This window comes from Spirillospora sp. NPDC047279 (assembly GCF_040643285.1).
In the GTDB taxonomy this organism is placed as follows: domain Bacteria; phylum Actinomycetota; class Actinomycetes; order Streptosporangiales; family Streptosporangiaceae; genus Spirillospora.
Genome location: NZ_JBEYUA010000006.1, coordinates 388531 through 443554, shown reverse-complemented (window position 1 = coordinate 443554; position 55024 = coordinate 388531). Strand labels below are relative to the sequence as shown.

Here is a 55024-nt window from a genome sequence, read left to right as displayed (position 1 = left end):
CCCTCCTTCGGTCGGGGACGGTCAGTGCTGGTCGAGAGCGCGGATGACGGCGGCTACGATCCGGCGTATCTCCGGCGCGGCGCTGGTGGCGGCGAGGAAGAACCCAAACAGCAGCGCCAGAACGGCGTGCCACATTCGGAGCCCCATGTAGCGCCAGGCGAGCCAGACAACCGCGCCAAGGATCGCCACCAGCGGAACGGAAACGGTCATGCGGAGCCTCACCTCCTTCCCTGGGCGGACGGTCAGAGCCAGAGATCGGGGTAGCGGGACCCTTGCTTGCGTCGCTGCCAACGAGCACGAGCGCGGCACTTGTGGCAGCGCCGGCTACCAACATCCAGACGAGCGCCGCACGGACACCTGTGGCCGGTGATGACGCGGGGCATCCTCACGGGAATCACCGCCCCGCCTTCACGCGCTCGGGGACGTCATCACACGTCTGAGTCGACAGGAATCGGCGGGAGACAGCGCCCGTACGGGTCGGTTCGCCGGTACGGGTTAGACGGCGCTCCTCAGCGTGGATGCCGATGACCAGCATCGCGAAGATGCCGCAGACAGCGCCGGCGAGGAAGACAGCGATGATCGAGGCCAGAACGAGGATCATGGGGGACACCTCTTCTCGTAAGGCCCGTGTCCGGCGGGGGCGGCTCGGGCGGTCGGTCGTGCCTTACGAGATCGAGATTGCGCCTGACCTGGGGGACGACATCACTACATGACTGGACCTGTTCAAGACGTCCTCGTAGGGTTGGTGTCCCCAAGACGTCCCCGCGATCCGGACGGGTGCATGCCGAACGAACGCCTACGCGCCGCGCTCTACCAAAAGGGCATCACCCTGGCCGCGCTCGCCGAACAAGTAGGCGTCGATCCCAAGACCGTCGAACGCTGGATAACCAAGGACCGCGTTCCGTACCGACGCACCCGCCAAGCTGTGGCAACCGCCCTAGACGCGGACGAGACCTATCTCTGGCCGGACGCCCTGACCAACGAACAAGTCACCTCGGTCTCCAACAGCGAGCTCATCACGATCTACCCGCACCGCTGGGCCGTCCCAAGGGACGCATGGGGACGTCTCTTCGCAGAGGCCGAGAACGAGATCGGCGTCCTCGTCTACAGCGGCCTCTTCCTAGCCGAGGACCACGGTGCCCAACGCATCCTGACCGATAAGGCCAAGGCAGGCGTTCGCGTCCGCCTCCTCCTGGGCGACCCAGACTCCTCCCAGGTCGCCGAACGCGGCGAAGACGAAGGCATCGGCGACGGCATGGCGGCCAGGATCCACAACGTCCTGGTCCTCTACAAGAAGCTGCGCGCCGTCGAGAACGTCGAGGTGCGTCTCCACGGCACGGTCCTCTACAACTCGATCTACTTCGCCGACGACCAGGTCTTCGTCAACACCCACGTCTACGGAGTGCCGGCGTCCAACGCGCCGTTCTGGCACCTCCGCCGCATCCCAGGTGGCGAGATCGTCACGACCTACCTGGAGAGCTTCGAACGCGTCTGGGAAGGCGCTAAGCCACTACAACCGGGGGACTGAATCATGGGCCGCAGGATCGACTACTACGACGACCCCAACGCCCCCCAGGCCAACAGCCTCGTCCCGTCCGTCAATGTCGTCGTCACCAACGACGCTGGCGAGATCCTCATGATCCGCCGCACCGACAACGACAACTGGGCCCTCCCCGGCGGAGCCATCGACCTAGGCGAGTCCGTCTCTCAAGCTGCGGTCCGCGAGACCAAAGAAGAGACCGGTATCGACGTTGAGATCACCGGCCTAGTAGGCATCTACAGCGACCCCAAGCACGTCATCCACTACACCAGCAACGACGAGGTCCGCCAAGAGTTCTCAATCCTCTTGACGGCTCTCCCGATGGATGGCGAGCCTCGTACCAGTGACGAGTCCCGGGAGGTCCGTTGGGTGGCGGCAGCGGAAGCCACCGACCGGAAGATGGATCGATCAATGCGTCTCCGTATAGGTCACTACCGAGCTCAACGGGGACTCCCGATCATCACGTGACTCGGGGTTTAGGTCGATTCGACCTGCGACGAACCGCTCGGCACTATCCCGCGGGGGCCAGCAGACTCAGCGGGTCAGCCTAGTTGGCAAGCCTGGATCAGACTGGGCAAAGGTCCGATAGCCACCAATTTCTACACATGGCCCCAGATGGCGCTTGCCGCAGGATATCCTTACTTGGCTCCCAAGATCCAATCTTCCGCCGCGGGGAGTCTTCTGCATGCCCACACAGCATGATCAATCCATCGTCGACAACCTTGAAGTTGCATGGGCGCACCTAGGAATTTCAAGCGGCGATCTTGACATGCCGGATCTCATATCTCATGCAGATATTGAATTCGATTGGGAAGCATATAGAAACAAACTAATTGAACGAATTAGGGATGGAGTAATCGGTCCACTGCAACTCGATGTGGTGGATCTACCCAAGGACGCATTGAATGTCCGACCTCTCGTGAGAATGCTGCCTTCGGACCGCCTGATCTATGATGCGGCAGTGTTTGCCACGGCAGACAAAATAGCTGCAGCCTTTCCCCGCGGCGTTTACAGTTACCGATGGTGGAAGGCGCGTAAGGCGCTCCTCGGAGCCAACATGTGGATCAAGATGCAGCGATCCGCGCGATTCTTGCACGAGAAGCATCCAGAACTCCTCTTGGCGCGGACAGATGTGACCGCCTTTTACGAGAATATAGAATCAGGGATCTTGATGGAGGATGTTGAGGCTCTTGGGGTGCCATCATGGTCCACATCCACTCTGAGGAAATGCCTATCGTCATTCAATAGCAAGACCGGGGTCTGGGGGATACCTCAAGGCTCAGATGCTTCAGGTCTCCTGGCCAATCTCTACCTATTTCCATTGGATAATGAAATATCCCGACGAGGGTTTCGCCACTATAGATACTCGGATGACATTTACATCTTTGGCGAAGACTGGGTTGCTCTACGTGAGATGTTGCTTGAAGCAAACAGAATCCTGCGTTATCGGCATCTGACGCTTTCTGGAGCGAAGACAACGATTTATAGAAGTCGAGAAATTGGTGACGTATTCGAGGATGACGAGAAGGACGCTATTGGTTATGGCGTCAGAAATCTAGACGTAGGAAGTATTGAGGATCTTCACGCTCTTTTCGATAGGACCACTGGTCGATATCCAATAAACGGTCGAGACCTAAGGTATTGTCTGACGAAGTTGGCTGCCGTCTACGACGACTACGCTGCCGCCTGGCTGCTCGCGAACCTGGGCGATCTACCGCACATCGCACGTGAATCGCTCATATATCTTGGAAATCTTCCATGGCTGTCTCCGTATATCACCAAGGCTGTTGTAGACCTGCTTGTAAATAGCAAGCTGGTGATGTATCCCTATGCCGAACAGCATCTGCTGATATATATGATTAATCACGAGGCCTTTAGCAAGGATGGCTTGAAGGCGGCATGGGAGCTACTTCTGGATAAGAATAAAGCTGGCTTCGTTAGAGAATTTGCTGCCCGCTATATCGGTGTGGCCTCGCAGCCCGGATCTGCATTGAGGCTAAAACAAGAGTTCCAGCTTGAAAAGGATCAAGGAGTGCGGCGCGCACTGCTAATCGCCTGCTATGAGTCTGGCCAATGCACGGAGAGATGGCTGAACGAGGTCTGGAAGTCGGTTCCAGATCTCCGGCTCACGGCGAAGTACCTATTGGCAAACCCTAGCCAAATTCCTAGGCCGGTTACAGAAAGAAGATATTGAGTGCAGTCCGAGCAAGAGCGCAAGCCGTACACGGATGAACTGGGCAAGCTCTGTGAGGATTCCTCCTACTCTGCCCAGGCTTACTTTGAGGCCGCAAAGTCGGCGGAATTTTGGGACAAGATCATTGTATTTGTCCCATCTCTCGTCGCTGCTGTCGCTGCCCTCCTTGTAGCAGTAGGAGAACCCAGGGCATGGGCTGCTCTCGGGGCCGTTTCTGGAGCCGTCGCTGCAACGGCCTCGTTCGTCGGAACGGGAAAAAGGGCCGCATCATACAAAGAGACGGGTAGGCGCTTCACCAAACTGCGTCACGATGCAGCGCTTGAACTCTCTCTCGTACTCAAGCGATCGGGTGACTCTGAACTTGAACGCAAGGTTCGCTCACTGCGCAAGGAATATGCGGAGATTGTCTCGTCAAGTGATCTTGTCTCTAACAGATTGTTCAAGCGAGCTGCGAAGCGTGTCAAAGCAGGCGTGTTGTCATCCGACTAACCCGTTGATGGTGGGTAGGTGGCCGACAAATGCGTCCCGTGTAGACCTCCGTCCAGCACAACGCGCAGGAAACGATAAGGGGCCGTGATTTAGACGGCGTATCTGGCAGACGCCCCTGCGGTTTCAGGTCAGAGCCTTGAGTGCGCGTACGTAGTGAACAGCACTCACCAAATGGGGGGATGCGGTCGAGATTGCCCGCGTGATCAAATGGTTAGGGCCATACCGGTTTCGAATTTCTGAGAGCCGATCTTCTACGCGCAGTTCACGGCCGTCTGGGCTCGTGGTCATGTCGCAGTAGATCAATGCTTTAGTCAGCTCTGGGGCATCTGGCCCAAACTCATTGACAAGTTCGTCGGCGAGGCCACGCTCGCGTGCCTCGATCAACGCGCACGAATGATGGGCGACGAGCTGGCACAGGTGGTCGTCTGCCTGATGGACATCACGAAGATAGCGGGCGCCATCAAGGGGGTGGAAGCCCGTGATGTTGAGGTCCGGGGCGTAGCCGATGTCGTGAAGCCAAGCGGCGGCTTCGAGAAGGTCCGCGTGACCGCCCAGGGCGGTAGCGAGGCTGCGGGCTTGGCGAGCTACGCCTTGGGTGTGGGTCCAGCGGCGGGGGAGTGACGTTTCCAGATGTTGACGTGCGATCTCGCTTGCCCACATGGCTGTGCTGTTCATGTCTCTGACGCTATGTGCGCATCGGTGGACGTCCACGGACGCCGATGGATCATCTAGGGACGTCTTGACGGACGAAGCGTCCCTTGCCGTGGACGGCGATCACTAGGCCGGCTCGCTGCAGGTCGGCGAATGCCTGCCGGACTACGAAGCGGGAGACGCCGTAGGTCCGTGCGAGATCGGACTCGCTGGGGAGCAGTGCGCCGGGTGTGAGGTTACGATCTCTGATCTGAGCTCGTAAGTCGTCGGCAATCCGCTGATACCGGGGAGCGGGGCGGTCTGTCGCGCCGCTGGGACAGACGACGAACCATCCAACCGAAGGTACCCGCGTGATCAGTCCGTCCGCTTCGAGGTCGGCCAACGCTCGTCGGATCGTGTTGCGGACAGCGCCGAACTCTTTACACAAGGCTGACTCGGAGGGCAGTTGGGTGCCGGACCCGTACATCCCGTCCGTCAAACGCTTACGCAGGGTCGTGGAGATCCTGCGGTACTTGCCCCAGGCGGATGGTGGCTTGCTCATCATTCGCTCCGAGGGACGGACAGCCATGTTAGGGGTCGCTGTCCCAGGCGCGCGCCGTTGTCCTGGGACAGCGACGACTTGCCGACGATTGCGAGGACGGGAGCGAGGATCGTGATGATGCGCTCGACTGCGTTCGCCACGTCGGAGCATGGAGCCACCGGCTCAGTCATCGAATCGACGAACCACCACTCTGGGGCGTTGGCGCCACGGCAGGCCGGAACGGCGCGGATACTCTCGCCGACAAGTGGGAGCGACGCGTCGAACGCGTACAGGAGTGGAACGGCTTCCTCGTAGCGTGTCCGTGTCGCGAGCCCGACCTGAGCGAGAGCCCATCCGAGTCGATCAAGGTGCCTGACTGCCTCGCTCACCGAGCCGGCGAGGATGAGCGGCCCGGTCTGGCCGCTCATCGCTCGGCCTCCTCGTCGGCGCGCCACGTGGCGAGTTCAAACCAGACGGCTTTGCCTTGGGACGTGGGATAGGTGCCGTGCTGGTCGGCAAAGGTGCCGAGGAGCTGCATCCCCCTGCCTGTCTCCTCGTGGACCCCGGGATCTCGCTTGGACGGCTCAGTGCGGCTGGGGTCGTGTACCTCGTAGCGCAGGCGTGAACCGAGCCGAAGGACAACCAACCGCAAGGGCGAGGCGGGGTTCGGTGTGGTGTGCGTGTAGGCGTTGGTGACGAGTTCAGACACGCACAACTCGGCGATGCCTGTTGCACTAGCCATGCGCCATGTGTCGGCGATGAAGTGTACGAACCGCCTTGCTCGTCCGACAGCCTCTGGGGCGAACGGGAGCACGATCTCGCCGAGGAAGGCGCCGAGGTGCTCCTCAGGGGCAGGAGATTGGAGCCACTGGACAGTGTCCGGCGCCTGATCCGTGGACACGGGGGAAGCCTCCTCGGGCTCGGGCTGATTGGAAGGCGGGGGCGAGAACCGGGCCGTCAGCGGTTGAACGTGGACGGCTCCGCCCATGTGCAACGAGCCTCGCGTGACCTGCTGGACCTCTCCACCGACACCTAGGGACGTCTAGGGACGTCTTCTGTTAACGTCAGTCGTACCCGCATCTCCGGGAGGTTCGGTGAACGACCTGTTGCGTCGCGCGCTTGCTGACGCCCAACTCGCCGAGGACAGCGTTGCCGCTCGTCTTGGGGTGGACCCCAAGACCGTCCGGCGTTGGCTGTCCGGACGCGTGCCCTACCCGCGGCACCGCGAGCGGATCTCAACCCTCCTCGGTGTAGACGAGGCGGAACTGTGGCCTCAGCTTGCAAAGCCCCGTCCGTTCCCCGAGCCTCCGAGTGCTCAGATCCTCGCGACCTACCCTCACCGCTGGTCCGTCCCGCGTTCGGTCTGGCAACACTTGTTCGAGGGCGCGCACCAGGAGATCTGCGTACTCGCCTATGCAGGGCTCTTCCTGGCTGAGGACACTGGCTTGATGCGCCTCCTTGCCGACAGGGCGCGTGCGGGTGTGCCCATGCGGATACTGCTCGGCGATCCAGAGGGATCTCACGTGACCGAACGAGGCGACGTCGAAGGCTTGGAAGACTCTCTGTCGGCCAAGATCCGCAACGTGCTCTGGCTCTACCGGCCGCTCCATAAGATCGAGACCGTCGAGATCCGGCTCCATGACACGGTGCTCTACAACTCCATCTATCGCGCGGACGACGACCTGCTGATCAACACTCACGCCTACGGCATAGCAGCGTCCGACGCCCCTGTTCTGCACCTTCGTAGAGCAGCACACGACGACATGACTCGCACGTACCTGGAAAGCTTTGAAAGGGTGTGGGACGGAGCGGTTTCACTTGGGTGAAGTGCCCAGAGCATGCAGGATCTGGTGAACCGTGCTTTCCGGCTGCGGGCCTGGACACCTGGAGATGGCGACTGGCAGAAGCTTGAACGCTTTCGTCCTGCGGTTGCGCTTCTCAAGGTCTGCCCAGTCATCCGAACGAGCCCTGAGCGCGTCCATGTTGAGTAAGACCTACACCTGGCGGCGGGACTCGAACGGGTTGCACGCACGCTCTAAAGCGTCTTGGGAACCGACCGGCTTGGGACAGTATCCCCGAGTGTCCAGGGCAGTCCAGATGTATCCGTGAGCATCGTTACTCACTTTGCTGCTCAAGCCCGCCAGCTCAAGGGAACCTGTACGAACCCCTCCTCTCGCACCCCAACTTGCTTCCGAGCCCAGCGGCCGGCGCCGGGTCTCTGTGCAGGGGTCCTCGCGCTCGGCAGCGCCTCCGGCCGTCGATCACGACGCGGCGAGGCAGGGTTCGCGGGCGCTAGCGCGCGGGGTAATTCGGTTGGCGGATCAAGATCGAGAGAGGACAATGACTCATATGAGCGAACCATCCTGGTCAGACCCGTCCACCTGGCTACAGGGAGAGCAGCTCTCGCCTTATCGGATAGCCACCGATGGCCTTTGTTGGTGGTGCCAGTCAGCCCCGGCGAGCACTCGGGAGCACAAGTTCAAGCGGACGGACTTGAGTCAAATGTGGGGCGATTCGCCGTACCTCCTGTGGGGGTCAGGAAATGACGAGCGCCTGCGCAAGGTGCGAGGCCCAAAGTCCGACGTCGTGAAGTTTGAAGCGAGCATGTGCCTTGCCTGTAACGGCAAGAGAAGTCAGAAATTTGACGATGCCTATGTTAGGTACTCCCGATACGTCTGGCAGAACATGGACTCCCTATGGAGACGTGATCACATCAATATGGCCGAAGTATTTGGTGCATCATGGCCGGTCGATACGGTGCACCTTGCGAGGTACTTTGCCAAGCATGCAGCTTGCAGCTTCGTTGATTCCGGGTTCAAGACTCCTCAATCGATCATTGATTTCCTCGACGAGGCCACCGACCGCCTTTCAGATATGCACATGGTCCTCTATAAGGATCAGGGGCTCAGGCGCTATAGGCGCACTCTCAAAAGAGTCGGGGTAGAAGGCGGAGGGATACACATAGAACCGGCCGCCGGCATCCTCAGTAGGAGCCGCAAATGCCTCACGTCCTATTCCAGTGCATATGCCCTGGGATTCATCGGCGTGAAATACTATTGGAAGGACGGCTCCTCCCCATCCGACTCCTTCTATCTCCATCAAAAGGCGCCTATCCATCGACGCGACAGAATCCCTGAAATCTAGCCTCGGGGGCCTAGGTCCTTCACCTTGCAAGATAGTGAATGGTGCTCCAGAGCGAGCTAATATACAATACGACAATCACCATGGAGGGGATATGGAAGAGCGACGACTCATAGGCACTTGGTGGATTCCGGACGCACCGGACAAAAGAGTTGGGGGCGTGCTATGTATCCCTTCTTCGGAGAAGTGCACAGTGGAGCTGACAGGGCTTCTGTACCGACCAGGAGAGCGCGTTACCCAGAAGGGTTCCGTTACAGTCACCGAGATTTCGGAGCGTGATGAGGGGCCCGCCATTATCCACGGAGCTGCTGACGGCAGGTTCATTACACTGATAGACCCGAGCAGCTCCAATGCAACTGAGAAATTTGGTGGAGACTGCGCAACCGCCAAACAAACACTCAAGCCGCGGGTGGTTATTATCGGACTTCATCTGGAGACTCCGGAGGATCCCGTTTTCGACGGCATCGACGTAGAAATCGACAATCTGACAGCCTGGGCGGGCGTGACTGGACTTAAGACTCTTCTTGACGATCAGTACATTGTCTCTGGCTACAAGCTTGAGATGCCAGACTCCATAACGGCTGAAGTCGATGGGACCACAATAAGCCTCGCCTGGACCTGGAAAAGGTCGGCTCATTTGCAGCGCACTTTGGATCGCAATCAGGTCTATGCCAAAGAAAGCGCTTACGCGCGGATCACTGGCTCAACCCCCTCTATGTGGAACGCCTTTCATCCGACGATGAAGTCACTGCAAGACCTGTTGACGCTGGCCACAAGACATCCTTCTGCGATCCGCTCGAAGCAGCTGTTCAGCAAGCTACCCGATAGGGGCACCAAGCGATTCGAGCTACTCCACGGAGGCAATACCGAAATCGAGCATGAGCGTAAGGTCGTCCCGCAAGACTTCCTATTCTCCCTGCAAGATGTGAGTTTTCAAGACCTTCTCGACCGCTGGGTTCCCCTCTATAGGAGCATCGGGCTCGGCATCCACGTGCTCTTCGGTCTCGACTACTCGCGGAGCGGCTACTACGAGAACAAGTTGTTCAATGCGGCATCCGCAGCAGAATCACTGCATCGCGCCCTGTTTCCTGAAGCAACCGGACTGGCAGAAGACCAGTACAGGCAACTGATACAGCAGGTCGAAGCCGCGATTAGCGATAAGACTCAGCGCCACTGGATCAAGGGTCGGCTCCGGAACGACCGCGGATACAAGGATCGGCTTCTAGACCTGGCCGACATTCCGTCTGCGCAGGCCGTCTCGTACCTGCTCACAGACGTGGACGTCTGGGCAAAGTGGGTACGAGATGCAAGAAATGCGCTGGCCCATCTAGACAGTGCCAAGCTGGAAAAGATTCCAGAGGAAGCACGGTATCGTCTCGGCCCTCTCACTAGCGCCTTGATGCACCTGGTGCTGCTGGAGAAACTCGGTGTCTCGCCGGAGCATCAGCTTCATGCTGCCGAACGATCTTATGGTTTTGCTGCGAGGGCATTTCGAACTGCCATAGAGGAGGCCGCAACTAAACGGGCAACTCATGATCAATCATAGGTTGAGTGCTCGATCTGAGATGTTCTTTTCGGTCAATGAGAGGAAGACCACACCCGAGAGCCCCGAGCCACCCGAGTGGGCCGGCTCGGGGCTCTCGTGATTTACGCTGGCTCAGATTGTGTCACGGTGGAAATGACCTGTCTCACCTTGCGGCGGTCGATGCCGTGCCTCTCGGCGAGAGCCCGCTGTGAGATCGGTCTTCCTGGACCTTGAAGGCTCGCAAGGTAGTCCGTGAGTACCGCCTGTTCCGGGTCTTGCTCCACTTTGGTACGGGCGGATTCAGGCTCTACCGACGCGGACGCCTCCGGTTCAGGACGTTCCTGTGCCTGCGCTGGTGATGCCACGTTCCGTGTGAGCATCATCAGCAGTTCGAACGAGCCGACGAGGGCGAGTGCTGGCCATGCGCTGACGATAGCGCCAGTGATGCCGTGGGACAGGCCGTGCGCCACGTTGGCGCCGATGGTGGCCGCGATGCCCACGCCTAGGCTCCACTTGGCCAACGGTGGTACACGCTGCTTCCGGCGGCTCGCGTCGAGAATCACCATGGATGCAGCCCAGATCAGGCCGTCCACGGTGATCGGTACGAGGCGAGCCGTCGCGCCGGACTCGCCGTGCGTACGCACCAACTCGTACGCGTGGCGATACGAGATCACGGCAGCGACAACCGCGACGATTCCCACGGCGAGCGCGGTTGTGATTCGGGTGAGGCGGTCAGCCATGGGTCAACTCCTCTCGCCAGGAGATGACGAAAGGGTCGGTCTCGGGGTGGCCGTTGGCTAGGCGTTCGGCGAGGGTCAGGGCTGTGATGGCTCGGTTGTAGTCGAGCGGGTGCGGCCAGGTGGTGACTTGCCAGGCTCCATCGACGCGGGCGGCTTCGGCGGTCACGGCGCCGTTGGTGGTGAGGGTCATGCGGGTTTCGGTGATGTGGATGGGCATGGGGCCTCCTCTCCGCCCTGGGGGAGCCACGGGAGCCAATCGGGGGAGCCAATGGGGCTCGATCCGGATCGACTGGGTGTGACTGCCCCAGGGCTTACTGCCTGGTGAGGGGCTTCTTGGGCTACTCCGATCGACGCGATCCGACCCTCTGTGACCGTGCGGGGCTAATGCGGGTTTAACCCTTGTCGGGGTTTCGTTGCTGCTGGCTGGGGTGTGTGGCCTTGGCCGGGAGGAGTGACGGACATGCGGAAGTGGATCGTGGGGGGTCTGGGGTTGGCCCTGCTGGTTAGCGGGTGTGGGGACGACGGGGGCGGGAGCGGGGTTGCTTCGGCGGGGGGTGGGGCTTCTGTTTCGGCCTCGCCGTCCAAATCGCTTTCTGCGGAGGAGGCGGATCTCAAGTTTGCGCAGTGCATGCGGGCTAACGGGATCAACGTGCCGGATCCGAAGCCGGGGACTGATCGGCGGGATATCCGGCTGGGGGGCAAGGGGGTCGATCGGGGGAAGCTCGAGGCGGCGATGAAGGAGTGCCGGGTCTACCTGGAGGCCGGCGGGAAGTTGCCGGACATGAAGGATCCCAAGGTGCGGGACCAGGCGACGAAGTTCGCGCAGTGCATGCGGGAGCACGGGGTGAACATGCCGGATCCGGGGCCGGACGGGAGCATCAAGATTCCGGAGCTGAAGGGGTTGAGCCCGGAGACGGTGCGGAAGGCGCGGGACGCGTGCCGGGCGCTCGCGCCGAACGCGGGGTCGCGGTGAAGCGGGTGGTGGTCGCGGCCGTGGTGGTGGTCGTGGCCGGGGGGAGCGTGGGTGTGGGGGTGCTCCGAGGGGGTGAGGGTCCCGTTCAGGCCGAGGCTCAGCCGTTGGGGGCGGCGAGTGTTGAACGGGGGGACCTCGTGGACAGCGAGAAGGTCGACGGGACGCTCACCTACGAGGGGGAACGGGGGGTCGCGCTGGGAGTCGGGGGCGTGGCGACGGCGGTGCCTGAGGAGGGGCGGATTGTTAAGCGGGGGGAGGCGCTCCTCAAGGTGAACGGGAAGGCGGTGACTCTGTTCTACGGGAGTGAGCCGATGTACCGGGTGCTGAAGGAGGGGGTGGAAGGGCGCGATGTCGAGCAGCTGGAGCGGAACCTGGAGGTGCTGGGGTACGGCGGTTTGACCGTGGATCAGGAGTTCACGGGGGCTACGGCGGACGCGGTGCGGGAGTGGCAGGACGATCGCGGGCTTGAGGAGACGGGCGTTGTGGAGGTGGGGCAGGTCGTCTTCCTGTCCGGCGCCGTGAGGGTGAAGGACGTGAAGGTGGAGAAGGGGGGACGGGTCGCGGCGGGGCAGGTCGCGGTGGGGGTGACCGGGTTGCAGCGGGTGGTGCGGGTGGATCTGGACGCGGAGAAGCAGGATCTGGCGCGGCAAGGGGCTCGGGTCGAGGTCGAGCTTCCGGGGGGCGTGGTGGTGCGGGGGACGGTGGCCGAGGTGGGGGACGTCGCCCAGACGGTGGGGGAGCCGCCCAATCAGAAGGCGGTGGTGGCGGTGGAGATCCGGCTGGACAAGGGGGCCAAGACCGGGAAGCTCGATCAGGCGCCGGTGACCGTGGAGCTGGAGAGTGAACGGACGAAGGGTGTGCTGTCGGTGCCGGTGGAGGCGCTGCTGGCGTTGAAGGAGGGGGGATTCGGGGTCGAGGTCGTGGAGGGTGCGGCCCGCAGGGTCGTCGCGGTCAAGACGGGGGCGTTCGGGGGCGGGCGTGTCGAGGTCGAGGGCGCGGGGCTCAAGGAGGGCATGAAGGTCGGGGTGCCGGTCTCATGACGATCGTCGAGCTGGAGGGGGTCACCAAGGAGTACCCGGGGGTGGCGGCGCTCAAGGGGGTCGACCTGCGGATCGAACGGGGGGAGCTGGCCGCCATCGTGGGGCCTTCGGGGTCGGGCAAGTCGACGTTGCTGCACATGATCGGGACGCTGGATCGGCCGACTCGGGGTGTGGTGCGGATCGCGGGCCATGAGGTCGGGAGGCTGAACGATCGGGAATTGTCGGCGTTGCGGGCCAAGCATGTGGGTTTCGTTTTCCAGCAGTTTCATCTGGCCGATGGGGTCAGCGCCCTGGACAACGTCGCTGATGGGCTGCTGTATTCGGGCGTTCCGCTGAAGGAGCGGAGGGAGCGGGCTCGGGCCGCCTTGGAACGGGTGGGATTGGGGGGCCGGGTGCGGCATCGGCCCCACGAGCTGTCGGGGGGTGAACGGCAGCGGGTGGCGATCGCCCGGGCCGTGGTGGGGGAGCCGGAATTGCTGCTGGCGGACGAGCCGACGGGCAACCTCGATACGGCGGCTGGAGGGGGCGTGCTGGAGCTGCTGGGTGAGCTGCACGCGGGTGGGACGACCGTGGTGGTCATCACGCATGACATGGAGATCGCGGCCTGGGCGCCGCGGCGCGTGCGCGTGCGGGACGGGCTGATCGTGGAGAGGGTGGTCGCGTCGTGAGCGGGCTGGTGCCGGCGCGGCTGAGCGGCGCCGACGTGGTCCGGGTCGGGCTTGGCGGGTTGCGGAGCCGTCCCACGCGGGTGGTGTTGTCCGCGCTGGGCATCGCGATCGGGATCGCGACGATGGTGTCGGTCATCGGGATCTCGTCGTCGAGCAAGGAGGAACTGCTGCGGCGGATCGACCGGCTGGGGACGAACCTGCTGACGGTCGCGCCGGGCGACACGCTGTACGGGGACGAGGCCAAGCTGCCCGAGAGCGCGGTCGAGATGGTGGCGCGCATCGGGCCGGTGACGTCGGTGGGCGCGACGGGGAATGTGAACGCGTCCATGCGCAGGACCGACCGGATCCCGGAGGAGGTGACCAGCGGCATCGCGGTGCAGGCGGCCGGCGGGGAACTCCTGGAGACGGTGGGCGTCGGCGTCCGGCACGGGACGTGGCTGAACGCGGGCACGGGGCGGTACCCGGCGGTGGTGCTGGGCGCGGAGGCCGCCAAGCGGATGGGGTTCGACCGGGTGGGCGGGCAGGTGTGGATCGGCGGGCGGTGGTTCAGCGTGATCGGGATCCTGGCGCCGGCCGAGCTGGCGCCCGAGATCGACCGGTCGGCGCTGGTCGGGTGGGACGCCGCGGAACGGTACCTCGGGTTCGACCGGCATCCGACGATGGTCTACGAACGCTCGGCGGACGGGGCCGTGGAAGACGTCCGGGAAGTGCTCGCACGGACGGTCAACCCGGAGAGCCCGGAGGAGGTGCAGGTCAGCCGGCCGTCCGATGCGCTGGAGGCGAAGGCCGCGGCGGCGGGCGCGTTCACCAACCTGCTGCTGGGGCTGGGCGCGGTGGCCCTGCTGGTGGGCGGTGTGGGCGTGGCCAACACGATGGTGATCTCGGTGCTGGAGCGGCGGCGTGAGATCGGGCTGCGGCGGTCGCTCGGGGCGACGAGGGGGCAGGTGCGGGTGCAGTTCCTCGCCGAGTCGTTGCTGCTGTCGGCGTTCGGCGGGGTGGTGGGCGTGGTGCTGGGGGCGGGCGTGACGATCGGGTTCGCCGTGTACCGCGGGTGGCCGCCGGTCGTGCCCTCGTGGGCGCTGGGCGGGGCGTTGGGGGCGACGCTGGTCATCGGGACGGTGGCCGGGTTGTACCCGGCGATGCGGGCGGCGCGGCTCGCCCCGACGGAGGCGCTCGCGACCGTGTGAGGGGCGCTCGCGACCGTTCGATGGGCGAGGTGTTCGTGACGGTGTGACGGTTGGGCGGCGTTTGCCCGTGTGGTCGGTCTGACGTGGGCCGGTCGGGGTAGGTTTTGCCCAACGACGACCGTTCCCCGGGGGAGGTGCTTCCGCCGTCATGCCCGTCCCACGTCCGCTCCGTGACCGTTGCCGCGAGTTCCTGGGCATCGAGGACGAGATCCGCTACATCTTCCCCGCGTTCAGCTACGGCGGCGGTTCGGGCTTCATCTTCGTGATCACCGACACCCAGGTCGCGGTCATCTCGACCGGGGCGTTCAGCCGCACCAAGCCCAAGAGCGTCTGGGGCAACTATCCGCGCGGCACCCGGATCGGGCCGGTCGAGACCGGGAACGGGGCGTCCTTCGAGTTCTCGGGCGCCTCGTTCGAGGTGGACGACGAGTACGTGCCGGTCATCAACGCGGCGGACACCGAGGTGTTCGCGCGCGACAGCCTGCCCCGGGACCCGCTCCCCGACCTGTGAACGGTCAGGACGCGGCGGCGGGCTCCCTGGCGGCGGCCGCCGGGCCGGCGGGGCGCAGGAAGAGGTACGCCGCCGGGATTGCGTAGGCCGCCCACGCGATCAGCTGCAACCAGGTGATCTGCGGTGTGATGTTGAGGACGCCCTGCACGACGGCCTCCGTCCAGTCCCCGGCCGTTCCGAAGCGGGTGAGGAACAGGTGGGGCTCGGCCGCGATCGCGTCGACGCCGGGGAGGACGCCCGCCTCCTGGAGATCGTGGAAGCCGAGGCCCACCACCCCGGCGGTGACGATGAGCAGCGCGGCTCCCGTCCAGGCGCGGAACCTCCGGCGGTCGAGCCTGAGCCCCGCGCGGCAGATCAGGTGGCCGAGCACGATCGCGAACACCAGGCCGGTCACCGCACCGGCGATCGGCCGGGCGGAGCCCGCGGACGCGTTGTCGCCGGTGTTCCAGAGGAAGAGCGCGGTCTCCACCCCCTCGCGGGCCACGGCCAGGAACGCCAGCAGAACCAGCGGGACGTACGGGACCAGCGAGGCGAGGGATGCGCGCTTGGGCGCGTTCTCCCTCTCGTCCTGGGGAGCCTCCGGGGGCGTGGAGCGAGGGGTGGCCGGGCGCAGCTGGAGGATCAGCCAGGTGAGGGGGGCGGCGGCGAGGAGGGAGACGAGGCCTCCGATCAGCTTGGTGGCACTGAACTGCATCTCGGCCGAGGCGGTGCTGAGGATGATGCCGGAGACGGCGGCCGGGATCAGCGCGACCGCGATGGCCGCCCACACCAGGACGAGCGCACGGCGGTCGCCGGTCCTCACCAGGTAGGCGATGAGGACGCTCACGACCAGGGTGACCTCAAGGCCCTCGCGGAGTCCGATGAGGACGTTGCCCAGGAAGATGGCCGAGCTCCTTGGGGGGTCTCGCGTCGGGACGGCGTGGGCCGGTGTCGGGGGAGGCCGCGCGGGCGCCGGTCAGAGGTCGCCTTTGCACTCCAGCCTGACGAACGACTTGGCGATCGGCTTGGCCACCAGGTTGACCTGCCACGGGCGGGCGCCCAGCTCGAGCAGGGCCGCCGCGACCGAGTCGGCGGTGACGTCGGCCGGGGGCGTCCAGGACAGGCGCCTGACCGAGTCGGGCTGCAGCAGGTTTTCCGTGGGCATGGTGTGCTCGTCGGCCAGCGCGGCGACCACGGCCTTGGCGGCGGCGAGGCGCTTGGCGGCCTCGGGGTCGCGTTCGGCCCAGCGGTGCGCGGGCGGCGGGCCGTCGCCGGGCAGGTTCGACTCGGGCAGGGCGCGGTCGGACAGGGCGCGGGCCTTGGAGACGGCGCGCAGCCAGGCCGACTGGTGGCGGCGGGCGCCGCGGCCGCGCATGGTGGGCAGGCCCTGGAGGTCGGCGGGGGTCTTGGGCGCGTTGAGCGCGAGCTCGACGATCGCGGCGTCCTGGAGGACACGGCCGGGGGACAGGTCCCGTTCCTGCGCGATCTTGTCGCGGGTCTCCCACACCTCGCGGACGATCGCCAGGGCGCGCCGGTTGCGGACGCGGTGGATGCCGGACGTGCGGCGCCACGGGTCGGCGCGCGGCGGCTTGGGCGGGGTCTCGAGGATCGAGGCGAACTCCTCCATCGCCCACTCGAGCTTGCCGGCCTCCGTCAGCTCCGCGTGGAGGGCGTCGCGCAGCTCGACCAGGAGCTCGACGTCCAGCGCCGCGTAGCGCAGCCAGTCTTCGGGGAGGGGACGGGTCGACCAGTCGGCCGCCGAGTGGCCCTTCTCCAGGACGAAGCCGAGCACGTTCTCCACCATCGAGCCCAGGCCGACGCGCGGGTGGCCGAGGAGCCGTCCGGCCAGTTCGGTGTCGAACAGGCGTTTTGGCACGATCCCGACCTCGGCCAGGCAGGGAAGGTCCTGGTTGGCGGCGTGCAGCACCATCTCCGCCTCGGCGAGGACGCCGCCGAGCACCGAGAGGTCGGGGAGGGAGACCGGGTCGATCAGCGCGCTGCCCGCGCCGCGGCGGCGCAGCTGGATCAGGTAGGCACGTTGCCCGTAGCGATAACCCGAAGCCCGTTCGGCGTCGACCGCCACCGGGCCCGTCCCGGCCGCGAACGCGGCGATGACACGTTCCAGATCGGCGGCGTACTCGATGACCGGCGGTACGCCGTCCCGCGGCTCGAGCAGGGGAACGGCCTCCCGGACCGCCTCGGCCGAGGCGCCGTCGGAACCGGCGGTGGCCGTGGCCCCCGACGTGTCGTCGGACGCCGCGCCACCGCCGGGCGCCGTCTCGTCGGACGGGGCCTCCTGGGTGTCGGACACTTCTGCGATCTCCGCGCTCTCGCCGGCCGCCTCGGTTTCGGACGTTGTGCTACCCACGCCTCTACCGTACGTCGCTCACTTCGCCGTTCCGCCCTGACGGTCCGGCAGAGCGCTGATCCCGGTCGGCGGCAGGCCCGCCGTGGTGCACATGACCTCGCACCAGGCGGCCACGTGACCAGTGAGATCATCGCCCGTCGGCGACCACGAGGCGCGCAGCTCGAGCTCGGTGGTGCCGGGCTCGTCGCTCTTGTCGCCGAAGCTCTCGGAGACGGCGCGGGTGATCGTTCCGGACACGCCGGCGTACCCGGCGGGCTCCAGCGCCTCGAGCAGCCAGCTCCAGGCGACCGAGCCGATCAGTTCGTCGGCGGCGATCTCCGGCTCCAGATCGGCCCGGATGTAGGCGACGATCCGGAACTCGCCGGTCCAGCCGCTGCGGCCCTCCGGGTCGTAGAGGACGATCAGCCGGCCCATCGCGACCTCGGAGTCGTCGTCGCGGTAGACGCTCCCCGCTATCGCCGCCGAATAGGGGGCGAGCCGCTGGGGCGCGGGCATGTCCTCAAGGTCGAGTTCGGGGCGGATCGGGGGGCCGTCGAGGATCGCCTGGAGCGTGTCGAGGGCCCGCTGGAACGGGGGAGGGGTCATGCCAGGACCGGCCATGTGGCGAGCGTAGATCTCGGTATGCGACGACCCGGAAGGCGCCACGCCGGGCGCGGGCTTTCCGGGAAGAACGACTGGGGGCGGGGGCGGGGAAAGTGGCACGTCACAGGTTTCGGATCGAGGGCCACGCCGTTCAGGCGGCCCGCTCGGCGGGGGACGAGGAGGCGGCGCGGGCGCCGGGTCCGGCACGTTCGAGCGTGGCGGGCGGGGCCACCGGCAGGCCGATCAGCATGGCCGAGCCGCAGTCCGTGCATATCCGCTCGGGGCATTCGGCGCCGTGTCCGTCCTCGCAGGGCGGTTGTTCGAACAGGCGTTCATCACCGCAGGTGGAGCAGTACAAGGGGGAACCTCCCTCGGCTATGACACGGATCACGTTGGCATGAGCCGGGGACAGAATGCGGGACTTCGCTCGGCGTGTCCGGAACTTCGTACGCCGTCGACGGCGCCGGGTGTCTCACCCTGGTGCGTGCGCGCGGGGAGTTCGTGGGACGATCGGCACGTGGCTGTTGTCGAGGAGAGCGTCTTCGTACGGGCGTGCCGCCGGTTGCCGGTGCAGCACACCCCGGTGTGGTTCATGCGGCAGGCCGGCCGGTCGCTGCCCGAATACCTGCGGGTACGCGAGGGCGTGCCGATGCTGGAGGCCTGCGCGCGGCCGGACATGATCGTCGAGATCACCCTGCAGCCGGTGCGCCGGTACGCGGTGGACGCGGCGATCTTCTTCAGCGACATCGTGGTCCCGCTCAAGGCCATCGGCGTCGACCTCGACATCAAGCCCGGCGTGGGCCCGGTGATCTCCGACCCGATCCGCGACCGCGCGGCGGTCGAGCGGCTGCGGCGGCTGACGCCCGACGACGTGCCGTTCACGACGGAGGCCATCCACGGCCTGGTCGGCGAGCTGGGCTCGACCCCGCTGATCGGCTTCGCGGGCGCCCCGTTCACCCTCGCCTCGTACCTGATCGAGGGCGGGCCGTCCAAGAACCACGACCACACCAAGGCCATGATGTACGGCGAGCCGGACCTGTGGGCCGAGCTCATGGACCGGCTGGCCGACATGACGATCGACTACCTCAGGGTGCAGATCGAGGCCGGGGTGAGCGCGATCCAGCTGTTCGACTCGTGGGTGGGCGCGGTCGGCCCGCAGGACTACCGCGAGGCGGTCCTCCCGCACAGCCGCAAGATCTTCAAGGCGATCGAGTCGTACGGCGTCCCGCGCATCCACTTCGGCGTCGGCACCGGCGAGCTGCTCGGCCTGATGGGCGAGGCGGGCGCGGACGTGGTCGGCGTCGACTGGCGGGTGCCGCTGGACGAGGCGGTCTCGCGGGTGGAGCCGGGCAAGGCGTTGCAGGGCAACCTCGACCCGGCGATCCTGTTCGCCCCGTGGGAGGTCGTCGAGCAGCGCGCCCGTGACGTGCTGACCCGTGGCCGTACGGCCGAGGGCCACATCTTCAACCTCGGCCACGGCGTGCTGCCGTCCACCGACCCGGACGTGCTGGCCCGGCTGACCGACCTCGTCCACGAGGCCTCCGCCGCCGACCGCTGACCCGGCCGGAGACGGCTGCGGAGACGGCTGCGCTGACGGCTGCGCTGACGGCTGCGCCTGACGCGCGGCGGTCGCGGTCGCGCCGGACGCTGACCTCGTCCGGCGTCGCACCGCAGCACCGTGCCGCCGGGCGCTGAGCCTGCCCCTGGAGAGGCTCAGCGCTTCAGGCGGCGGCTCCTCAGCCGTTCGTCAGGACGATTCAGCTGTCTGTCATCACGGTTCAGCCGTCTGTCATCACGGTTCAGCCGTCTGTCATCACGATGGGTCCGCCGATGCTGCCGCTTCCCATCAGCCACACCTTGCCGGACGTGGGAACGGCGGCGAGGTCCCGCATCAGCACGTTCTGCTGCCCGGAGACGGCCGGGGTCGGGACCAGCTCCCAGCCCTGCCCGGCGTTGCGCATGAGCCCGGGGCGGTTGGGGGTGCCGATCAGGTGGGTGGCCACCCACAGGGCTCCCGTGCCGTCGCGCGCCATGTCGCCGGCCTCGTTGATCCCGGCGGGCGCGGCGACCCGGCTCCACGTGGCGCCGTCCCAGTGCAGCAGGAAGACCGATCCCTCCGGGTCGCCCGAGACGCGGTCGATGCCGACCGTCCAGACGTCGTCCGGCCCGAGCGCGTAGGCGCCCGTGAACGTCACGTACCGGCTCTGGAACGCCGGGAGCGGGGTGGTCTGCCATGCGGTCCCGTTCCAGTGCCGGGCGGTGGGCGTCCCGACCGTCCCGGTCGACGCGCCGACCTCGCCGAAGATCCAGACGTCGTCGGGCGTCCTGGCGTGCAGCGCGTGCGACCGCAGCCCGGTCGGCGGGTAGGGGGTCCACGCGTCGCCGGAACGCCGGAAGATCCGGGCCTCGCCGCCGACCTCGCCGGTGAAGAACAGCCCGCCAGGAAGCGCCCGCACGCCGGCCCCCCGCACGCCCTCCGGCGGCGCGACCGGATCGAACCCGCTGCCGGTGTGCCGCGCCAGGTAGGGGCTGGCGGCGGTGCCGTTCACGTAGCGCGTCCCGCTCACCCACACGTCGTTGGGCGAGACGGCCGTGACGTTGGTCATCGAGCCGTTGCCCGAATAGCCGCGCAGCGGGTACTCCTGCCAGCCCGTCCCGTTCCAGCGCCGGACCACCGGATTGCCGGGCAGGGACGTCCCGGTGCCCGGGATGGGGCCCGGGATGATCAGTTCGCCCTGGACGCCGGCGATCCACACGCTGTCGGGGGCCGCCGCCGAGATGTCGTACAGGTAGTTGTTCGGCCAGAACCACGGCAGCCGTACGGTGCGCAGGTCCACCGGCGCCGCCGCTGCTCCGGCCGGTACGGCGCCGGTGACCTGCGCTGCGGCGCCCGCGACCCGCGGCGCCGCGGAGGCGGCGTGCGCCGCCTGAGCAGTGCCCGCCAGGGCGGCGCAGGCCAGGGCGGCGCCGGTGAGGAGGGATCCCGCACCGGAGGGGAGAAGACGCGTCATGGCCGCCAGTATTCACTGGCAGAGTAGGCCTGTCTTGTCACCTTCGGTACAAAAAGACACCCGTGTCGGCGCGGCCCGCCCGGCTTACTCGTTCCCGGACGAACCGCCCGCCGGGCCGCTTGTTGAGCCGCCCGCGCCGCCCGCCGGGCCACCTGCGCCGCCGGCCGGGCCGCCCGCGGCGCCGCCTGCGGGACCACCGGTGGACGCTCCCGCGGATACCGTCGCAGGCTGCGGCCCTGCGGAGGGCGCGGCCGGAGGCGCGCCGGAAGGGGGAGTGCTCGCGGGAGAGTACGGCCGGCGGGCCGTCCAGCGGCGGCGGACCGCCAGGAAGACGGCCGCGATGACGGAGAGCGGCACCAGGAACGGCAGGAGCCAGCCCAGCACCAGCAGGAGCCCCTTGGTGAACGTGGTCAGGGCGTCCCAGCCGCTCTCCAGGCCTCCGAGGAACCCCTCCCGCGACTTGCCCGCAGGCGACGAGCTCCCCTTGGGCGCTTCGAGCGTCAGCGTCACCGTGGCGAAGCGGGTGCGCTGCTGGAGCGACTTCTGCCGCGCCTGCAGGGCCTCCAGGTCGGCCTGGCGCTGCGAGATCTCCTGCTCGACGTTCATCACCTCGCCCACCGTGCGCGCCTTGTCCAGGAGCTTGCGGAACGATCCGAGGGTCGCCTCGGCCGAACGGACCCGGCTGTCGACGTCGGCGACCTCGCCGGTCACGTCCTCGGCCTGCTGGCGCAGCGACAGCTTGGTGCCCAGCTGCCCGGCGAGCTGTTCGAGCACGGCCGGATACCGTTCGGCGGGGATCTTGAACGTGAGGTTCGCGCCGACCGGCTCGGTCGTGGACGACTCGTTGTCGACGTACCCGCCCGCCGCCGTGACCAGCTGCTTGGCGCGCGTGGTCGCGGTGTCGACGTTCTTGGCCCGCACCCGCAGGTCGGACTGGTAGATGACCGAACGGCCGGCCCCGGCAGGGTCCAGCTTGACCTGGGCGGTCCCGGTGGAGCCGCCCCCGGTGCCCCCGCTTCCGCCGGTGTCGCCGCGGCTCGCCGAGGACGGCGCGACGGCCTTGGGGACACCCGGGTTGCCGCCGCTCGCCGAGCGGTCGGCGCTCTCGGTGGACGCCTGGTCGCCGTCCGCGGCGCAACCGGCCAGCAGGACTCCGGCCACGAGCAGCGCGATCAGTGCGCAGAGCATGTGTCTGACTGTTCTGACGGTCCGCATGGCGGTTCGACGGTGTGGTCCAGGTCACCGTTCCGCGGCGCTGATCGCGATACGGGCACGATGCGGGCGCGCTCGGGTCACGGCCCCGCCCGGCGGCCCGGGTCCGCCCGGCGCCCCGTACCGTCCAGAGCCCCGGCGCGCCGGGCGCCGTACGGGCGTCCCGTTACCGGTCGGCGGAGACCATCTGGAAGGCTGGGAAACATGACCACCGCTGGGGAAACCGCCGCCGGACGGGACACCGGTGCGCACGTCGTCGTGATCGGGGGCGGCATCGCCGGGCTGGCGGCCGCGCGGTTCCTGGTGCGCGGCGGCGCCCGGGTGACCGTGCTGGAGGGTTCGCCCCAGGTCGGCGGCAAGCTGCGGGTCAGCGAGATCGCCGGGCTGCCGGTCGACGAGGGTGCCGAGTCGATGCTGGCGCGCCGTCCCGAGGGCCTCGACCTCGTCCGCGACCTCGGCCACGGCGGCGACCTGGTCAACCCCGGCACCACCTCGGCCGCCATCCTCAGCCACGGCGCGCTGCGCACGATGCCCGCCGGGCAGGTCATGGGCGTGCCGACCGATCTGCGCGCGCTCGCCGCCTCCCAGGTGCTCTCGCCCGCCGGGCTGGCGCGCGTGCCGCTCGACCTCGTCCTGCCGGAGACCCCGCGCGGCGCGGACGTCTCGGTCGCCGACTTCGTGGGCGCCCGGCTCGGCCGCGAGGTGGTCGACCGGCTCGTGGAACCGCTGCTGGGCGGCGTCTACGCCGGGCGCACCGAGGAGCTGTCGTTCGAGTCGACGCTGCCCGCCGTCGCCACGGCCGCCCGCGTGCACCGGTCGCTGATCGCCGCGGCGCGCGGCGTCCGGGAGGCCGCGCCCAAGGACGCCGGGCCGGTCTTCGCGACCCTCCCGGACGGCCTGGGCACGCTGCCCGGCCTGCTCGCCGCCGACGTGGCCGCCTCAGGCGGAACGATCCGCACCGGCACCATGGTCCGCGAGCTGCGTCGCAGGCCCGGCGGCGGCTGGCGGCTGACGCTCGGCCCGGCCCGCGACCCCGAGGCGCTCGACGCCGACGGCGTGGTCGTCGCGGTGCCCGCCGCCCCGGCCGCCCGGCTGCTGTCCGACGACGTCCCGGCCGCCGCCCGCGAGCTCCGGCGGATCGAGTACGCCAGCATGGCGATCACCACGCTGGCGTACGCGACGACGGCGTTCCCGCGTGCCCCGCGCGGCTCGGGCTACCTGGTGCCCGCCGTGGAGGGCCGCGAGGTCAAGGCCGTCACGTTCAGCTCGATCAAGTGGCCGCACCTGCGCGGCAAGGCGCCGGACCTCATCGCGGTGCGCTGCTCGATCGGCCGGTTCGGCGAGGAGCACACGTTGCAGCGCGCCGACGACGACCTCAAGGCCGCGGCGATGACCGAGCTCGCGGCCACCTGCGGCGTGTCCGAGCTGCCGCTCGACACCCGGGTGACCCGGTGGGGCGGCGGCCTGCCGCAGTACACCGTGGGCCACGCCGACCGGGTCGCGCGGATCAGGGCCGCGGTCGCCGGGCAGCCCGGCCTGGCCGTGGCGGGCGCCGCCTACGACGGACTGGGCGTCCCGGCGTGCGTCGCCACCGCGCGCGCGGCGGCGGCCCGGGTGCTGGAACATCTCGAGGGTCGGGGAGAATCGAGCCATGGCAGCGACGGAGCAGACAGCGAACGAGGCAGGCAAGCCCAAGGCACGTGACCTCAACAAGGTCATCCGCTACACGATGTGGTCGGTCTTCCGGGTCAAGAACCCGGGCGAGATCAGCGAGCGGGACGCCGCCGAGGTCCAGGACCTGCTCGACCAGTTCGCCCAGAAGGACGTGACCACCCGCGGCCTCTACGACGTGGCCGGCCTGCGGGCCGACGCCGACTACATGTTCTGGTGGCACGCGGCGACGTCCGACGACCTCCAGGAGATCTACAGCCGGTTCCGCAAGACGGCAGTCGGCCGCGCGAGCGAGCCGGTCTGGTCGCAGATGGCGCTGCACCGGCCGGCCGAGTTCAACAAGAGCCACATCCCGGCGTTCCTGGCCGAGGAGCAGGCGCGCGAGTACGTGTGCGTCTACCCGTTCGTGCGCTCGTACGAGTGGTATCTGCTGCCGGACGAGGAGCGCCGCGGCATGCTCGCCGAGCACGGCAAGATGGCGCGCGGCTACCCGGACGTGCGCGCCAACACGGTCTCCTCGTTCGCGCTCGGCGACTACGAGTGGATGCTGGCGTTCGAGGCGGACGAGCTGCACCGCATCGTCGACCTGATGCGGCACCTGCGCGGCTCCACCGCGCGGCGGCACGTCCGCGAGGAGGTCCCGTTCTACACCGGCCGCCGCAAGGCGGTCTCGGAGCTGGTCGCCGCCCTCCCGTAGACCTCACGCGACAAGCCGCACGAAGCGGGGTGAGGTAGTCCATAGTGGACTCCTGTGAGGGCCGCGGTCCGTAGGGCCCAGGTTGTCCATTCTTGGGCGAACGGATGGCAAAGTGCCAGTAAAGTGCTGGCCGTGACCAAAGCTCCCTCCAGGCACGCCCGTGGCCGTCATGCCAAGCCGCCGTCCGAGTTCTCCGCCCGCTGGGACCGGATGGTCAAGAACGCGGGGGAGCCCGGGCGCCGCCGGCTCATCGTGATCGGCACCGGCACCGCCTCCCTGGCGCTGCTCGGGGTGGCCGGCCTGGCGGGGTTGTCGGCCGCGACCGGCGAGGAACGATCGCCGCGCGCCGCCGTCGCGGCGCAGACGAGCACGACCGCCACGGCGTCGTCCGCGCCGGACGCCGGGACGGTCGCCGCCGACCCCGACGACGTGCCGGACGCCATGCCGTTCTTCGAGTCCAAGGACCCGGAGAAGAAGATCGCCAAGCATGTCACCGAGGTCCGCCGCAGCGGGCGGTTCCTGCGCGTCTACACCGACCTCGAAGAGGGCGACGAGAACTCCACGCCCGCCAAGTCGCTGTGCGAGTGGACCACCCAGTTCCTGCGCGACGCGGGCGACGCCGCGCCCCGGGTCTTCGTGCACGGCACGAGCGAGGGCAACGGCATGGTCGTCCTCGCCAACAAGCAGAGCGACAAGGACGACTGCGGCGTCGACGAGACCCGCTAGCCCTACCGGTCCCGGCAGTCCTGCCGGTCCCGGCAGTCCCGCCGGACCTGCCGGTCCCGTGGGCCCGGCCGCGTCCGTGTGCAGGGTCAGTAGGCGCCGCCGCTGGAGGTGTCGGACGGGCTGTAGTTGCCGCGGTCGTCGAACGTGCGCCCGCTCGACTTCGCCAGCTTCATCGGGAACTCGGCCTCGTCCGCAAGGCTCTCCAGCGCCTCGCGGAGCGGCCCCTCGGGGAGGCCGTCCACGCCGTGCACGGCGAACCGTTCGGCCGGGCCGGTCTCGGTGTCGTCGGCGTCCTCGGGGGTGTTGTCTATCAGCCTCTCCCGCATCTCCTCGCCCGCGCGCGTCCGGGCGACCTGGCCGCGGAGCGAGCGCTTCAGCAGCTTCTCGGCGATCAGCGTGGCGCCGTGACCGCGGACGGCGGGCGAGTCGGTGGTGGTCTTCAGCACCAGCTTCACCGGCAGGCCCGCGCCGCTGATCTTGTCGAGCATCGCCACCTCGACGTCCGACGAACCCCGCCGCTGCTTCTTGACCAGCTTGAACGTGGGCGAGCCGCCCATCTCGACCGCCCCGGACGTGCACAGGGCGACCAGCGCGGTGCGCGCCGCCCGGTCGGGGCCCCCGCACAGGAACGCCGCTTCGTACAGCTCGATCTCCGCCGTCATGCACGCCTCCACCGTTGCCGTTGTGACTTGGACGCGGCGGAGGCGTGATCGGTTGGCGTTCCGCGCGGCGGTTTCGGGCTGTTTCGACCGGCCGCCGGGTGCCGCCCCTATTCGACGGGCTCCAGCGTCAGGCTGATGCTGTTGATGCAGTAACGGTCGTCGGTCGGCGTGTTGTAGCCCTCGCCGTGGAACACGTGGCCCAGGTGCGAGTCGCAGGTGGCGCAGCGCACCTCGGTGCGGACCATGCCGAGCGAACGGTCCTCGATCAGGACGACCGCCTCGGACTTGGACGGCTCGAAGAAACTGGGCCACCCGCAGTGCGAGTCGAACTTGGCGTCCGACCGGAACAGCTCGGTGCCGCAGGCCCGGCAGCGGTAGACACCGACGGTCTTGGAATCGGTGTACTCGCCCGTGAAGGGACGCTCGGTGCCCGCCTCGCGGAGGACGTGGAACTCCTCCGGGTTCAGCTGGGCCCGCCATTCCTCTTCACTCTTGCGGATCTTCTCCATACCTCCGACCGTACCTTGTCGGACCTGTGGGTTAACGTGCCTGTATGGCCTCGCCATTCATCGAGATCCCGGTGGGGGATCGGCTCGTCAAGGTGTCAAATCCCGACAAGGTGCTCTTTCCGAAGCCCGGCTACACCAAGCGGCAGATGGTGGAGTACTACCTGGCGGTCGGGGAGGGCATCCTCCGCGCCACCTCCAACCGGCCCACGACGCTCGAACGCTGGCCGGGCGGTGTCTTCGAGGGGGCCCGGATGGCCACCCGCGAAGACTACGCGCGCGGCCAGGCGGGCTTCGGCGCGGGCAAATCCGACGCGTTCTACCAGAAACGTGTGCCCAAGGGGGCTCCGGAGTGGGTGCAGACCGCCCGCATCGAGTTCCCCAGCGGCCGGTCCGCCGACGAGGTCTGCCCGACCGAGCTCGCGGTGATCGCCTGGGCCGCCAACCTGGGCAGCCTCACGTTCCACCCGTGGCCGGTGCGCCGCGACGACGTCGACCATCCCGACGAGCTGCGCATCGACTTCGACCCGCAGCCGGGCACCGACTTCGGCGACGCGGTCAAGGTCGCGCTGGGCCCGGCCCGCGACCTGCTGGACGAGCTGGGCTACACCGGCTTCGCCAAGACCTCGGGCAAGGGTGGCCTGCACGTCTACGTGCGCATCGAGCCGCGCTGGACGTTCACCGAGGTGCGCCGCGCCGCGCTGGCGTTCGGCCGCGAGGTCGAACGCCGCGTGCCCGACCTGGTCACCACCAAGTGGTGGAAGGAGGAGCGCGGCGAGCAGGTCTTCATCGACTTCAACCAGAACGCCCGCGACCGCACGATCGCCTCGGCCTACAGCGTCAGGCCGCTCCCGCACGCGCCCGTCTCGGCGCCGGTGACGTGGGAGGAGCTCCCGGACGTCAACCCGGAGGACTTCACCATCGCCACCATGCCGGCCCGCTTCGCCGAGGTCGGCGACCTGCACGCCACCATCGACGACCGGTCGTTCTCGCTGGAGCCGCTGCTCGACCTGGCCGACCGCGACGAGAAGGACCACGGCCTCGGCGACGCGCCCTACCCGCCCAACTACCCGAAGATGGCCGGCGAGCCCAAGCGCGTCCAGCCCAGCAAGGCCCGCGACGACACCTGACCCCGGGACGCGGCGGGCCGCCGCTCCCGCGGGAGCGGCGGCCCGGTCGTGGTGCGTTCTCTCCTCGGTTACTTGAGCTCGCGGGACTGGACGGGGATGTCGACCTTGACCGGCCCGCGCCAGGTGGACGTGGTCTGCGGGGCGACGAGGGCGGACGCGCTGGAGCCGCCGAAGACGACCGGGACCGTGATGCCGGTTCCGGCGAGGTCCACCGTCACCTGGGCGCCGGTGGCCTGCTCGGCCAGGTAGTCGGTGTCGGTGCCCGCGATGACGAGCGCGACCCGGTGGCCCTTCTTGAACACGTAGTCCTGCGGGAGGGTGTCCCACGTGACCTGGTAGTACCTGCCCGGCGTCAGCGGCGTCGGGTTGGTCAGGGACGTGCGGTTCTGGGCGTCGATCCAGCCGCGGGCCACCACGTTCACCGGGCTGGTGACCGTGCGGATGGGCGTCTGCTTGTAGCAGCCGTCGTCCTCGGGGATGCTCTGGCCCCAGCAGTCCTCGGTGTCCAGCTGGTCCAGCCCGCCGCGGGCGCCGAGGTAGTCGACGCGTGAGTCGGTGCCGTAGTCGACCAGCATCGCGGTCAGGTTGCTGGTCGGCTTGTCCAGCTTGACCCTGAGGCCGGCGACCGGGGTGCCGGAGACGCGGCCGTCGGCCGGCAGCGGCTGCGACACGTACGCCAGCCGGTAGGGCTGCGGCGTGGTCGGGTCGGCGACCAGGTCGGACTCGGAGGCGGCGGTGTCGGTGAACGAGGCGGTGCTGCCCTTCGCCGCGCCCTTCAGGCCGAGCGAGCCGTCGGCGCCGGGCCGGAGCGTGATCTTGCGCGCCTTGGGCGCGGGCCAGTCCGGCTCGGTGATCCACTGTCCGGGCGCGACCTCGACGTCGGACGTGGGCGTGCGGTGGATGCCATTGTTGATCTTGAAGAGCTCGCTGTCGAACCAGCGGTGCAGGGTCGGCACCCAGGTCTCACGGCGGAAGTCGAACGGGTCGGTGTGCCCGTACTGGCCCACCCAGATCTTGCGCTTGACGTTCTGCCTCTTCAGCCCGTCCCACCAGCGCGAGAAGTGCACCGGCTGCACGTTGAGGTCGTTCACCGTGTGCAGGACGAAGACGCTGGCGCGGACGTTGCGGACGTCGCCGTAGGTGCCGTGCCGGTAGTTGCTGTTGGCGAAGAACGCGTTGTAGTTGCCCGTCGCGTCGTCCTCGCCCACGTGCAGCGCCTGGCGCACGGCCTCGCACTTGGCGTCGGGGTCGCTGTCCACGGTCCGGGCCAGGTAGTCGTGGTAGTTGTCGGCGAACTTGGTGCCGTTGGAACGGATGTACTCGTACCAGCTGCTGATCGCCGAGATCGGCACGATGGTCGCCAGGCCCTTGACGCCGGTGGCCGCCACGCCGTTGGCGATGGTGCCGTCGTACGACTTGCCGATCATGCCGGAGCGGCCGTTGTGCCAGTCGGCGCGGACCTTCTTGCCGTCGGCGCCGTAACCGGTGGCGCGCCCGTTCAGCCAGTCGATCACGGCCTTGCCGCCCGCGATGTCCTGCACCTGGCCGGTGCCCGGGCAGCCGTCGGACTTGGTCGTGCCGATCATGTCGATGGCCAGGTAGGCGTAACCGCGCGGCACGAAGTAGTTGTCGTAGAACAGCGGGAACTTCAGGGGGTTGCCCGCCGCGTCGTAGGTCTTGCGCTCGGCCTCGTTGCCGCGCCCGAGGTTGTCGTAGTACGGGCTGTTGTCGATGATGACCGGGGACTTCAGCCCCCGCTGGGTCTCCTTGGGCCGGACGATGTCGACCCGGACCCGGTCGCGCTTGCCGTCGCCGTCGCTGTCCAGCGACGACTCGACGTACACGTACTCGCGGATCGCGTCCTTGTAGGAGAAGGCCGGCTGTGTCACGCCGTCCTTCACCACGATCTTGGGCGCAGCGGCCTGGGCGTCGGCGACGCCGCCCGCGCTGATCAAGGCCACGCCGCTGAGCACGGCGACGGCGATCGTCTGCGGGGTTCGTCGCAGGGATCTCCTGGGCAACCCGCACCTCCGAGGGGATTGAGATGATCTCTACGGAGGCAGGGTCCTCGTTGTCCGGCGCCAGGTAAATATCCAGGCTTCAGTAACTCTGGCCGGATTTGGTCGGATGTTGCCCTTGCGGTCGTGGGCCGGTTCCGGTCGGCCTTCTATGGGGGGTTCTGACCTGTCTGTTTCTTGATCGGTGGATGATGCCGGACATGTCGGGCAACCCTCTGGACGTCCTCGAGTCGATCAGGAGGAAACGATGGGCTGGGGTTACCGCAAGTCGATAAAGATCGGCCCGTTCCGGATCAACCTCTCCAAGACGGGGGTGGGGCACAGCGTGGGCGGCAAGGGCGCGCGCTACACCCGCACCGCCGACGGACGTCGCCAGATGACGTTCCGCATTCCGGGCACCGGGCTTTCATGGCGCCGTCCGGTTGGACGGGGCCGTTCCTGAGGCCGGCGCCGCGCGCCGCCACTGACCCGGCACGGCGGCGCGCGGCGGCGGTCCCACCGGTTCGCGGCGGGCCGGACGATCGACACCCTGGGGATCGTCCGGCCCGCCGCGGCATGTCCGGGGGCACGTCCGGGGGCACGTCCGGGGGCACGTCCGGGGCCGCTCCGGGTCAGCGGGAGCGGATCCGGTTCACCGCGGACAGGACGGCGCGGACGGACGCGGTGAGGATCGAGGTGTCGACGCCCGCGCCCCACGAGACCTCGCCGTCCACGCGGCACTCGGCGTAGGCGGCGGCGCGGCTGCCCGAGCCCGGTTCGAGCGCGTGCTCGGCGTGCTGGAGGATCTCGACCCGCACGCCCGCGCCGGCCAGCGCGTCGGTGAGCGCCGCCAGCGGCCCGTTGCCCGTTCCCGGACGGACGCTCTCGGTGCCGTCCACGCGCAGCTCGGCCGTGAAGTCGTGCCGGCCGGGCCCGGTGTGGGCCGTACGCCAGCCGGTCAGCGAGACGGGGCCGGCGTCCGCGCGGTCGAGGTACTCCGCCCCGAACAGCTCCCACAGCGACTTCGGGGTCGCCTCCTCGCCGCTGTCGTCGGTCGTGCGCTGGACGGCCCGCGAGAACTCCACCTGGAGGCCGCGCGGCAGGTCCAGGCCGTACTCCTGCTGGAGCAGGTAGGCGATGCCGCCCTTGCCCGACTGGCTGTTGACCCTGATGACCGCCTCGTAGTCGCGTCCGACGTCGGCCGGGTCGATCGGCAGGTACGGCACCTCCCACGGCGCCTCGGAAGCGGGGACGCCCAGCTCGGCGGCACGCCCCGCGTGGTGGGCGAAGCCCTTGCCGATCGCGTCCTGGTGGGTGCCGCTGAAGGCGGTGTAGACCAGGTCGCCGCCGTACGGATGCCGGGCGTGCACGGGGATCCGGTTGCAGTGCTCGACCGTCCTGCGGATCTCGTCGATGTCGGAGAAGTCGATCTGCGGGTCGACGCCCTGCGCGTGCAGGTTGAGCGCGAGCGTGACCAGGTCCACGTTGCCGGTGCGCTCGCCGTTGCCGAACAGGCAGCCCTCGACCCGCTGCGCCCCGGCCAGGACGGCGAGCTCGGCGCAGGCGACGCCGGTGCCGCGGTCGTTGTGCGGGTGCACCGACAGGATGATCCCGTCGCGGCGGGCCAGATGGCGGTGCATGTGCTCGATCTGGTCGGCGTAGACGTTCGGGGTGGCGATCTCGACGGTGGCCGGCAGGTTGAGGATCACCGGGCGTTCGGGCGTCCCCTCCCACAGCGCGGTCAGGCCGTCGCAGACCTCCAGGACGAAGCCGGGCTCGGTGAGGTTGAAGACCTCCGGCGAGAACTGGAAGCGCACTCCCGGACGCCCGCCTGCGAGCCGGGCCATCTGCCGGGCCGCCGCCATGATCAGCTCGCGGGTCTCGTCCCGGCTCGGGCCGAGCACGACATCGCGCCAGGTCGGCGCCGTCGCGGTGTAGAGGTGCACGACGACCTCGGCGAACCCGTCGATCGACGCGAATGTGCGCTCGACCAGCTCGGGGGTCGCGGGCGTGAAGACCACGACGGTCACGTCGTCCGGCACGGCGCCGCTGAGCGCCAGCCGCCGGACGAAGTCGAAGTCCGTCCGGCTGGCCGACGGATAGCCGATCTCGATCTCCTTGAAGCCCATCGCCACGAAGAGGTCGAACATGCGGCGCTTGCGGGCGGGGTCCATCGGCTCGGCCAGCGCCTGGTTGCCGTCGCGCAGGTCGACCGGCACCCGCCGCGGCGCCCGAGAAGCAGACCGCCGAACGTCATGCGCGGTAGACTAGCCACACCTCAGCTCCTCAGACAACCTGATGGGATCCGTCGATGCCACTCGGCCCGCTCCGCCCCAGCCCCCTGGTCGAGCAGGCGGCCGAGCACCTGCGCGACCAGATCACCGGCGGCCACTGGCCGGTCGGCACCAAGCTCCCCGGTGAGACGACGCTCGCCAGGGAGCTCGGCGTCGGCCGGTCCACCGTGCGCGAGGCGATCCGCGCGCTGGCCGGCGCCGGCCTGGTGACCACCCGCCAGGGCGCCGGGGTCTTCGTGATCGCCGACGAGGTGCGGGAGGACTGGCGGGACCGGCTGCGCCGTGCCTCGGTGGCCGACGTCTACGAGATCCGGATGATGATCGAGGTCAAGGCCGCCGAGCTCGCCGCCGAGCGGCGCACGGAGGAGGACATGGCCGCGCTCGACCAGGCCCTCGCCCGCCGTGACGCGGCGGGCGCGGAGTCGGGCGCGGAGTCGGACGAGGCGCTGGTCGACGCGGACATCGCGCTGCACACCGCGGTCGTGGCCGCCGCGCGCAACCCGATCCTGGCCGACCTGTACGCCGAGTTCCTGCCGGTGTTGCGGGAGGGCCTGCTCGATCTGGCCGCCATGATCGATCTGTCCCGGGCGGAGGCCGCCCACGGGCACGCGGCGCACCATGAGCTCGTCGAGGCGATCCGCGACCGGGACGCCGCCAGGGTCGGGCGGGCGATGGCCGAGGAGATGGCGCGCACCGCCACGTACCTGCGAGGTGCCTGAACGCCCGCTACGATCTTGATCCTCGATCGTGTCCCCCCGCCACTGGAGGTCGTGTGCCGCGCCGTACCCTTCTGCCCGTTCTCGGGCTGGCCCTGGGCCTCGCCGTCGCCGGGTGCGGCGGCGGTGACGACGAGGCCGGTACGCCCCCCGCGTCCGGCGCTCCCGGCTCTGGGGCTCCCGCGACCGGCGGTGCCTCGGCCGGGGGCTCCGCGACCGGAGAGCCCGACGGCGCGGCGTCCCCGAAGCCGGCGCCCGTGCCCGAGCCGGACATCGCGCCGTCGCCGGAGGTCCTCGCCAAGAAGCTCAGCGCCGCGGGGCTCGGCTGCGCGGCGCTCAAGCCGGGTCAGGCGTCGGGCGGCAGGAAGGCCAGTTGCCCGGTGAAGGGCGAGCAGACCAGCATCGAGGTCTACCGCTCCGCGGCCGGCTTCGACGCGGCGCAGCGGGCGGTCACGGGCGGCCGGGGCTGCACCGTGACCGACACCATGACCTGGCTGATCACGCCGCGGAGCAGGGCGGTCGCGAACGACATCCGCGCCGTGGTCGGCGGCAAGGTCGTCTGCGCCTAGCCACCGCGCTGAAGCCGTCCGGGGCCTGGGCGGGCCCTGCCATGGGGTCCTTTTTGTTGCCGTTCGTCCGATCCGTACAGTGGTCGGCGTGGAGATCATGCCGATGCTGCCCGAGCACGCCGACGAGGTGCTCGCCATCTTCCAGTCCGGGATCGACGGCGGGAACGCGACCTTCGAGACCGCCTGTCCGACCTGGGCCGCGTTCGACGCGGGCAAGCTGGCCGGCCACCGCCTCGTGGCCCGCGATGCCGACCGGGTGCTGGGGTGGGCGGCGCTCTCGCCGACCTCCGACCGCCCCGTCTTCGCGGGCATCGCGGAGGTGTCGATCTACATCCATCCGGACGCGCGGGGCCGCGGGGTGGGCCGCACGCTGCTCGGCGCCGTGATCGACTCCAGCGAACGCGGCGGGTTGTGGACCCTCCAGGCCGGGATCTTCCCCGAGAACGCCGCGAGCATCCGGCTGCACGAGTCGATGGGCTTCCGGATGCTCGGCGTCCGCGAGCGCATGGGCCGCCACGAGTTCGGCGGCCGGTCGGTCTGGCGGGACGTGGCGCTCCTCGAACGCCGCAGCGACGTGGTCGTCTAGCCAGAACCCGAGCCGGCTAGAACTCGAAGAGGCCGGCCTTCTCGCGGGTGTACGCCAGGACCGAGTCGTTGCCGTAGCCGCTGTCCTTCGTGCCCTCCAGCGGGAACATGACCTTGCGGAAGGTGTTGACCCAGACCGTGCCGGTGTCCAGGCGCCGGAACATGCGCTGCGCCGTGCCCAGGCTGGTCGTCCAGACCCCGGCGGCCAGCCCGTACACCGAGTCGTTCGCCAGCGCGATCGCCTCCTCCTCGGTGTCGAACGGGATCGCGACCGCCACCGGGCCGAAGATCTCCTCCTGGCAGACGCGCAGCGAGTTGTCGGAGGTGGCGAAGAGCGTGGGCTCGACCCAGTAGCCGCCCGCGTGCTTCCCGTCGACCAGCTCGGCGCCGAAGCGGCCGCCGAAGACCAGCTCCGCGCCCTCCTTGGCGCCGATCTCCAGGTACGAGGTGACGCGCTCGTACTGCTCGGCGGAGACGATCGGCCCCATCGTGGTGTCGGGGGAGAGGGTGTCGCCGAGCCGGATCTTGGCGGAGATCTCCTTCATCCGGAAGATCATCTCGTCGTAGACCGGCCGCTGGATGAGGACCCGCGAGCCGCCGTAACAGATCTGTCCGGCGTTGGCGGTGAAGATGGCCTGCGTGGTCACGCCCGGCGCCGCCTTGTCGAGGTCGGCGTCGGCGAAGACGATGTTGGGCGACTTGCCGCCGAGCTCCAGCGCGAGCGGCTTGAGCGACTCGGCCGAGGCCCGCGTGATGATCTGCGCGGTGCCGACCGAGCCGGTGAGGCTGACCTTGTTGACCTGCCGGCTCCGCACCATCGGGTCGGCGACCTCCTCGCCGAGGCCCGACACGATGTTGAGCACGCCGGGCGGCAGCACCTCGCGCAGCAGCTCGCCGACGCGCAGCGAGGACACCGTGGCCTGCTCGGCGGGCTTGATGATCACGGTGTTGCCCGCGGCCAGCGCGAACGCGGCCTTGGCCGAGAGCGTGGAGATGGGGGAGTTCCACGGGATGATCCCCAGCACCACGCCGTACGGCTCGCGCCGGGTGAGGCCCTGGCTGCCCGGGCCGAAGTCGACGCTGCGGCCCTCGACCGCGGCGGCGCACTCGGCGGCGGCGTTGGTCCACAGGTAGGTCATGCCGGGCAGGTCACGCTTGGCCGTCTCGGTGATCAGCCGGCCGTTGTCGATGGTCTCCAGCTCGGCCAGCTCCTTGGCGTTCCTGGCGAACACCTCGGCGACCTTGCGCAGGTAGTGCGCCCGCCCGGCGGCGGGCATGCCCGACCACTTGGGGAACGCGGCGCGTGCGGCCTCGATGGCGGCGGCCGCGTCGGCGGCGCCGGACCTCGGGATCTTCGCCCAGACCTCGCCGGTCGCCGGATTGACCGAGTCCAGCGTGCCGCCGTCCGCGGCGGGCCGCAGCTCGCCGCCGATCAGGTTGGAGTACTCCCGGACCTCTGTCATCGCCGTCCCCTCTGCAAACCGTCGTACGGCGACCAAGCGTACGCTTGGTCAACCCTCGAACGGAAGCCCGCCCCGCCGGTTGCACGTTGCGCCACGTGGCAGGTATTCCCTACTATCTCGGTTTGTTTAATCAAATGAGTAGGGAAAGTGGGTTTGTGGTGCCTGAGAACCAGGACGGACAGGGCGGCGTCAGCAGACGGGGCGCGGCGGCGGCGATCGGCACCGTGGCCGCCGCGACGGCGGCGGGCACGGCCCTGGGCGGCGGCACCGCCGAGGCGGCGCAGGCCCCGCTCGAACGCAGGTTCCGCGCGGACCCGAAGGCCAAGGGCGCCCGGCGGCCCAACTTCCTCGTCATCCTCGGCGACGACCTGGGCTGGGCGGACCTGGGCTCGTACGGATCGCCCGACATCAGGACGCCCAACCTCGACAGGCTCGCGCAGCAGGGCGTGCGCTTCACCGACGCCTACTCGGCCGCGGCCGTCTGCTCGCCCACCCGCTTCGGCCTCTACACCGGCCGCTACCCGGGCCGCCTGCGCGGCGGCCTGGAGGAGCCGATCGCCCGTCCCGACGAGCTGCACGGCATCCCGCCCGAGCACCCGACGCTGGCCTCGCTGCTGAAGGCCTCCGGGTACGCCACCGCGATGTTCGGCAAGTGGCACTGCGGCTTCCTGCCCTGGTACGGCCCGCTCAAGTCGGGCTGGGACACCTTCTTCGGCAACCTGTCCGGCGCCGTCGACTACTACTCGAAGATCACCGGCACCGGGGTGGACCTCTACGAGGGAGAGGTGCGGGTCGAGGACCTCGGCTACTACACCGACACGATCGCCGCCCGCGCCGCCGACTACGTCCGCGGCCGCCGCGGCGAGGACGAGCCGTGGCTGCTCAACCTCAACTTCACCACGCCGCACTGGCCGTGGGAGGCGCCCGGCGACCGCGAGGTCAGCGAGCGCATCACCGCGCGGGTGAAGGCGGGCGACGCCCGCGCGCTCTGGCACGACGACGGCGGCTCGCTCGACACGTACCGCAAGATGGTCGAGAGCCTGGACGCGGCGGTCGGGAAGGTGCTGCGCGCGCTCCGCGAGACCGGGCAGGAACGCGACACGTTCGTGGTGTTCTCCAGCGACAACGGCGGCGAGCGCTTCTCCTACCAGTGGCCGCTGTCCGGGCAGAAGGCCAGCCTGAACGAGGGCGGCATCCGGGTGCCCAACATCCTGCGCTGGCCCGCCCGGATCCGCCCCCGCCAGGTCAGCCGCGTCCCGGTGATCACTCAGGACTGGACCGCGACGATCCTCGAGGTCGCCGGGGTCACGCCCGCCGCCTCGCACCCGCTCGACGGCAACAGCCTCGTCCCGTACCTGCTGCGCGGCGCCCGCGAGCCGGAGAACGAGCTCTTCTGGCGTACCAGGAGCTCGCGGGCGCTGCGCCGGGGACGCTGGAAGTACCTGCGCGGCCCCGCCGAGGGCGGCGGCGCCGCGACCGACCGGCTGTACGACCTGTCGGCCGACCCGCGCGAGCAGGCCGATCTCGCCCTGCACGACCCCGACGTGCTCAAGGGGCTGAAGGCGCGCTGGGAAGAGATCGACAAGGGCCTGCTGCCCTACGCGTGACGGTCCGCCGCCCTCCGGGTCATGAGCCGTCGCCGCCGGCGGGCCTGGCCCCCGCCAGCATCGCAGGCAGGTCCCCGTCATGGACGAGGGTCAGCCGGCGGGTGGCCCGGGTGATGGCGACGTAGAGGTCATGACCGCCGCGCGGCGACTCGGCGATGATCCCGGCCGGGTCGACCACCACGACCGAGTCGAACTCCAGGCCCTTGGACTCCTCGGTGGTCAGCACGACCACCGCGGAGTCCAGCGCCTCGGGGGTGGCGCCCGCCTCGGCGTCCGGGAGCGCGGCCCGGACGGCGGCGTGCCGCGCGCCCGAGGCGATCACCGCCAGCCGGCCCTCGCCGACCCGGTCCGTGGCGATCTCCACCAGCTCCGAACGGACCAGGGCGGGCAGTTCCCGGCCCAGCGCGGCGGCGCCGATCCGGACGGCCGCGGGCGGCGGCCCGTCGTCGCGGACGGGCTCCGGCGGCGTCTGCTCCGGCGCGACCTCGGCCAGCACCTCGGCCGCGACCCGCATGATCGCGGCGGGGGTCCGGTAGTTGACGAGCAGCCGCTGCTCGCGCCACCGGTCCCGCACGTACCGGTCGAGCATCTGGCCCCACGAACGGGCGCCCGCCGGGCTGCCGGTCTGTGCGATGTCGCCGACGACCGTCAGCGAACGGGTCGGGACGCGGCGCATCACGGTCCGCCACGCCATCTCCGACAACTCCTGCGCCTCGTCCACGATCACGTGCCCGTACGCCCACTCGCGGTCGGCCGCGGCGCGCTGCGCGGTGGTGAGGCGGAGGCCGTCGTCGTGCTGGCGCTCGGCCAGTTCCAGCGCGTCGTCCACGTGCCGTTCGGCCAGCTCACGCGCGTCCACCATGTCGATCTCGGGGATGCCGATCTGCTCGATCCCGGTGGACTCGATGACCTCGCGCGCGTAGAGCTCCTCGGCGTCGCGCTCCCGGTCGGCGGCCCGCCTGCGGGCGCGGCCGGCCGAGTCGTCGCGGTCGCCGAGCAGCTCGGCGGCCTCGTCCAGCAGCGGGACGTCGGAGACCGTCCACGCCGACGGCGGCCGGTGGAGCGCCTCCCGCTCGGCCGGGGTGAGGCCGGCCTCGGCTCCGACGCGGGCCAGCGCCTCCCGGTCGGCGAAGAGCTCGGTGAGGAGCGTCTGCGGGGTCAGCTCGGGCCACAGCGCGTCGATGGCCTCCCGTACGGGCGGCTCCTGCCAGAGGACCTCCTTGGCGTAGCGCAGGTCGGTCTCGTCGAGCAGCGGGCGCTCCTCGGACTCGTCCATCAGCTCCTTGAGCCATTCGGGCACGTTGCCGGCGGCCAGGATCTGCTCCAGCGGCTCGTCGGTCATGCGGTCGTACTGCTCGGCGCGGTCCAGCGCGAGGGCGTCGAGCATGTCGTGGACGAAGAGCCTGCGCTGCACGTTGTGCGGGGCCCGCAGCGCCCGCGCCCGGTCGCGCGCCTTGCGGCAGCCGGCGGCGTCCACGCGCAGCGTCATGCCGTCCGACTCGACCGCCAGGCCGCCCTCGGGGGCGCGCTGCCGGTCGGCGACGGCCGCCCCGACGAGGCCGGCCATCCGCAGGCCGCCCTTGACGATCGCGACCGCGGGCGACTCGGCGGCGGTGGCGCGCACGCCCGGATAGAGCTCGCCGACCGTCGCGAGCGCCACGTCGCTCTCGCCGAGGCCGGGCAGCACCTGCTCGATGTAGCGCAGGAACGTCGCGTTGGGCCCGACGACCAGGACGCCGCGGCGTTCGAGCACGTCGCGATGCGTGTAGAGCAGGTAGGCGGCACGGTGCAGCGCGGCGACCGTCTTGCCGGTGCCCGGGCCGCCCTGCACGACCAGCACCCCGGGCAGCCCGGCCCGGATCACCTGGTCCTGCTCCTCCTGGATCGTCGCGACGACGTCCGACATGCGGCCGGTGCGGCCGCGGCGCAGCGTGGCCAGCAGCGCCGCCTCGCCGACGATCGTGCTCCGGTCGGCCTCGGTCAGCCCGTCCAGGTCGAACACCTCGTCGTCGAGCCTCACCACCTCGCGCCCGCGCAGGTGCAGGTTGCGGCGGCGCGCCAGCGTGCCGGGGGAACTCGGGGTCGCGGTGTAGAACGGGCGGGCGGCGGCGGCCCGCCAGTCGATCAGCAGCGGCTCGCGGTGCTCGTCGCGCAGCCCGATCCGGCCGATGTAGAACGTGTCGCGCGGCGAGTCTCCGACGGTCCGGTGGTCGATGCGCCCGAAGCACAACCCGCGTTCGACGCCGGTCAGCCGGGCGAGGTGCCGGGCCGCCTCGTCGGTCGCGACGGCACGTTCGAGCCGGGCCTGGAACGCGCCGCCGCCGCCGGTGGCGACGGGGCCCTCGCGCAGGGTCCGCTCCGCCTCGTCGCGTTCCTCGTCGAGGCGGTCGTAGACGCGGGTGACGTAGTGCTGCTCCTCGCTCAGTGCGGCCTCCCGGGCCCCCTCCGGAGAATTCTCGGACCGGGACTTGACATCGTCGGCTTGACGGCTCCCCATGTCTCGGCTACACTCCTATTCATAGGATCGGTGTTTTGTGCGCCTGTAACGCAATATCCGAGGATACCATCCGAAGTGGTCCGCCGCCGTGCGGGCCCTTTCTCGTCTTCCGGGTACCTTTCTCCGCACTCGCCCAAATGATCGTTTTTGTTGGATCGAACGTCATCTGGACGGTGCTCCGCGGCCACGGATCTTCGTGAGGCTGTCGGGCGATTTGCCCTGACATCCCCCCGAAAGGTCCCCTCATGGCCGACACAGGCCTGCCCCGGCCGACCGTTCCGCACCGCCACCCCGCCCCGTCTCCCGGGCGTGCGCTCGACCGGAGATCCTTCCTCGTCACGTCGGGTCTCGCCGTCGGCACCGCGGCGGCCGTGACCGGAGTCCCCGGTTCCGCCCTCGCCGCCACCGGCTCCGCCCGGCCTGGAACGCTCCCGAGCGACCCGTTCACCCTCGGCGTCGCCTCCGGCGACCCCGACCCCGGCGGCTTCGTCCTCTGGACGCGGCTCGCCCTGAACCCGCTCGCCGAGGACGGGCTCGGCGGCATGCCGGCCACGTCCTTCCCGGTCGAGTGGCAGATCGCCGCCGACGAACGTTTCCGCCGCGTCGTCCGGCGGGGCGTCGCCGCCGCACGGCCCGAGTCGGCGCACAGCGTGCACGTCGAGCTCGCCGGGCTGCGCCCCGGGACCGAGTACTGGTACCGGTTCCGGGTGGCGGGCCACGTCTCGCCGGCCGGCCTCACCCGGACCGCGCCCCGGCACGACACCTTCGGCCCGGCGCTGGCGATGGCGTTCGTGTCGTGCAGCCAGTTCGAGCACGGCTTCTTCACCGCCTATCGCCGCCTGGCCGAGGAGCAGCCCGACCTGATCCTGCACCTGGGCGACTACCACTACGAGTACAAGAAGGGCACCTACAACAGCCCGGGCGGCAACGTCCGCGACCACGAGGGCCCCGAGACCGTCACGCTCGCCACCTACCGGCAGCGCCACGCCCAGTACAAGTCCGACCCCGACCTCCAGGCCGCGCACGCCGCCGCGCCCTGGCTCGTGGTCTGGGACGACCACGAGGTGGAGAACAACTGGGCCGACGAGACGCCCGAGGCCGGCTCCGACACCCCCGTCACCGCCGACTTCCTCGCCCGCAGGGCCGCCGCGTTCAAGGCGTACTACGAGAACATGCCGCTGCGCCGCAGCTCGGTGCCCAAGGGCTACGACATGCAGCTCTACCGGCGGGTGCGCTGGGGCCGGCTGGCCGGCTTCCACATGCTCGACACCCGGCAGTTCCGCGACGACCAGGCCTGCGGCGACGGCTACAAGGACTGCCCGGCCGCGTCCGACCCGGCCCGCTCCATCACCGGCGCGGCCCAGGAGAAGTGGCTGCTCGACGGGTTCCGCCGATCCGGCGCGCGCTGGGACGTCCTCGGCCAGCAGGTGTTCTTCGCCCAGCGCGACAACACCGACGGGCCGGTCAAGAAGACCAGCATGGACGGCTGGGACGGCTACGTCGCGTCCCGCGACCGCATCACCCAGGGCTGGCTGGACGCCAAGGTGCGCAACCCCGTCGTGCTCACCGGCGACGTGCACGCGCACTGGGCCAGCGACCTCAAGGCGAACTACGACGACCCGGCCTCGGCGGTCGTCGGCTCCGAGCTGGTCTGCTCGTCCATCACCAGCGGCGGGGACGGCGCCGACTCCGACCCGGCGAGCCAGCCGTTCCTCAAGATCAATCCGCATCTGCGGTTCTACAACAACCAGCGCGGCTACGTGCTGACCCGGATCGGCAAGGAGGAGCTGAAGGCCGACTTCAAGACGCTGCCGACGGTGCGCACGGCCGGCGCGGCCGCGTCCACCAAGGCGACCTTCGTCATCGAGGACCGGGTGCCCGGCGTGAAGCAGACCTACCTGCGGCCGTACGCGGCACCGAAGATCGCCGCCAAGTCGGCGGACGACGTCATCCAGGAGACCATCGACAACGAGACCCGGCGCCCGTAGGGCCGGGGACACCCGCGGCGCGGCCGGGCGCTCCATCGCAGGAGAGGGCCCGCCCGCGCCGCATCCGCGCACGTGAGGGGCGGCCGGCACGGGCCTGCCGCGAGGCCGTCCGGCGCTCGACCGGCTCAGTGCCGGTGGGCGCCGGCCTTCGCGGGTGGCGGCTCGACGCACATCTCGGGCGTGACGAGGACGTCGTCGGCCCAGAACGTGGCCTGGCCGGGGCCGCCCGGCACCTCCACGGCGACGCGCCCGGCCAGGCCGGCGCCCTCGGCCAGCTCACCGGTCGCGTGCCGCCTCCCGTTCACCCAAAGCTCGTAGTCGCCCCGCTCGGGCCGCAGCAGCAGCGACACCGGCACCCACATCCCGGGCGGGACGCTCACCCCCTCGACGGTGCGCACGTCCGGGCCGTCGGTGTAGCGGACCCGGCCCGCCTCGTCGAACCCGGCGGAGGCCAGCGCGGCGCCCGCGCCGTCCTGCACCTTCAGGTTCACCGGGGCGCCGAGTGCCTCGGCGCGCAGCCGGGCCCGGACCCGCAGGCCGCCGCCGGTGACCGGGAACGGCCGGACCGCCGCGGTGCCCGTCGCCGCCAGGCCCAGCGACAACGCCGCGCCGAACGCGCCCGCCGGGTCCGGCCGGGTCACCGCGGTGCCGGTCACCTTCCAGCCCGCGGGCGGCGCGCCCGTCCCGGCCGCGTCGAACGTGTCGGCCAGCGCCGCCGGGAACGCGCCCGCCGCCTGGATCCCGCCGATGTTGGGCGTCGCCGCGGGCACCCGGGACGGCGACACCGGATGACCGGTCATCCCCTCCGTCCGGACACCCGCGCCCAGCGCCGGCGACCCGGCCTTCAGCTGGAGGGCGACCGGGTCGGCGACGCCGCCCGCCAGCAGCGCGGGATCGGCCTTGACCGTCGCGGTCGCCGTGGCGGGCACCGGCAGGCCGTGCAGCAGGTTGTGGTCGATCACCCACGCGGGGCTCTCGAGGTTCCAGCCGACGGTGCCCTTGGTGCCGGTGCGCTCCACCAGGTTGCCGGTGAACGCGACGTCGAGCTCGGCCGAGCCCTCGGCGTCCACGATCAGCTGGTCGACGCCGTCGGCCAGGTAGACCGTGTTGCCGTGGATCCGGCCCTTCTCCAGCGGGGCGTCGCAGGCCTGGAACGCGCGGGCCCGGTCGTTCACCGAGACGTTGTCGCGCACCGTGAAGGCGCGCGCCCCGCACAGGCGGGCGAACCCGCCGGCGTTGTCGTGCGAGAACCCGGCCGAGACCACGGCGCCGTCGGTGCCCTTGCCGAGCGAGAACGCCATCCCGCCCGCCGCGGCCTTGCCGGTGGCGCCGCCCGAGACCTCGTTGCCGGCCAGGGCGGGCGTGGTCGAGCCGGTGACCGAGATGCCCGCGCCGAAGACGTCCGACCGCAGGTTGAAGCCCTCCAGCCGGTTGCCGTCGACCTTCGCGCCCTGCGTCGCGGCCAGCGTGACGCCGTCGCCGCCCACGTCCCACAGCAGGTTGCCGCGGACCGCCAGCCGCCGGATCGGCGTCCAGGCCTGGGCGCAGCCCCCGGGAACGGGGGAGCCGGGCCGGCGGCACCAGTTGGACCAGGTCGACACCCCGGCGCCGCCGATCGTGTGGATCCGGTTGCCGGTGATCTCCAGCCCGTCGAACGTGGTCGGGGTGGCGTCGCCGCCCGCCTCCACCACGATGCCGCCGGACGCCCCCGCCGCGGCGCCCTCGCCGGTGCGCGGCATCCCGCGCACGTCGTGGATGTCGAGGCCGGTCAGCACGATGCCGCGCAGGACCCCGGCGTCCGACGCCCGCACCAGCACGCCCCGGCGCGGCTGCCCGCCGTCGCCCGGCGCGGTCAGCGCGAGCCCGCTCACCGTGACCTGCTGCGCGTTGTCGAGCAGCAGTGCCTGCTCGGCGCCGGTCGCCTCGATGACCGGCGCCGCGCCCGTGCCGTAGGCGTCGACCGTGATCGGCCTGTCGGCCTCGCCCGCGCCGCGCACGGTCAGCGTGCCCTTGCAGGTGGCGCCGCGCCTGATGTGGACCTTGTCGCCCGCCTTCAGCTTCAGCACGTTGACGGGGGCCAGCGACTCGTAGGGCGCGTCCTTCTTGCCGGTGCCCTTGGCCTTGGCGGCGCAGTCGACATAGACCTCGATCTTGGAGCACGGGCACGGCGCGGCGAGCGCGGCGCCCGGCGTGGCCACCACGAACCCGAGCGCGGCGGCGCCCAGGCGTGCGGGCACGGCGTAGCGGACCATCGATTCCCCCTGGACCACGGTGGGGACCGCGGCCTTGACCCTGACGACGGTTGTCGACAGCGGATCGTAGGAGCGGGAGCGCCCGCCGCCGCCGCGACACGCGTCGCCTTTTAGATGATCGGGAATCGGCCTTGACGAAGATCGGGGCCGCGTCGTCCCAGGTCAAGGCCCGGCGCCACGCCAGGTCAGGCCCCGGTGCCGCTCCCGGCGGCGGGTGCCGTGCCGTCGCGGTCGGGTGCCGCGCCCCGGAGCGGACGCCTTGCCCCGAGGCGAACGCCTTGCCTCGGGTCAGGTGCCGGCGCCGCCGGCGAAGATGTCGTCGAGGTCGTAGGCCACCGGCACCTCGAGCTGCTCGTAGGTGCACGACTCCGGGGTGCGGTCGGTGCGCCAGCGCCGGAACCGCGCGGTGTGCCGGATGCGGGTGCCCTCCATGCCCTCGTAGGCCACCTCGACCACCAGCTCGGGCCGCAGCGCCACCCAGCTCAGGTCCTTCTTGCCGGTCCAGCGGGAGACGGCGCCCGGCATGCGGTCGGGCGTCGCCTCGCTCTGCTTGGCCCACTCGCCCCACGGATGGTCGTCGAGATCGTCGAGCAGGTAGGGCTTGAGCTCCTCGACGAGCTCCGCGCGCCGCTTCATGGTGAACGACGCCGCCACGCCCACGTGCTGCAGGTGCCCCTCGTCGTTGAAGAGCCCGAGCAGCAGCGACCCCACGATCGGCCCGGACTTGTGCCAGCGGAACCCGGCCACCACGCAGTCGGCCGTGCGCTCGTGCTTGACCTTCCAGAGCGCCCGCTTGTCGGGCTGGTAGGGGATGTCGAGCGGCTTGGCGATCACGCCGTCGAGCCCCGCGCCCTCGAACTCGTCGAACCAGCGCAGCGCCAGCTCGTAGGAGTCGGACGCCGGCGTCACGTGGATCGGCGCCCCGACCCCGGCCAGCGTGTCGACCAGCCGCTGCCGCCGCTCGCCCAGCGGCGTCTCCATCAGCGACTCGTCGCCCAGCGCCAGCAGGTCGAACGCGATGAACGAGGCGGGCATCGTCTCGGCCAGCATCGTGACCCGCGACGCCGCCGGATGGATGCGCTGCTGGAGGCCGTCGAAGTTGAGCCGCGACCCGTCGCGCAGGACGATCTCCCCGTCGACCACGCAGCGCTCGGGCAGCTCCCGCTTGACGGCCTCGACCAGATCGGGGAAATAGCGGGTCAGCGGCTTTTCGCCGCGGCTGGACAGCTCCACCTCGTCGCCATCGCGGAACACGATGCAGCGGAACCCGTCCCACTTGGGCTCGTAGAGCACGTCGCCCTTGGGCATGGTCTTGACCGCCTTGGCCAGCATCGGCGGCAGCGGCGGGCTGATCGGCAGGTCCATGACCCCATGTTCCCCCACGCCACCGACAGTGTGAAACGCCGGTCCCGCCCTGGCCGTCCCGCCGAAACGTTCGCCGCCGTTCGTCTAACCTTGCAGGTCATGCGCCGCCTGCTGCCCGAGCCCGCCGCCGACGTCGATCCCTACGAGGCCTACGGGGACGTGCCGGGCCTCCGCCTCGGCATGGTGATGAGCGCCGACGGCTCGGTCACCGACGCCGAGGGCTGGACCGACGGGCTGGGCGGCGCGGCCGACTTCCGCGTCTTCCGCACCCTGCGCGCGCTCGCCGACGGCATCCTGGTGGGCGCCGCCACCGCCCGCACCGGCCGCCTCGGCCCCGCCCGGCTCCGTGCCGACCTGCGCGAACGCCGCGGCGGCCCGCCCGCCCCGATCGTGATCGTCAGCCGGACGCTCGACCTGGACTGGAACCTGCCGCTCTTCACCGAGGCCGAGACCCCGACCGTCGTCGTGACGCCGCGTCCGGCGACCGGCGTCCCCGGCGGCGTCCCTGGCGGCGTCCGTGTCGTGCCCGCGCCCGACCTGGGCACCGCCGTCCGGCGCCTCCGCGACGACCTGGGCCTCCGGCACCTCCTGTGCGAGGGCGGTCCGGGCCTGGCCACGTCCCTCCTGCGGGAGGGACTGGCCGACGAGCTGTGCCTCAACCTGGCGCCCACCCTGCTCGGTGGCGCCCATCACACCCGGCTGCTGGGGGAGCTCCCCGCGCCGCTGGACGTCGGCCTGACCGCCCTCTACGAGGACGAGGGCGTGCTCTTCCTGCGCTACTCCTTGAAGTAGCGCAGGAAGAGGAACCCCTCGTCCTCCAGGACCTGCTGCAGCCTCATCCCGGCGGGGGCGGCCAGCACCGTCCCGTTCAGGACCCGGGAGGCGGTGCCCGACAACAACTTCGGGCTCAGCGTCAGGCACAGCTCGTCCAGCACGCCGTCGGCCACGACCTGCGCGAGCGTGTGCGGGCCGCCCTCGCAGACGAGCCTGCGGTGCCCGCGCTCCTCCAGCCGGCGTCTCGCCTCGGCGAAGTCCACCGCGTGCTCCCCGGCGATGATCACGTCGGCACGGTCGCGCGCCTTCACCAGCCGGTCCGCCGGGGCGTCCGCCACCGTCAGCAGGATCGTTCGCGGATCGGCCTCGGTGAAGAGCGGGCCGTCCAGGTCCAGGTCGAGCGACCGCGACACGACCGCCAGCGGCGGCACGGCCGTCCGGCCCTTCCGCAGCTCGTCCCAGCCCGCACCGGGGTCCACGGGCCCGTAGCCCTCGACCCGCGCCGTCCCCGCCCCGGCGATGACCACGTCGGCCATGCCGCGCGTCAGCGAGAACAACCGCCGGTCGGCCTCGTTGCCGAGACCGCCGCTGCGCCCCTCCAGTGACCAGGCCGCCCCGTCCAGGGTGGAGATCATGTTCGCTCGCAGCCAGGTGCGCCCCTCCGGATAGGCGTACGCCTCCACCAGGTCGACCTCACTGCCGGCGTCATCCGACGACAACCGTCGCATCCGTCACCTCCTGGCCCGTACGCTGCCCGGAAATCCGCCGCTCATCCAATCGCCCCGCCGCCGGCGCGCCGGGAGGGGAAGCCGAGTGTGATGGCCGATAACGGTCTGTATCCCTATATTCACGAATCGGTCATGGTGAGCTTGAGTCGGAGCGACACTGGTGCCGGGACTGAACCACGTCGAAGGGAGCGGGGGGTGGAGTTCGCTGCGCTCGCGGCATGGATCCTGGCAGCAGCCGCCGGGCTGTATCTGCTGATGATCTGGCTGCGGAACGGGGGAGTGCGGAGTCAGGCGACGAAGGTGACGCGGTTTCCGATGCTGGTGGTGATCGGGCATCCGTGCGCGGCCGTCGCCGGGCTCGCGGTGTGGATCGCCTACCTCGTCACCGAGGTCGTGGTGTTCGCGTGGATCGCGTTCGCGGCGTTGCTGGTGGTCATCTTCCAGGGGTTCCTGCTGTTCACGCGCTGGCTGGTGGGCCGGGGCGGGCGGCACGCCAAGGGGGCCGAGCAGGCGTTCCCCGCCGCCGCGGTGCTGGTGCACGGGGTCGTGGCGGTGACGACGTTCGTGCTGGTGTTCCTGACGGCGATCGAGGTGAGCCGCGGCAGCTAGACCCCGCGGCGGCCAGACCCGGCGGCAGGACCCGGCGTCAGGACCCGGCGTCAGATGCGGCGGAGGACGATCACGGCGCGGCTGGGCACGTCGAGCTTGTCCTTCGCCTTGGGCCGGTCGCGTTCGCCGAGCGTGCCGGGCGCGGAGGTGTCGAGGGAGTACTCCCAGCGCTCGCCGTACTCCGGGCCGGGCAGGGCGAACTCCACGTACTCGGCGTGCGCGTTGATCAGGAGCAGGAACGAGTCGTCGGTGATCCGGCGCCCGCGCGGGTCGGGCTCGCTGATGGCCTCGCCGTTGAGGAAGACCCCGAGCGACTTGGCGAAGCCGACCGTCCAGTCGTGGTCGGTCATGGGCACGCCCGCCGGGGTCAGCCAGGCGATGTCGGCGGGCCCGCCGTCGCCCGGACCGCCCGTGAAGAAGCGGCGGCGGCGGAAGATCGGGTGTTCGCGCCGCAGCCGCGAGAGCGCCTGGACGAACGCCAGGTCGCCCTCGTCGACGGCGCTCCAGTCGACCCATGCGGTCTCGTTGTCCTGGCAGTAGGCGTTGTTGTTGCCGCGCTGGGTGCGGCCCAGCTCGTCGCCGTGCGAGAGCATCGGCACGCCCTGCGCCAGGAAGAGCGTCGCCAGGAAGTTGCGGCGCTGCCGGGCCCGCAGCTCCAGGATCTCCGGGTCGTCGGTCGGGCCCTCGTGACCGTGGTTCCAGGAGCGGTTGTCGTCGGTGCCGTCGCGGTTGGACTCGCCGTTGGCCTCGTTGTGCTTGCGGTCGTAGGCGACGAGGTCGGCCAGCGGGAAACCGTCATGGCAGGTGACGAAGTTGATCGAGGCGAACGGCCGGCGCGCGCTGTTCTCGTAGAGGTCGCTGGAGCCGGTGAGGCGCGAGGCGAACTCGGGCATGGTCGCGAAGCTGCCGCGCCAGAAGTCGCGGACGGTGTCGCGGTACTTGCCGTTCCACTCGGTCCACAGCGGCGGGAAGTTGCCGACCTGGTAGCCGCCCTCGCCCACGTCCCACGGCTCGGCGATCAGCTTGACCTGGGACACCACCGGATCCTGCTGGACCAGGTCGAAGAACGCCGACAGCCGGTCGACGTCGTGCAGCTCGCGGGCCAGCGCCGAGGCGAGGTCGAACCGGAACCCGTCGACGTGCATCTCCAGGATCCAGTAGCGCAGCGAGTCCATGAGGAGCTGCAGCGCGTGCGGGCTGCGCACGTTGAGCGAGTTGCCGCAGCCGGTGTAGTCGAGGTGGTAACGCTTGTCGTCGTCGCGCAGCCGGTAGTAGGAGGCGTTGTCGATGCCGCGGAACGAGAGCGTCGGCCCGAGGTGGTCGCCCTCGGCGGTGTGGTTGTAGACGACGTCGAGGATGACCTCGATGCCGGCCTCGTGCAGCGTGCGCACCATCGCCTTGAACTCCATCACCTGCTCGCCGAGCTGCCCGGAGGAGCTGTAGGCGTTGTGCGGGGCGAGGAAGCCGATGGTGTTGTAGCCCCAGTAGTTGGTGAGGCCGCGCGCCACCAGCGCGTGCTCGGGGACGTGCTGGTGGACGGGCATCAGCTCGACCGCCGTCACGCCCAGGTCCAGCAGATGCTCGATCATGACCGGGTGCGCGAGCCCGGCGTAGGTGCCGCGCTGCTCCTCCGGGATGCCGGGATGCAGCCGGGTGAGCCCCTTGACGTGCGCCTCGTAGATGACCGTCTCGTGGTACGGGATGCGCGGCGGGCGGTCGTCCGACCAGTCGAAGAACGGGTTGATCACCACGTTCTTCGGCATGTAGGGGGCGCTGTCGTCGGCGTTGAGGGTGTCCGGGTCGCCGAACCGGTAGGAGAACAGCGACTCGTGCCAGCGCACGTCGCCCTCGACCGCCTTGCCGTACGGGTCGAGCAGGAGCTTGCCGGGGTTGCACCGGTGACCCTCGCGCGGCTCGTACGGCCCGTACACCCGGTAGCCGTAACGCTGGCCGGGGCCGACGCCGGGCAGGAAGCCGTGCCAGAGGTAGCCGTCGACCTCGGGCATCTCGATGCGCTCCTCGCGTCCCTCGACATCGAAGAGGCAGAGCTCGACCCTGCGGGCCACCTCGGAGAACAGGGCGAAGTTGGTCCCCGTGCCGTTCCAGGTGGCGCCCAGCGGATACGGCTCGCCAGGCCAGACCTCCGGCATCGTCTCCACTCCTCGACCGGTTCGGTTGCGCGGCCCGCCGATTGTGCGACCCCGTCGATTCTTGCGTACCCCGCCGGGTCCGCGGGGCCACCGCGGGAGATCGAGGTGTTACCCCTCCGTGCCGCGGTCATGCCGGTCGCCGCCGCGCCACACGATCTCGTCGCCGGACCACTCGCCGGTGGGACGCAACCCGAGCTTGCGGGCGACCGCGGCCGACGGCGCGTTGCCGGGGTGCACGGCGGCGGTGATCTCGTGCACGGCGTGCGCGCGCAGCCACCCGAGCATCCCCGCGGCGGCCTCGGTGGCGAAGCCGAACCCCTGGAAGGGCATGCCCACGACCCAGGCCACGTTCGCGCGCAGGCCCCGGGCGCCCGGCGTGACCGTCGCCTGGACGAAGCCGACCGCGCGGCGGTCGCGGCGGCGGCGGATGATCCAGGTGAGCCAGCCCTCCTGGTGGAACGGGGCCGGGCCGGCGGCGAGCTGCTCGTACCGGGCGCGCAGCTCATCGACGGTGAGCGGCTCGCCGCCGATGAAGTCGTGCAGCCGCGGGTCGCCGAGGACGACGGCCATCTCGTCGGCGTCGTGGGCGGCCGGCGGCTCCAGCACGAGCCGCCGGGTCTCGATGGCCTCGGCGATGGGACCGAACACCCGCCGACACTACGAGGTCAGAGGTGCCGGGTCCACGAGCCCTGCGGGTGTTGCCGCGGGTTGAGCCACAACCAGGGCTGGGAGTGGCGGAACACCAGCTCGGTGCCGGGCTGCCACGGGTACAGGCCGTCCCGGTTGGGCCACACGACCTGGAGGAACGGCAGCGGCGGGCGGCGGTAGAACGAGAGCGCCCCCTTGAACATGCCGTCGTACCACTGCGAGTCGACCGTCCGGAAGGCGGCGGTCTGGCCGCGCACCACCTCGGGGCGGCGCCCGCCGTCCTCCGGGGCGTCGCCGTCGGCGGTCTGCATCCCGAGCGTGTTGAGGACGTCCTCCATCTCGTAGATGTCGCCGCCGAACATCGCCAGCTCGGGGGAGCGGTGGCTGTGCCAGAGCCCGATCGTGTACGCCCAGCCCGGCCCCTCGGCGTCGCCGGGGACCAGCACCACGCTCCATCCGTACTGGCTGACGTGCACGATCGTACGGAGCTCGAAGTTGTCCAGGCGGTCGCGGTCACCATAATCGTGGTCGATGATGCAGTGACACCCAGGACGGCCCTCGGACATGACTTCGAGCTTACGATCAATCGGGGTGGCATCTCACCGCGATTCCGCACCTCCGCTCCGCATCGGCGGCGCGCGAGCGGGCCGGGGCGCGCGCGTCACGCGGCCGCGGCGCCGGGATTGTCCTTCTTGTTATTGACCGAAGGGGCAATAACGTTTCGCCGGGAAATTCGGTTCAGTCGACGATCAGAACTGTCCGCATCCGGTCTCTTCGCAGGATATCGCGGTGAACTCGATTATTCTGACCTGGTCGCGTTGCGGAAGTCTCCCGGATCAGCATGCCCCCGCCCGGACTTCCTCCCTGCCCGACGGCGACCGGCCGGACGGCCGCGTACCGCCGGTGGAATTCTCCCGCCACCTGACTACCCCGATTTCTGTTCCCCGCTGGCCCGCCCGAGCGAGTTCAGATTCTGAGGAGTTGGATTTGCGGTCCGCACCAAGCCACGACGACCTCCACCCTGCCGAGGAGGTGGACGTCAGTTCGCTCGCCGTCGGCGGCTCCCCGCGGCTCGCGGGGGAGAGCCGCGGGCACATCGAGATGATGGCCGCCTCCGAGACCAGGCTCCCGCCCATCATCGTGCACCGCCCCACCATGCGCGTCATCGACGGCATGCACCGGCTGCAGGCCGCCCGGCTGCGCGGCCAGACGACGATCTCCGTCAGGTTCTTCGACGGCGCCGAGGACGACGCCTTCGTCCTGGCGGTCACCTCCAACATCGCGCACGGCCTGCCCCTGTCGCTGGCCGACCGCAAGCGCGCCACCGGGCGCATCATCGCCACGCACCCGGTGTGGTCGGACCGGATGATCGCCTCGGTGGTGGGGATCTCGGCCAAGACCGTCGCCGACATCCGCCGCAGCGCCGGCGGGGACGCCACGGCCCGCACCGCCCGCATCGGCCGGGACGGCCGGATCAGGTCCATCGACGTCAGCGCCGGGCGAAAGCGCGCCCACGAGCTGATCGTGCAGGATCCGAGCCTGTCGTTGCGGCAGGTCGCGCGGGCGGCCGGCATCTCGCCCGAGACGGTCAGGGACGTCAAGAACCGGCTGCTGCGCGGGGAGGGCCCGCTGCCGCGCGGCCGTTCGCGCGCGCTGGTCGGCGGACGGAGGGCCGGCGCCCCGGCGGCGCGCCGCGACGCCCAGCCCGGCGGGCCTCCGTCCCGCCGCGCACCGGGCCCGCCGCCCGCGTCCGTGGTCGAACGGCTGCGCGCGGACCCGGCGCTGCGCCTCAACGAGCACGGCCGCAACCTCCTGCGGCTGCTCAACATCCACACCATCCAGGGCGACGACTGGAACCGCATCATCGACAGCGTTCCGCCGCACCGGATGCACATGGTGGCCCAGCTGGCTCGCGTGTGCGCCGATAAATGGGCCGAACTGGCCCTCCGGATGGAGCGCGAATTCTCTCAGGAAAACCATTTCTGAGGCCGGTCCGGCCGCGTTTCACGGCCGGACCGTGCACGTTGACGAAACTGCGGGAATTGTGGGTCAGGGTGATTCTTCGGTATTCGCGGCGTCCTGGTCGCGGGGGTCGGCCGCCAGGGCGACGAGAAGGTCGTTGAGGTGGCCGACGAACGCGGCCGGCTCCTCGATGCGGGCACCGAACGTGAGGACCGCCTGGTTGTAGAGGACGTGCGCCCAGTCGGCCAGGCGCGGGTCGTCCACGTGCCGGTTGAGCCGTTCGATCAGTGCGTGCCCGGGGTTGATCTCCAGGACGGGCTGGTTGGGCAGGCCGGTGCCGCGCAGCCGGCGGGCGAGGTTGAGGTCGGTGTCGGCCTCGTGCGCGACGATGCACGCCGGCGACGTGGTCAGCCGGCTGGTGGTCCGCACGTCGTAGGCCTGCCCGGCGAGGATCTCCTTGAGCCTGCCGAGCAGGCCGGCGTGGTCGGCGGTGGCCTGCTCGGCCGCCGCCTTCTCCTCCTCGCCGTCCAGGTCGCCGAAGTCGGGCGCGCCCTGGGCGACCGACTGGAGGCGGTGCCCCTGGTATTCCTGGAGCAGCCCGGTCACCACCCAGTTGTCCACCGCCTCGCCGAGCAGCAGCACCTCGATGCCCTTGGCGCGGAAGGCCTCCAGGTGCGGGCTGGCGCCCGCGGCGGCCAGGCCCGGTGCGAGCAGGTAGTAGATCTTGTCCTGGCCCTCCTTCATCCGCCCGACGTAGTCGGCGAACGACACGTCCGCCTCCTGCGTCTCCGAGCGGGTGGAGGTGAAGCGCAGCAGCTCGGCGATGTCGTCGCGGTGCGTGTAGTCGTCGGCGACGCCCTCCTTGAGCACGGCGCCGAAGTGCGTCCAGAACGTCGCGTACTTCTCCGGCTCGTTCGCGGCCAGGTCCTTGAGGAGCTTGAGCGTCTTCTTCACCGCGCTGGCGCGGATGTGGTCGAGCACCTGGCTGCCCTGGAGCAGCTCGCGGGACACGTTCAGCGGCAGGTCGGCCGAGTCGATGATCCCGCGCACGAACCGCAGGTGGCGCGGCATGATCTGGCCGGTGTCCTCCAGGATGAACACCCGCTGCACGTGCAGCTTGACCCCGTGCCGGGCCTCCCGCATCCACAGGTCGAACGGCGCCTGGGACGGGACGTACAGCAGCAGCGTGTACTCGTACCGGCCCTCCACCTTGGCGTGCAGGTGCGCCAGCGGGTCGGCGTAGTCGTTGGTCAGGTGCCGGTAGAAGCCCTGGTAGTCGCTCTCGCCGAGCTCGCTCTTGGAGCGCGCCCACAACGCCGAGGCCTGGTTGACCGCCGACTCCGCGCCGTCATCGGAGCCGCCGGTGTCGGTGTCGTTCCCGGCCATCAGGATCGGGACGCTGATGTGGTCGGAGTACTTCTGGATGATCGTCCGCAGCCGGTAGTCGTTGAGCAGCTCGTCCTCGCCGTCGCGCAGGTGCAGCACGATCGTGGTGCCGCGCTCGGGACGTTCGACGGCCTCCAGCGTGTACTCGCCCTTGCCGTCCGACGACCATCGCACGCCCTCGCCGGCCGCCAGGCCCGCCCGGCGGGTGGTGAGCACGACCCGGTCGGCGACCACGAACGCCGAGTAGAACCCGACCCCGAACTGGCCGATCAGGTTGGCGTCGGTGCGCCGGTCACCGGTCAGCGCCTTGAGGAACTCGCCGGTGCCCGACTTGGCGATGGTGCCGATGTTGTCCATCACCTCGGCCTGCGACATCCCGATGCCGTTGTCGGCGATGGTGATCGTGCCCGCGTCCCGGTCGAACGTGACCCGGATCCAGGGGTCGCCGGCCTCCTCGCCGGAGGCGGCCTCGGTGAACCGCTCGAGCCGGAAACGGTCGATCGCGTCGGACGCGTTCGAGATCAGTTCGCGCAGGAAGATCTCCTTGTTGCTGTACAAGGAATGCGCCATCAGATCGAGGATCTGGGCCACCTCGGCCTGGAACCCGAACGTCGCCGACTCGCCTGTCTTCAAGGTCATCGACCGAGCGTAGGAAGCACCGCCGAACCCGGTCAACGGAGTCACCGAAACACGCCTGGCCCGCCCGCCACGACCCCCAGGTGATCAGAGGGCTCCCCGGGCGATGAGGTGGTCGACCACGCGGGCGGCGGCGTTGCCGTCGTCGTGCGGGCAGAACATGTCGGCGAACGCGGTGAGCTGGGAGCGGTGCCGCGCCGGGTCGGCGGCCAGGTCGGCCAGGGCGCCGATGAGCTCGTCGGTGGTCAGCAGGATCGGGCCGGGCGGGAACTCGGCGATGTCGAACGTGAAGCCCCGGATGTCGTGGCGGTAGGCGTCCAGGTCGGGCGTGTAGAGCAGGATCGGCTTGCCGAGCCCGGCGAAGTCGCACATCGCCGACGAGTAGTCGGTGACCAGGACGTCCGCCGCCAGGTACAGCTCGACGACGTCGGGATGGCGGGTCACGTCGACGCAGCCCTCGGGCATCGGCGCGTTCAGCAGGTGGTGGCGGCGGACCAGGAGCACCGTGTCGTCGCCCAGCGCGGCGGACACCCGGGCGAGGTCGACGCCCAGGTCGTGCCGGCGCAGCCCGTGCCGGGCGGTCTGCAGGTTGTCGCGCCAGGTGGGCGCGTAGAGCACGACGCGCTTGCCCGCGGGCACCCCGAGCCGGTCGCGGACCGCGGCGCGGATCTCGTCGTGGCCGTCGCGGTGGGCGAGGTCGTTGCGCGGGTAGCCCGACTCCAGGATCTCGCCGTCGTAGCGGAACGCGCTGCGCAGGATCGTCGTGCTGAACGGGTTCTGGCTCAGCAGCAGGTCCCAGCGGGAGACGTCGGCGGTCAGCTCCCGCATGCGCTGGTCGCGGCGTTCCATCCGGGACCAGTCCATGTCGAAGCCGACGGTCTTGATGGGCGTGCCGTGCCAGGTCTGCAGGTAGGTCTGTCCCGGGCGGCTCTGGTAGCAGGTGGGCTGCGCGACGTTGTTGACGACCATCCGCGCGGCGGCGGTCACCTCGTAGTACTCGCGGCTGTGCCGCTGGACGGCCCGGCCGCCCCCGGGCAGGTGGAAGTGCTGGTCGCCCATGACCCAGACGAGCTCG

53 protein-coding genes and 1 pseudogene (1 of these 54 cut by a window edge) are annotated in these 55024 nt (G+C 69.8%); 26 read left to right on the top strand and 28 right to left on the bottom strand.

Features of this window, described 5'->3' with window-relative positions:
• Positions 1 to 21: 21 nt before the first annotated feature.
• Both ABZ810_RS18255 and ABZ810_RS18250 read right to left on the bottom strand, forming a co-directional pair.
• The gene (locus ABZ810_RS18255; protein ID WP_358404219.1) at positions 22 to 210 is read right to left on the bottom strand and encodes a hypothetical protein; all 189 of its coding nucleotides are present in this window, start codon (positions 208 to 210) and stop codon (positions 22 to 24) included.
• A 184-nt stretch (positions 211 to 394) separates the two neighbouring features.
• Entirely contained in the window at positions 395 to 601 is a 207-nt protein-coding gene (locus tag ABZ810_RS18250; protein WP_358404217.1) for a hypothetical protein, read from the bottom strand.
• A gap of 180 nt (positions 602 to 781) precedes the next feature.
• Here ABZ810_RS18250 and ABZ810_RS18245 point away from each other — a divergent pair, with 180 nt between their 5' ends.
• The 4 genes from ABZ810_RS18245 (at position 782) to ABZ810_RS18230 (ending at position 4223) form a co-directional block, all read left to right on the top strand.
• Entirely contained in the window at positions 782 to 1528 is a 747-nt protein-coding gene (locus ABZ810_RS18245; protein ID WP_358404215.1) for a helix-turn-helix domain-containing protein, read from the top strand.
• A 3-nt stretch (positions 1529 to 1531) separates the two neighbouring features.
• The gene (locus ABZ810_RS18240; RefSeq protein WP_358404213.1) at positions 1532 to 2008 is read left to right on the top strand and encodes an NUDIX domain-containing protein; all 477 of its coding nucleotides are present in this window, start codon (positions 1532 to 1534) and stop codon (positions 2006 to 2008) included.
• 217 nt (positions 2009 to 2225) lie between these two features.
• A complete protein-coding gene (locus tag ABZ810_RS18235; protein ID WP_358404212.1) occupies positions 2226 to 3734 on the top strand; it encodes an RNA-directed DNA polymerase in 1509 nt (502 codons plus the stop codon).
• Entirely contained in the window at positions 3735 to 4223 is a 489-nt protein-coding gene (locus tag ABZ810_RS18230; protein ID WP_358404210.1) for an SLATT domain-containing protein, read from the top strand. It abuts the gene before it with no gap.
• A 123-nt stretch (positions 4224 to 4346) separates the two neighbouring features.
• Here ABZ810_RS18230 and ABZ810_RS18225 read toward each other — a convergent pair whose 3' ends face one another.
• Genes ABZ810_RS18225 through ABZ810_RS18210 form a run of 4 tightly spaced genes read right to left on the bottom strand, consistent with a single transcriptional unit; the run spans position 4347 to position 6295 of the window.
• Complete coding sequence (locus ABZ810_RS18225; protein ID WP_358404209.1) at positions 4347 to 4898, bottom strand: HD domain-containing protein; 552 nt, start codon at positions 4896 to 4898, stop codon at positions 4347 to 4349.
• A gap of 49 nt (positions 4899 to 4947) precedes the next feature.
• Positions 4948 to 5415, bottom strand: coding sequence for a GntR family transcriptional regulator (locus tag ABZ810_RS18220; RefSeq protein ID WP_358404207.1), 468 nt, complete (start codon positions 5413 to 5415; stop codon positions 4948 to 4950).
• The gene (locus ABZ810_RS18215; protein ID WP_358404205.1) at positions 5415 to 5822 is read right to left on the bottom strand and encodes a hypothetical protein; all 408 of its coding nucleotides are present in this window, start codon (positions 5820 to 5822) and stop codon (positions 5415 to 5417) included. Before ABZ810_RS18215 ends, ABZ810_RS18220 begins: the two co-directional genes overlap by 1 nt.
• A complete protein-coding gene (locus tag ABZ810_RS18210) occupies positions 5819 to 6295 on the bottom strand; it encodes an ATP-binding protein (protein WP_358404204.1) in 477 nt (158 codons plus the stop codon). The genes ABZ810_RS18215 and ABZ810_RS18210 overlap by 4 nt, the downstream gene beginning before the upstream one ends.
• 193 nt (positions 6296 to 6488) lie before the next feature.
• Here ABZ810_RS18210 and ABZ810_RS18205 point away from each other — a divergent pair, with 193 nt between their 5' ends.
• The 3 genes from ABZ810_RS18205 (at position 6489) to ABZ810_RS18195 (ending at position 10081) form a co-directional block, all read left to right on the top strand.
• Entirely contained in the window at positions 6489 to 7220 is a 732-nt protein-coding gene (locus ABZ810_RS18205) for a helix-turn-helix transcriptional regulator (protein ID WP_358404203.1), read from the top strand.
• Positions 7221 to 7980: 760 nt separating this feature from the next.
• On the top strand, positions 7981 to 8538 hold the full coding sequence (locus ABZ810_RS18200) for a hypothetical protein (protein WP_358404201.1): 558 nt from the start codon (positions 7981 to 7983) through the stop codon (positions 8536 to 8538).
• A gap of 91 nt (positions 8539 to 8629) precedes the next feature.
• Positions 8630 to 10081, top strand: a complete 1452-nt coding sequence (locus ABZ810_RS18195) for a HEPN domain-containing protein (protein ID WP_358404199.1) — start codon at positions 8630 to 8632, stop codon at positions 10079 to 10081.
• A 101-nt stretch (positions 10082 to 10182) separates the two neighbouring features.
• Here the strand turns inward: ABZ810_RS18195 and ABZ810_RS18190 are convergent, their stop codons facing one another.
• Both ABZ810_RS18190 and ABZ810_RS18185 read right to left on the bottom strand, forming a co-directional pair.
• Complete coding sequence (locus ABZ810_RS18190) at positions 10183 to 10800, bottom strand: DUF2637 domain-containing protein (protein ID WP_358404198.1); 618 nt, start codon at positions 10798 to 10800, stop codon at positions 10183 to 10185.
• Positions 10793 to 11017, bottom strand: a complete 225-nt coding sequence (locus ABZ810_RS18185; protein ID WP_358404196.1) for a hypothetical protein — start codon at positions 11015 to 11017, stop codon at positions 10793 to 10795. Before ABZ810_RS18185 ends, ABZ810_RS18190 begins: the two co-directional genes overlap by 8 nt.
• A 243-nt stretch (positions 11018 to 11260) precedes the next feature.
• On the opposite strand from ABZ810_RS18185, the gene ABZ810_RS18180 reads away from it, so the two are divergent.
• From ABZ810_RS18180 to ABZ810_RS18160, 5 genes are all read left to right on the top strand, one after another.
• Positions 11261 to 11773 (top strand): hypothetical protein, encoded by a 513-nt coding sequence (locus tag ABZ810_RS18180; protein ID WP_358404194.1) that lies wholly within the window; start codon positions 11261 to 11263, stop codon positions 11771 to 11773.
• Positions 11770 to 12813: a peptidoglycan-binding protein gene (locus tag ABZ810_RS18175; RefSeq protein ID WP_358404192.1), complete on the top strand. Its 1044-nt coding sequence runs from the start codon at positions 11770 to 11772 to the stop codon at positions 12811 to 12813. Before ABZ810_RS18180 ends, ABZ810_RS18175 begins: the two co-directional genes overlap by 4 nt.
• Entirely contained in the window at positions 12810 to 13481 is a 672-nt protein-coding gene (locus tag ABZ810_RS18170; protein WP_358404190.1) for an ABC transporter ATP-binding protein, read from the top strand. Before ABZ810_RS18175 ends, ABZ810_RS18170 begins: the two co-directional genes overlap by 4 nt.
• Positions 13478 to 14668, top strand: a complete 1191-nt coding sequence (locus tag ABZ810_RS18165) for an ABC transporter permease (RefSeq protein ID WP_358404189.1) — start codon at positions 13478 to 13480, stop codon at positions 14666 to 14668. Before ABZ810_RS18170 ends, ABZ810_RS18165 begins: the two co-directional genes overlap by 4 nt.
• A 148-nt stretch (positions 14669 to 14816) precedes the next feature.
• A complete protein-coding gene (locus ABZ810_RS18160; RefSeq protein WP_358404187.1) occupies positions 14817 to 15179 on the top strand; it encodes a hypothetical protein in 363 nt (120 codons plus the stop codon).
• Between the two features lie 4 nt (positions 15180 to 15183).
• On the opposite strand, the gene ABZ810_RS18155 is transcribed toward ABZ810_RS18160, so the two are convergent.
• The 4 genes from ABZ810_RS18155 to ABZ810_RS18140 form a co-directional block, all read right to left on the bottom strand.
• Complete coding sequence (locus tag ABZ810_RS18155; protein ID WP_358404414.1) at positions 15184 to 16056, bottom strand: FTR1 family protein; 873 nt, start codon at positions 16054 to 16056, stop codon at positions 15184 to 15186.
• 78 nt (positions 16057 to 16134) lie between these two features.
• A complete protein-coding gene (locus ABZ810_RS18150; protein WP_358404411.1) occupies positions 16135 to 17334 on the bottom strand; it encodes a ribonuclease D in 1200 nt (399 codons plus the stop codon).
• Positions 17335 to 17544: 210 nt separating this feature from the next.
• Positions 17545 to 18126 carry a DUF3000 domain-containing protein gene (locus tag ABZ810_RS18145; protein WP_358404186.1) on the bottom strand — a complete coding sequence of 194 codons (582 nt, stop codon included), beginning with the start codon at positions 18124 to 18126 and terminating at the stop codon, positions 17545 to 17547.
• Between the two features lie 133 nt (positions 18127 to 18259).
• A complete protein-coding gene (locus ABZ810_RS18140; RefSeq protein ID WP_358404185.1) occupies positions 18260 to 18466 on the bottom strand; it encodes a hypothetical protein in 207 nt (68 codons plus the stop codon).
• Between the two features lie 159 nt (positions 18467 to 18625).
• On the opposite strand from ABZ810_RS18140, the gene hemE reads away from it, so the two are divergent.
• A complete protein-coding gene (hemE, locus tag ABZ810_RS18135) occupies positions 18626 to 19666 on the top strand; it encodes a uroporphyrinogen decarboxylase (RefSeq protein WP_358404183.1) in 1041 nt (346 codons plus the stop codon).
• Between the two features lie 241 nt (positions 19667 to 19907).
• On the opposite strand, the gene ABZ810_RS18130 is transcribed toward hemE, so the two are convergent.
• A complete protein-coding gene (locus ABZ810_RS18130; RefSeq protein WP_358404181.1) occupies positions 19908 to 21119 on the bottom strand; it encodes a hypothetical protein in 1212 nt (403 codons plus the stop codon).
• Between the two features lie 84 nt (positions 21120 to 21203).
• Positions 21204 to 22307, bottom strand: coding sequence for a DUF4349 domain-containing protein (locus ABZ810_RS18125; RefSeq protein WP_358404180.1), 1104 nt, complete (start codon positions 22305 to 22307; stop codon positions 21204 to 21206).
• 228 nt (positions 22308 to 22535) lie between these two features.
• Between ABZ810_RS18125 and hemG the strand changes: the two genes are divergently transcribed.
• The 3 genes from hemG (at position 22536) to ABZ810_RS18110 (ending at position 25425) form a co-directional block, all read left to right on the top strand.
• Complete coding sequence (gene hemG / locus ABZ810_RS18120; protein ID WP_358404179.1) at positions 22536 to 24035, top strand: protoporphyrinogen oxidase; 1500 nt, start codon at positions 22536 to 22538, stop codon at positions 24033 to 24035.
• A complete protein-coding gene (gene hemQ / locus ABZ810_RS18115; RefSeq protein WP_358404177.1) occupies positions 23983 to 24699 on the top strand; it encodes a hydrogen peroxide-dependent heme synthase in 717 nt (238 codons plus the stop codon). Before hemG ends, hemQ begins: the two co-directional genes overlap by 53 nt.
• A 132-nt stretch (positions 24700 to 24831) precedes the next feature.
• The gene (locus ABZ810_RS18110) at positions 24832 to 25425 is read left to right on the top strand and encodes a hypothetical protein (RefSeq protein WP_358404175.1); all 594 of its coding nucleotides are present in this window, start codon (positions 24832 to 24834) and stop codon (positions 25423 to 25425) included.
• A gap of 86 nt (positions 25426 to 25511) precedes the next feature.
• Here ABZ810_RS18110 and ABZ810_RS18105 read toward each other — a convergent pair whose 3' ends face one another.
• Positions 25512 to 26087 (bottom strand): TIGR04222 domain-containing membrane protein, encoded by a 576-nt coding sequence (locus ABZ810_RS18105; protein WP_358404174.1) that lies wholly within the window; start codon positions 26085 to 26087, stop codon positions 25512 to 25514.
• Positions 26088 to 26194: 107 nt separating this feature from the next.
• Positions 26195 to 26596, bottom strand: coding sequence for a peptide-methionine (R)-S-oxide reductase MsrB (msrB, locus tag ABZ810_RS18100; RefSeq protein WP_358404172.1), 402 nt, complete (start codon positions 26594 to 26596; stop codon positions 26195 to 26197).
• 44 nt (positions 26597 to 26640) lie between these two features.
• Between msrB and ABZ810_RS18095 the strand changes: the two genes are divergently transcribed.
• Positions 26641 to 27723, top strand: a complete 1083-nt coding sequence (locus ABZ810_RS18095) for a DNA polymerase domain-containing protein (RefSeq protein ID WP_358404170.1) — start codon at positions 26641 to 26643, stop codon at positions 27721 to 27723.
• A gap of 68 nt (positions 27724 to 27791) precedes the next feature.
• On the opposite strand, the gene ABZ810_RS18090 is transcribed toward ABZ810_RS18095, so the two are convergent.
• Positions 27792 to 29744: a Xaa-Pro dipeptidyl-peptidase gene (locus ABZ810_RS18090; protein ID WP_358404168.1), complete on the bottom strand. Its 1953-nt coding sequence runs from the start codon at positions 29742 to 29744 to the stop codon at positions 27792 to 27794.
• Between the two features lie 244 nt (positions 29745 to 29988).
• On the opposite strand from ABZ810_RS18090, the gene ABZ810_RS18085 reads away from it, so the two are divergent.
• Positions 29989 to 30183, top strand: a complete 195-nt coding sequence (locus ABZ810_RS18085; protein WP_358404166.1) for a DUF4236 domain-containing protein — start codon at positions 29989 to 29991, stop codon at positions 30181 to 30183.
• 169 nt (positions 30184 to 30352) lie between these two features.
• Here the strand turns inward: ABZ810_RS18085 and ABZ810_RS18080 are convergent.
• A pseudogene (locus tag ABZ810_RS18080) lies at positions 30353 to 31954 on the bottom strand (2-isopropylmalate synthase); the annotation flags it as partial.
• Between the two features lie 77 nt (positions 31955 to 32031).
• On the opposite strand from ABZ810_RS18080, the gene ABZ810_RS18075 reads away from it, so the two are divergent.
• The 3 genes from ABZ810_RS18075 (at position 32032) to ABZ810_RS18065 (ending at position 33885) form a co-directional block, all read left to right on the top strand.
• Positions 32032 to 32733 (top strand): FCD domain-containing protein, encoded by a 702-nt coding sequence (locus ABZ810_RS18075; RefSeq protein WP_358404164.1) that lies wholly within the window; start codon positions 32032 to 32034, stop codon positions 32731 to 32733.
• Between the two features lie 53 nt (positions 32734 to 32786).
• Positions 32787 to 33299 carry a hypothetical protein gene (locus ABZ810_RS18070; protein ID WP_358404162.1) on the top strand — a complete coding sequence of 171 codons (513 nt, stop codon included), beginning with the start codon at positions 32787 to 32789 and terminating at the stop codon, positions 33297 to 33299.
• A gap of 97 nt (positions 33300 to 33396) precedes the next feature.
• On the top strand, positions 33397 to 33885 hold the full coding sequence (locus tag ABZ810_RS18065) for an N-acetyltransferase family protein (protein WP_358404409.1): 489 nt from the start codon (positions 33397 to 33399) through the stop codon (positions 33883 to 33885).
• Between the two features lie 16 nt (positions 33886 to 33901).
• On the opposite strand, the gene ABZ810_RS18060 is transcribed toward ABZ810_RS18065, so the two are convergent.
• The gene (locus ABZ810_RS18060; protein ID WP_358404161.1) at positions 33902 to 35347 is read right to left on the bottom strand and encodes an aldehyde dehydrogenase family protein; all 1446 of its coding nucleotides are present in this window, start codon (positions 35345 to 35347) and stop codon (positions 33902 to 33904) included.
• A 155-nt stretch (positions 35348 to 35502) separates the two neighbouring features.
• On the opposite strand from ABZ810_RS18060, the gene ABZ810_RS18055 reads away from it, so the two are divergent.
• Entirely contained in the window at positions 35503 to 36954 is a 1452-nt protein-coding gene (locus ABZ810_RS18055; protein ID WP_358404160.1) for a sulfatase-like hydrolase/transferase, read from the top strand.
• A 19-nt stretch (positions 36955 to 36973) separates the two neighbouring features.
• Here ABZ810_RS18055 and ABZ810_RS18050 read toward each other — a convergent pair whose 3' ends face one another.
• On the bottom strand, positions 36974 to 39451 hold the full coding sequence (locus ABZ810_RS18050; protein ID WP_358404159.1) for an ATP-binding domain-containing protein: 2478 nt from the start codon (positions 39449 to 39451) through the stop codon (positions 36974 to 36976).
• A 245-nt stretch (positions 39452 to 39696) separates the two neighbouring features.
• Between ABZ810_RS18050 and ABZ810_RS18045 the strand changes: the two genes are divergently transcribed.
• Positions 39697 to 41439 (top strand): alkaline phosphatase D family protein, encoded by a 1743-nt coding sequence (locus ABZ810_RS18045; protein ID WP_358404157.1) that lies wholly within the window; start codon positions 39697 to 39699, stop codon positions 41437 to 41439.
• Between the two features lie 125 nt (positions 41440 to 41564).
• Here ABZ810_RS18045 and ABZ810_RS18040 read toward each other — a convergent pair whose 3' ends face one another.
• Positions 41565 to 43691 carry a hypothetical protein gene (locus tag ABZ810_RS18040; RefSeq protein WP_358404155.1) on the bottom strand — a complete coding sequence of 709 codons (2127 nt, stop codon included), beginning with the start codon at positions 43689 to 43691 and terminating at the stop codon, positions 41565 to 41567.
• Positions 43692 to 43979: 288 nt separating this feature from the next.
• The gene (locus ABZ810_RS18035) at positions 43980 to 45056 is read right to left on the bottom strand and encodes an ATP-dependent DNA ligase (protein WP_358404153.1); all 1077 of its coding nucleotides are present in this window, start codon (positions 45054 to 45056) and stop codon (positions 43980 to 43982) included.
• 99 nt (positions 45057 to 45155) lie between these two features.
• Between ABZ810_RS18035 and ABZ810_RS18030 the strand changes: the two genes are divergently transcribed.
• Positions 45156 to 45848, top strand: a complete 693-nt coding sequence (locus ABZ810_RS18030) for a dihydrofolate reductase family protein (protein WP_358404152.1) — start codon at positions 45156 to 45158, stop codon at positions 45846 to 45848.
• Here the strand turns inward: ABZ810_RS18030 and ABZ810_RS18025 are convergent.
• Positions 45833 to 46558, bottom strand: a complete 726-nt coding sequence (locus ABZ810_RS18025) for a pyrimidine reductase family protein (protein ID WP_358404150.1) — start codon at positions 46556 to 46558, stop codon at positions 45833 to 45835. The genes ABZ810_RS18030 and ABZ810_RS18025 overlap by 16 nt on opposite strands.
• A 195-nt stretch (positions 46559 to 46753) precedes the next feature.
• Between ABZ810_RS18025 and ABZ810_RS18020 the strand changes: the two genes are divergently transcribed.
• Positions 46754 to 47167 (top strand): hypothetical protein, encoded by a 414-nt coding sequence (locus ABZ810_RS18020; protein ID WP_358404149.1) that lies wholly within the window; start codon positions 46754 to 46756, stop codon positions 47165 to 47167.
• A gap of 50 nt (positions 47168 to 47217) precedes the next feature.
• Here ABZ810_RS18020 and glgX read toward each other — a convergent pair whose 3' ends face one another.
• From glgX to ABZ810_RS18005, 3 genes are all read right to left on the bottom strand, one after another.
• Positions 47218 to 49317: a glycogen debranching protein GlgX gene (gene glgX, locus ABZ810_RS18015; RefSeq protein WP_358404147.1), complete on the bottom strand. Its 2100-nt coding sequence runs from the start codon at positions 49315 to 49317 to the stop codon at positions 47218 to 47220.
• Positions 49318 to 49425: 108 nt separating this feature from the next.
• On the bottom strand, positions 49426 to 49965 hold the full coding sequence (locus tag ABZ810_RS18010; protein ID WP_358404145.1) for a GNAT family N-acetyltransferase: 540 nt from the start codon (positions 49963 to 49965) through the stop codon (positions 49426 to 49428).
• Between the two features lie 17 nt (positions 49966 to 49982).
• Entirely contained in the window at positions 49983 to 50531 is a 549-nt protein-coding gene (locus tag ABZ810_RS18005; RefSeq protein WP_358404144.1) for a DUF4262 domain-containing protein, read from the bottom strand.
• A gap of 421 nt (positions 50532 to 50952) precedes the next feature.
• Between ABZ810_RS18005 and ABZ810_RS18000 the strand changes: the two genes are divergently transcribed.
• On the top strand, positions 50953 to 51951 hold the full coding sequence (locus tag ABZ810_RS18000) for a ParB N-terminal domain-containing protein (RefSeq protein WP_358404143.1): 999 nt from the start codon (positions 50953 to 50955) through the stop codon (positions 51949 to 51951).
• Positions 51952 to 52014: 63 nt separating this feature from the next.
• Here the strand turns inward: ABZ810_RS18000 and htpG are convergent, their stop codons facing one another.
• Both htpG and ABZ810_RS17990 read right to left on the bottom strand, forming a co-directional pair.
• Positions 52015 to 53952 carry a molecular chaperone HtpG gene (gene htpG / locus ABZ810_RS17995; RefSeq protein WP_358404141.1) on the bottom strand — a complete coding sequence of 646 codons (1938 nt, stop codon included), beginning with the start codon at positions 53950 to 53952 and terminating at the stop codon, positions 52015 to 52017.
• A gap of 84 nt (positions 53953 to 54036) precedes the next feature.
• On the bottom strand, positions 54037 to 55024 hold the 3' portion of the coding sequence (locus ABZ810_RS17990) for a bifunctional glycosyltransferase family 2 protein/CDP-glycerol:glycerophosphate glycerophosphotransferase (protein ID WP_358404140.1). Its footprint extends 2513 nt past the window's final position; 988 of the gene's 3501 nt are visible here — the last part of the coding sequence; its start codon lies beyond the right edge, outside the window; it ends in the stop codon at positions 54037 to 54039.

What these genes read in the sequence shown, in the direction of transcription:
- ABZ810_RS18225 (WP_358404209.1), bottom strand. Translation starts at nt 4,898, where the DNA reads ATGAACAGCACAGCCATGTGGGCAAGCGAGATCGCACGTCAACATCTG.
- htpG (WP_358404141.1), bottom strand. Translation starts at nt 53,952, where the DNA reads ATGACCTTGAAGACAGGCGAGTCGGCGACGTTCGGGTTCCAGGCCGAG.
- ABZ810_RS18075 (WP_358404164.1), top strand. Translation starts at nt 32,032, where the DNA reads ATGCCACTCGGCCCGCTCCGCCCCAGCCCCCTGGTCGAGCAGGCGGCC.
- ABZ810_RS18145 (WP_358404186.1), bottom strand. Translation starts at nt 18,126, where the DNA reads ATGGCCGGTCCTGGCATGACCCCTCCCCCGTTCCAGCGGGCCCTCGAC.
- ABZ810_RS18050 (WP_358404159.1), bottom strand. Translation starts at nt 39,451, where the DNA reads ATGGGGAGCCGTCAAGCCGACGATGTCAAGTCCCGGTCCGAGAATTCT.
- hemQ (WP_358404177.1), top strand. Translation starts at nt 23,983, where the DNA reads ATGGCAGCGACGGAGCAGACAGCGAACGAGGCAGGCAAGCCCAAGGCA.
- ABZ810_RS18005 (WP_358404144.1), bottom strand. Translation starts at nt 50,531, where the DNA reads ATGTCCGAGGGCCGTCCTGGGTGTCACTGCATCATCGACCACGATTAT.
- ABZ810_RS18250 (WP_358404217.1), bottom strand. Translation starts at nt 601, where the DNA reads ATGATCCTCGTTCTGGCCTCGATCATCGCTGTCTTCCTCGCCGGCGCT.
- ABZ810_RS18030 (WP_358404152.1), top strand. Translation starts at nt 45,156, where the DNA reads ATGCGCCGCCTGCTGCCCGAGCCCGCCGCCGACGTCGATCCCTACGAG.
- ABZ810_RS18045 (WP_358404157.1), top strand. Translation starts at nt 39,697, where the DNA reads ATGGCCGACACAGGCCTGCCCCGGCCGACCGTTCCGCACCGCCACCCC.
- ABZ810_RS18130 (WP_358404181.1), bottom strand. Translation starts at nt 21,119, where the DNA reads ATGACGCGTCTTCTCCCCTCCGGTGCGGGATCCCTCCTCACCGGCGCC.
- ABZ810_RS18035 (WP_358404153.1), bottom strand. Translation starts at nt 45,056, where the DNA reads ATGGACCTGCCGATCAGCCCGCCGCTGCCGCCGATGCTGGCCAAGGCG.
- ABZ810_RS18085 (WP_358404166.1), top strand. Translation starts at nt 29,989, where the DNA reads ATGGGCTGGGGTTACCGCAAGTCGATAAAGATCGGCCCGTTCCGGATC.
- ABZ810_RS18040 (WP_358404155.1), bottom strand. Translation starts at nt 43,691, where the DNA reads ATGGTCCGCTACGCCGTGCCCGCACGCCTGGGCGCCGCCGCGCTCGGG.
- ABZ810_RS18180 (WP_358404194.1), top strand. Translation starts at nt 11,261, where the DNA reads ATGCGGAAGTGGATCGTGGGGGGTCTGGGGTTGGCCCTGCTGGTTAGC.
- glgX (WP_358404147.1), bottom strand. Translation starts at nt 49,317, where the DNA reads ATGCCGGAGGTCTGGCCTGGCGAGCCGTATCCGCTGGGCGCCACCTGG.
- ABZ810_RS18060 (WP_358404161.1), bottom strand. Translation starts at nt 35,347, where the DNA reads ATGACAGAGGTCCGGGAGTACTCCAACCTGATCGGCGGCGAGCTGCGG.
- ABZ810_RS18095 (WP_358404170.1), top strand. Translation starts at nt 26,641, where the DNA reads ATGGCCTCGCCATTCATCGAGATCCCGGTGGGGGATCGGCTCGTCAAG.
- ABZ810_RS18245 (WP_358404215.1), top strand. Translation starts at nt 782, where the DNA reads ATGCCGAACGAACGCCTACGCGCCGCGCTCTACCAAAAGGGCATCACC.
- ABZ810_RS18125 (WP_358404180.1), bottom strand. Translation starts at nt 22,307, where the DNA reads ATGCTCTGCGCACTGATCGCGCTGCTCGTGGCCGGAGTCCTGCTGGCC.
- ABZ810_RS18240 (WP_358404213.1), top strand. Translation starts at nt 1,532, where the DNA reads ATGGGCCGCAGGATCGACTACTACGACGACCCCAACGCCCCCCAGGCC.
- ABZ810_RS18215 (WP_358404205.1), bottom strand. Translation starts at nt 5,822, where the DNA reads ATGAGCGGCCAGACCGGGCCGCTCATCCTCGCCGGCTCGGTGAGCGAG.
- msrB (WP_358404172.1), bottom strand. Translation starts at nt 26,596, where the DNA reads ATGGAGAAGATCCGCAAGAGTGAAGAGGAATGGCGGGCCCAGCTGAAC.
- hemG (WP_358404179.1), top strand. Translation starts at nt 22,536, where the DNA reads ATGACCACCGCTGGGGAAACCGCCGCCGGACGGGACACCGGTGCGCAC.
- ABZ810_RS18170 (WP_358404190.1), top strand. Translation starts at nt 12,810, where the DNA reads ATGACGATCGTCGAGCTGGAGGGGGTCACCAAGGAGTACCCGGGGGTG.
- ABZ810_RS18220 (WP_358404207.1), bottom strand. Translation starts at nt 5,415, where the DNA reads ATGAGCAAGCCACCATCCGCCTGGGGCAAGTACCGCAGGATCTCCACG.
- ABZ810_RS18190 (WP_358404198.1), bottom strand. Translation starts at nt 10,800, where the DNA reads ATGGCTGACCGCCTCACCCGAATCACAACCGCGCTCGCCGTGGGAATC.
- ABZ810_RS18025 (WP_358404150.1), bottom strand. Translation starts at nt 46,558, where the DNA reads ATGCGACGGTTGTCGTCGGATGACGCCGGCAGTGAGGTCGACCTGGTG.
- ABZ810_RS18185 (WP_358404196.1), bottom strand. Translation starts at nt 11,017, where the DNA reads ATGCCCATCCACATCACCGAAACCCGCATGACCCTCACCACCAACGGC.
- ABZ810_RS18160 (WP_358404187.1), top strand. Translation starts at nt 14,817, where the DNA reads ATGCCCGTCCCACGTCCGCTCCGTGACCGTTGCCGCGAGTTCCTGGGC.
- ABZ810_RS18255 (WP_358404219.1), bottom strand. Translation starts at nt 210, where the DNA reads ATGACCGTTTCCGTTCCGCTGGTGGCGATCCTTGGCGCGGTTGTCTGG.
- ABZ810_RS18105 (WP_358404174.1), bottom strand. Translation starts at nt 26,087, where the DNA reads ATGACGGCGGAGATCGAGCTGTACGAAGCGGCGTTCCTGTGCGGGGGC.
- ABZ810_RS18235 (WP_358404212.1), top strand. Translation starts at nt 2,226, where the DNA reads ATGCCCACACAGCATGATCAATCCATCGTCGACAACCTTGAAGTTGCA.
- ABZ810_RS18065 (WP_358404409.1), top strand. Translation starts at nt 33,397, where the DNA reads ATGCCGATGCTGCCCGAGCACGCCGACGAGGTGCTCGCCATCTTCCAG.
- ABZ810_RS18195 (WP_358404199.1), top strand. Translation starts at nt 8,630, where the DNA reads ATGGAAGAGCGACGACTCATAGGCACTTGGTGGATTCCGGACGCACCG.